General features: G+C 65.7%; 43 protein-coding genes and 5 tRNA genes (1 of these 48 running past the window's edge). 6 read left to right on the top strand and 42 right to left on the bottom strand.

Annotated features, from left to right (window positions below; genetic code table 11):
- From rpsI to dinB, 8 genes are all read right to left on the bottom strand, one after another.
- A protein-coding gene (gene rpsI, locus PSRA_RS01370) for a 30S ribosomal protein S9 (protein WP_094660073.1) crosses the window boundary here: on the bottom strand, positions 1–421 show its 5' portion. The gene continues 71 nt to the left of window position 1, outside the view; 421 of the gene's 492 nt are visible here — the first part of the coding sequence; its start codon is at positions 419–421; the stop codon falls past the left edge of the window.
- 26 nt (positions 422–447) lie between these two features.
- A complete protein-coding gene (gene rplM, locus PSRA_RS01365; protein ID WP_094660072.1) occupies positions 448–897 on the bottom strand; it encodes a 50S ribosomal protein L13 in 450 nt (149 codons plus the stop codon).
- Between the two features lie 481 nt (positions 898–1,378).
- Complete coding sequence (gene malQ, locus PSRA_RS01360) at positions 1,379–3,574, bottom strand: 4-alpha-glucanotransferase (protein ID WP_094660071.1); 2,196 nt, start codon at positions 3,572–3,574, stop codon at positions 1,379–1,381.
- Positions 3,575–4,062: 488 nt separating this feature from the next.
- Positions 4,063–4,755 carry an AbrB family transcriptional regulator gene (locus PSRA_RS01355; RefSeq protein WP_094660219.1) on the bottom strand — a complete coding sequence of 231 codons (693 nt, stop codon included), beginning with the start codon at positions 4,753–4,755 and terminating at the stop codon, positions 4,063–4,065.
- A 510-nt stretch (positions 4,756–5,265) separates the two neighbouring features.
- Positions 5,266–5,934 carry an IMPACT family protein gene (locus PSRA_RS01350; RefSeq protein ID WP_094660070.1) on the bottom strand — a complete coding sequence of 223 codons (669 nt, stop codon included), beginning with the start codon at positions 5,932–5,934 and terminating at the stop codon, positions 5,266–5,268.
- A 93-nt stretch (positions 5,935–6,027) separates the two neighbouring features.
- On the bottom strand, positions 6,028–7,026 hold the full coding sequence (locus PSRA_RS01345) for an NAD(P)-dependent oxidoreductase (RefSeq protein WP_094660069.1): 999 nt from the start codon (positions 7,024–7,026) through the stop codon (positions 6,028–6,030).
- Between the two features lie 589 nt (positions 7,027–7,615).
- Entirely contained in the window at positions 7,616–9,100 is a 1,485-nt protein-coding gene (locus PSRA_RS01340; RefSeq protein WP_094660068.1) for an Mbeg1-like protein, read from the bottom strand.
- A 45-nt stretch (positions 9,101–9,145) separates the two neighbouring features.
- Positions 9,146–10,513 carry a DNA polymerase IV gene (gene dinB, locus PSRA_RS01335; RefSeq protein WP_094660067.1) on the bottom strand — a complete coding sequence of 456 codons (1,368 nt, stop codon included), beginning with the start codon at positions 10,511–10,513 and terminating at the stop codon, positions 9,146–9,148.
- Between the two features lie 156 nt (positions 10,514–10,669).
- Between dinB and PSRA_RS01330 the strand changes: the two genes are divergently transcribed.
- Positions 10,670–10,761 (top strand) — tRNA-Ser (locus PSRA_RS01330).
- Between the two features lie 266 nt (positions 10,762–11,027).
- Here the strand turns inward: PSRA_RS01330 and dapC are convergent.
- From dapC to PSRA_RS01280, 10 genes are all read right to left on the bottom strand, one after another.
- The gene (gene dapC, locus PSRA_RS01325) at positions 11,028–12,227 is read right to left on the bottom strand and encodes a succinyldiaminopimelate transaminase (RefSeq protein WP_094660066.1); all 1,200 of its coding nucleotides are present in this window, start codon (positions 12,225–12,227) and stop codon (positions 11,028–11,030) included.
- 14 nt (positions 12,228–12,241) lie between these two features.
- A complete protein-coding gene (fdxA, locus tag PSRA_RS01320) occupies positions 12,242–12,565 on the bottom strand; it encodes a ferredoxin (RefSeq protein ID WP_094660065.1) in 324 nt (107 codons plus the stop codon).
- 143 nt (positions 12,566–12,708) lie between these two features.
- Positions 12,709–13,932: a UDP-N-acetylmuramate dehydrogenase gene (locus PSRA_RS01315; protein ID WP_094660064.1), complete on the bottom strand. Its 1,224-nt coding sequence runs from the start codon at positions 13,930–13,932 to the stop codon at positions 12,709–12,711.
- Between the two features lie 145 nt (positions 13,933–14,077).
- Entirely contained in the window at positions 14,078–14,248 is a 171-nt protein-coding gene (gene rpmG / locus PSRA_RS01310; RefSeq protein ID WP_094660063.1) for a 50S ribosomal protein L33, read from the bottom strand.
- A gap of 59 nt (positions 14,249–14,307) precedes the next feature.
- Positions 14,308–14,381, bottom strand: a tRNA-Met gene (locus PSRA_RS01305).
- Between the two features lies 1 nt (position 14,382).
- A tRNA-Thr gene (locus PSRA_RS01300) sits at positions 14,383–14,457 on the bottom strand.
- A gap of 1 nt (position 14,458) precedes the next feature.
- A tRNA-Tyr gene (locus PSRA_RS01295) sits at positions 14,459–14,540 on the bottom strand.
- A 335-nt stretch (positions 14,541–14,875) separates the two neighbouring features.
- The gene (groES, locus tag PSRA_RS01290) at positions 14,876–15,169 is read right to left on the bottom strand and encodes a co-chaperone GroES (RefSeq protein WP_094660062.1); all 294 of its coding nucleotides are present in this window, start codon (positions 15,167–15,169) and stop codon (positions 14,876–14,878) included.
- A 352-nt stretch (positions 15,170–15,521) separates the two neighbouring features.
- Positions 15,522–16,958: a hypothetical protein gene (locus PSRA_RS01285; protein ID WP_094660061.1), complete on the bottom strand. Its 1,437-nt coding sequence runs from the start codon at positions 16,956–16,958 to the stop codon at positions 15,522–15,524.
- A 144-nt stretch (positions 16,959–17,102) separates the two neighbouring features.
- Positions 17,103–17,672 carry a GNAT family N-acetyltransferase gene (locus PSRA_RS01280; protein ID WP_169712462.1) on the bottom strand — a complete coding sequence of 190 codons (570 nt, stop codon included), beginning with the start codon at positions 17,670–17,672 and terminating at the stop codon, positions 17,103–17,105.
- Between the two features lie 347 nt (positions 17,673–18,019).
- Between PSRA_RS01280 and PSRA_RS01275 the strand changes: the two genes are divergently transcribed.
- The 3 genes from PSRA_RS01275 (at position 18,020) to PSRA_RS01265 (ending at position 20,394) form a co-directional block, all read left to right on the top strand.
- On the top strand, positions 18,020–18,775 hold the full coding sequence (locus PSRA_RS01275) for a 5-formyltetrahydrofolate cyclo-ligase (RefSeq protein WP_158216283.1): 756 nt from the start codon (positions 18,020–18,022) through the stop codon (positions 18,773–18,775).
- Between the two features lie 315 nt (positions 18,776–19,090).
- Complete coding sequence (locus PSRA_RS01270) at positions 19,091–19,276, top strand: FmdB family zinc ribbon protein (RefSeq protein ID WP_094660058.1); 186 nt, start codon at positions 19,091–19,093, stop codon at positions 19,274–19,276.
- A gap of 212 nt (positions 19,277–19,488) precedes the next feature.
- Positions 19,489–20,394 carry a CpaB family protein gene (locus tag PSRA_RS01265; RefSeq protein ID WP_094660057.1) on the top strand — a complete coding sequence of 302 codons (906 nt, stop codon included), beginning with the start codon at positions 19,489–19,491 and terminating at the stop codon, positions 20,392–20,394.
- Between the two features lie 9 nt (positions 20,395–20,403).
- Here the strand turns inward: PSRA_RS01265 and PSRA_RS01260 are convergent, their stop codons facing one another.
- From PSRA_RS01260 to rpsO, 18 genes are all read right to left on the bottom strand, one after another.
- Positions 20,404–20,601 (bottom strand): hypothetical protein, encoded by a 198-nt coding sequence (locus PSRA_RS01260; protein ID WP_094660218.1) that lies wholly within the window; start codon positions 20,599–20,601, stop codon positions 20,404–20,406.
- An 86-nt stretch (positions 20,602–20,687) separates the two neighbouring features.
- Positions 20,688–24,278, bottom strand: coding sequence for a helicase (locus tag PSRA_RS01255; RefSeq protein ID WP_094660217.1), 3,591 nt, complete (start codon positions 24,276–24,278; stop codon positions 20,688–20,690).
- A gap of 130 nt (positions 24,279–24,408) precedes the next feature.
- Entirely contained in the window at positions 24,409–26,274 is a 1,866-nt protein-coding gene (locus PSRA_RS01250) for a variant leucine-rich repeat-containing protein (RefSeq protein WP_158216282.1), read from the bottom strand.
- 487 nt (positions 26,275–26,761) lie between these two features.
- Positions 26,762–27,145, bottom strand: a complete 384-nt coding sequence (gene rplL / locus PSRA_RS01245) for a 50S ribosomal protein L7/L12 (protein ID WP_094660055.1) — start codon at positions 27,143–27,145, stop codon at positions 26,762–26,764.
- A gap of 100 nt (positions 27,146–27,245) precedes the next feature.
- On the bottom strand, positions 27,246–27,767 hold the full coding sequence (gene rplJ, locus PSRA_RS01240) for a 50S ribosomal protein L10 (protein ID WP_094660054.1): 522 nt from the start codon (positions 27,765–27,767) through the stop codon (positions 27,246–27,248).
- Positions 27,768–28,076: 309 nt separating this feature from the next.
- Positions 28,077–28,784, bottom strand: a complete 708-nt coding sequence (gene mtnN / locus PSRA_RS01235; protein ID WP_094660053.1) for a 5'-methylthioadenosine/S-adenosylhomocysteine nucleosidase — start codon at positions 28,782–28,784, stop codon at positions 28,077–28,079.
- Positions 28,785–28,995: 211 nt separating this feature from the next.
- Complete coding sequence (locus PSRA_RS01230; protein ID WP_412154570.1) at positions 28,996–30,234, bottom strand: 3-deoxy-7-phosphoheptulonate synthase; 1,239 nt, start codon at positions 30,232–30,234, stop codon at positions 28,996–28,998.
- A 190-nt stretch (positions 30,235–30,424) separates the two neighbouring features.
- A complete protein-coding gene (locus PSRA_RS01225; RefSeq protein ID WP_094660052.1) occupies positions 30,425–31,564 on the bottom strand; it encodes a 3-deoxy-7-phosphoheptulonate synthase in 1,140 nt (379 codons plus the stop codon).
- Positions 31,565–31,910: 346 nt separating this feature from the next.
- Positions 31,911–33,263 carry a C1 family peptidase gene (locus tag PSRA_RS01220; RefSeq protein WP_094660051.1) on the bottom strand — a complete coding sequence of 451 codons (1,353 nt, stop codon included), beginning with the start codon at positions 33,261–33,263 and terminating at the stop codon, positions 31,911–31,913.
- 267 nt (positions 33,264–33,530) lie between these two features.
- The gene (locus PSRA_RS01215; protein WP_094660050.1) at positions 33,531–34,943 is read right to left on the bottom strand and encodes a DivIVA domain-containing protein; all 1,413 of its coding nucleotides are present in this window, start codon (positions 34,941–34,943) and stop codon (positions 33,531–33,533) included.
- 273 nt (positions 34,944–35,216) lie between these two features.
- Positions 35,217–35,876: a pyroglutamyl-peptidase I gene (locus PSRA_RS01210; RefSeq protein WP_094660049.1), complete on the bottom strand. Its 660-nt coding sequence runs from the start codon at positions 35,874–35,876 to the stop codon at positions 35,217–35,219.
- Between the two features lie 118 nt (positions 35,877–35,994).
- Entirely contained in the window at positions 35,995–36,858 is an 864-nt protein-coding gene (locus tag PSRA_RS01205) for an IspD/TarI family cytidylyltransferase (protein WP_245834822.1), read from the bottom strand.
- Positions 36,859–36,868: 10 nt separating this feature from the next.
- The gene (locus PSRA_RS01200; protein WP_420820530.1) at positions 36,869–37,885 is read right to left on the bottom strand and encodes a purine nucleoside phosphorylase YfiH/LACC1 family protein; all 1,017 of its coding nucleotides are present in this window, start codon (positions 37,883–37,885) and stop codon (positions 36,869–36,871) included.
- Positions 37,878–38,744 (bottom strand): aldo/keto reductase, encoded by an 867-nt coding sequence (locus tag PSRA_RS01195; RefSeq protein ID WP_094660046.1) that lies wholly within the window; start codon positions 38,742–38,744, stop codon positions 37,878–37,880. Before PSRA_RS01195 ends, PSRA_RS01200 begins: the two co-directional genes overlap by 8 nt.
- Before the next feature lie 116 nt (positions 38,745–38,860).
- Positions 38,861–40,288, bottom strand: a complete 1,428-nt coding sequence (locus PSRA_RS01190; RefSeq protein ID WP_245834821.1) for a glycosyltransferase — start codon at positions 40,286–40,288, stop codon at positions 38,861–38,863.
- 56 nt (positions 40,289–40,344) lie between these two features.
- Positions 40,345–40,911: a DUF2726 domain-containing protein gene (locus PSRA_RS01185; RefSeq protein WP_158216281.1), complete on the bottom strand. Its 567-nt coding sequence runs from the start codon at positions 40,909–40,911 to the stop codon at positions 40,345–40,347.
- A gap of 159 nt (positions 40,912–41,070) precedes the next feature.
- Positions 41,071–43,791 carry a polyribonucleotide nucleotidyltransferase gene (locus PSRA_RS01180; protein ID WP_094660044.1) on the bottom strand — a complete coding sequence of 907 codons (2,721 nt, stop codon included), beginning with the start codon at positions 43,789–43,791 and terminating at the stop codon, positions 41,071–41,073.
- A gap of 188 nt (positions 43,792–43,979) precedes the next feature.
- Positions 43,980–44,249: a 30S ribosomal protein S15 gene (gene rpsO / locus PSRA_RS01175; protein ID WP_094660043.1), complete on the bottom strand. Its 270-nt coding sequence runs from the start codon at positions 44,247–44,249 to the stop codon at positions 43,980–43,982.
- Positions 44,250–44,892: 643 nt separating this feature from the next.
- Here rpsO and PSRA_RS09295 point away from each other — a divergent pair.
- The gene (locus tag PSRA_RS09295) at positions 44,893–45,054 is read left to right on the top strand and encodes a hypothetical protein (protein WP_158216280.1); all 162 of its coding nucleotides are present in this window, start codon (positions 44,893–44,895) and stop codon (positions 45,052–45,054) included.
- A gap of 430 nt (positions 45,055–45,484) precedes the next feature.
- On the opposite strand, the gene mscL is transcribed toward PSRA_RS09295, so the two are convergent.
- The 4 genes from mscL to PSRA_RS01155 all read right to left on the bottom strand — a co-directional run bounded on the left by mscL (position 45,485) and on the right by PSRA_RS01155 (position 50,197).
- Entirely contained in the window at positions 45,485–45,934 is a 450-nt protein-coding gene (mscL, locus tag PSRA_RS01170) for a large conductance mechanosensitive channel protein MscL (protein WP_094660042.1), read from the bottom strand.
- 401 nt (positions 45,935–46,335) lie between these two features.
- A complete protein-coding gene (locus tag PSRA_RS01165) occupies positions 46,336–48,186 on the bottom strand; it encodes an FAD-dependent oxidoreductase (RefSeq protein ID WP_094660041.1) in 1,851 nt (616 codons plus the stop codon).
- Between the two features lie 8 nt (positions 48,187–48,194).
- Positions 48,195–48,758, bottom strand: coding sequence for an alkyl hydroperoxide reductase subunit C (gene ahpC / locus PSRA_RS01160; RefSeq protein WP_094660040.1), 564 nt, complete (start codon positions 48,756–48,758; stop codon positions 48,195–48,197).
- Between the two features lie 602 nt (positions 48,759–49,360).
- A complete protein-coding gene (locus tag PSRA_RS01155; protein WP_245834820.1) occupies positions 49,361–50,197 on the bottom strand; it encodes a teichoic acid transporter in 837 nt (278 codons plus the stop codon).
- Positions 50,198–50,475: 278 nt separating this feature from the next.
- On the opposite strand from PSRA_RS01155, the gene PSRA_RS01150 reads away from it, so the two are divergent.
- Positions 50,476–50,546 (top strand) — tRNA-Gly (locus tag PSRA_RS01150).
- 210 nt (positions 50,547–50,756) lie between these two features.
- On the opposite strand, the gene PSRA_RS01145 is transcribed toward PSRA_RS01150, so the two are convergent.
- Complete coding sequence (locus PSRA_RS01145) at positions 50,757–54,188, bottom strand: putative Ig domain-containing protein (protein ID WP_094660039.1); 3,432 nt, start codon at positions 54,186–54,188, stop codon at positions 50,757–50,759.
- A 375-nt stretch (positions 54,189–54,563) separates the two neighbouring features.
- Positions 54,564–57,671, bottom strand: a 3,108-nt coding sequence (locus PSRA_RS01140; RefSeq protein ID WP_143516287.1) for a putative Ig domain-containing protein, incomplete at its 5' end; no start/stop codon positions are given.

Here is a 57,671-nt window from a genome sequence, read left to right as displayed (position 1 = left end):
AGTCGCGGGTCAGGAAGCCAGCCTTCTTCAGGGCGGCACGGTTGGAATCGCGGTCGATCGCGTTCAGCGCGCGAGCCACGCCGAGGCGGATGGCGCCGGCCTGGCCGGTCACGCCGCCGCCGTCAACGAGGACGATGACGTCGAACTTGTTCTCGAGCTTGAGCAGAACGATCGGAGAGTTGACCTCGCGCTGCTGCAGGCGGCTCGGGAAGTACTCCTCGAGCGTGCGGCCGTTGATCTTCCACTTGCCGGAACCCGGCACGAGGCGGACGCGGGCGACAGCCTCCTTGCGGCGGCCGGTGCCATAGCCCGGAGCGATCACGGAGGTACCGGTGCCGGCGCCAGCGTTGGTCTCGGTGGTGTACGAAGTGAGCTCTTCCTCGGTCTCCTGGACCGCGGAGTTCTGGTTGTTGTCAGCCATTATCGTGGATCTCCTTTCGGTCTCGGTTACTTAGCCTGCTGAGAGATCTGCTTGATCTCGAACACAGTCGGCTGCTGGCCAGCGTGCGGGTGCTCGGAACCGGTGTAGATGTACAGGCGGTTGAGCTGCACCTTGGCCAGGCGGTTCTTCGGAAGCATGCCCTTGACGGCGGTGCGGATGATGCGGGCCGGGTCCTTCTTGAGGAGCTCGGCGTAGCTATCGGCGCGCAGGCCACCCGGGAAGCCGGAGTGCTGGTAAAGGTTCTTCGCGAGCTTCTTGCCGGAGAGGGCGATCTTGTCAGCATTGATGATGATGACGTTGTTGCCCTGATCGGCGTACGGCGCGAAGGACGGCTTGTTCTTGCCACGAAGCAGGTTAGCCGTCTGGGATGCGAGGCGACCGAGCACCACGTCGGTGGCGTCGATGACGTACCATTCGTGGCTGAGGTCTGCCGGCTTAGGAGTGAAAGTCTTCACTGTTCAACCTTTTCTTGTCATTGTGTTTCGAACGTCAGTGGTTAATAACGTTCTTGATTTCCGTGGGCTCCCTGAAAGTCCGATGCGAGTGGGACAGCGCTTTCCGGACCCTTGGAAGACACAACAGTCGCCCATTATAAGGGGACATCCCCGATATTTCAAACCTCCGCGTCGTTGCAATCCGGTTCGGCGTGTCGCGGCTTTTCCGCGACGACGGGAGGCGTCCGCGCATGGCATCTCGATTGCACATGGCGTCGCACCGCGTCAAAGCCAGGCCGTCATATCAAGCACCATCCGCGGGGTTCGCAGCGCGGATTCACAGCGTGGATTCACAGCGTGGATTCACGCCCCACGGGGACAGCGACATACGAAAGGGCGCCGGGATAATCCCGGCGCCCTTGGGATGCCGTTCGCTGTAGCGAGCGTTCAGACCGGCCAGCGCTCAATCAGCGCCCGGTCGGCACTCGGTCAGCACTCGGACTCAGCGACCATACTTCTTGGCAAGGCTCTCGTTCATGACCTTGGACAGCGACAGCAGACGCTCGTTGTCGAAGAGGTCGTCGAGCAGAATCGGGTTCTTCTTGCCATCGGCCAGCGGAACGCGCCAGTTGGGATACTCGTTGTTGGTACCCGGCTGGTTCTGCGCACGACGTTCGCCGACGCCGTCCACGATTGCAGCCGCGAGCAGCTTGCTCGGGGCATCGCACAGGGCAACGTGCATGGCCTCGATGATGTCCTGCTCGTGGGAGGCCTCGTCCTTGCGCCATTCGGCGGGCATGTACCCGTTGTTCTCGAGCATGTCGAGCAGACCGTTGTGCTCCTCCTCGGCCGAGGCCTGGAACTCCTCGACGGAGGTGGTCAGCAGACCGAGCTCCTGGCGGATCTTGACCTGCTCGTAGTTGAGGTAGCCGGCAGTCGGCGGCATATCGTGCGTCGTCACAGAGGCGAGCGCGTACTCGCGCCACTTCTTCGGCGGCACGAAACCGTCCTCGTCCTGCGCGTACCACTCGATGACGCAGCCCATGAGGCCGTGTGACTTGAGGGAGTCGGCCACGTAGTCCGGCACCACGCCGAGGTCCTCGCCCACGACGACGCCGTTGGCGCGGTAGGCCTCGAGCGCGAGGATGCCGAGCATGATGGCGGAATCGTAGTAGACGTAGGTGGCGTCCTTGGCGGTGTTGCCTTCGGGGATCCACCACAGGCGGAACAGGCCGAGAACGTGGTCGATGCGCACGGCGCCGGCCTTCTGGAACATGCCGTGGACCATGTCACGGTACGTCTGGTAGCCGGTGTTGGCGAGGTCGATCGGGTTCAGCGGAGGCTGGCTCCAGTTCTGGCCCTGCTGGTTGAAGAAGTCCGGCGGGGCACCGACGGTCGCGCCCTTGGCGAAGCGCTGCGGGTTCCACCAGACCTCGGCGCCCTGCGGGTGCACGCCGACGGCCATATCGGCCATGAGGCCGATCTTCATACCGGCTTCCTGCGCCTTCTTCTGGGCTGCGGTCAGCTGCTCGTCGGCGATCCACTCGAGCCACTTGTAGAACTCGAGGGTATCGGGGTACTGCTTGCGCAGGTCCTTGACTTCCTTGGAGTCCTTGGTGAGGCGGTTCTCCCACGACTCGGGGTCATCCTCCGGGGCGCCCCACTTGTCATAGCACAGGCACCAGGTGGCGTATGCCTCGAGGTCGCCGCCGGCCTCTTCGACGTACTTGTCGAAAACGGCCTGGCGGTCGAGGGAACGACCGGCCTTGAAGATAAGCCACAGCGCGGGGACCTTGGCCTTCCACATGGCGTCGCGGTCGACGAAGTCCGGATCGGTGTTGTTCACGGCGACGCTCTCATGCAGCTTGGCGATCTCGGCCTTGGCCTCGTCGTCCAGACGCTCGTATTCCGGAACGGCTTCCGGACGGATATACGAGAAGTTGATGAAACGGCGGGAGATCGGCAGGTACGGAGACGGCGTCAGCGGGGCGACGGGCTCCGCGGCGTGCACCGGGTTGATGAGGATGAAGTCGGCGCCGGTTTTCTCCTTGGCTCCGGCAAGCAAGTTGCCGAGGTCGTAGAAGTCACCCACGCCCCACGATTCCTTCGAACGGATCGAGTAAAGCTGCGCCATCCAGCCCCAGAGCTGGCCGTTCTGAAGATCCTTGATGAGGTTGACGCGCTTCGGTGCGCTGATGAGGGTGGCGTCGGCCGTGCGCTTGCCCGCGGAGACGTGCAGCGTGTGGTAGCCGAGCGGAAGGTCTGCGGGAATGACAAGGGCCGAGTTGACGACCAGATCGCCGTTCAGCGGATACGCCGGGGATCCGTCACCGGGCTCGGACGTGATGACGCCCTGGTACTCGGTGCCGTCCTCGAGGGTGATGGTGGCGGACGGGACGTCCAGCGGACCATGGTTGACGAGAACGCGGGATTCCTGACCCTCCACATGGAGGACGGTCGGTTCCACGAGACGGGCGTGCTTCTCATCCTCGAGATCGCCCAGGGCCTTCTTGGCCTTCTCATCGGTGCTGGCATCAACGTCAAGCGCCTTGAGGATCTTGATCAGAACGTCGTCGGAAATCTCGACGAACTCACCCTGCTGCCCGTTGTAGGACGTGGCGACGCCATGTGCCTTTGCAAGTCGAATGAGCGGCCGGGCAAGACGCTCTTCGCTTTCCGAATCTTGTTTTTTGCTCATGCCTACAAGACTAGAGCAAAGAACGCCGCAAACCACGCGCGTCGGGGAAAATCGGCCGAAAATTTCCGTAAAAGAATCACGATGCCGTCCATCATGCAGCGGTTCGGTGACGCGACGGGCTCTCGCGTCTTACCGGAACCCCACGACGCGCCAACGTCAACGGGCATGGCAAAGTGCCGGAACCCGGGGAGGGGCCGCGCATGGAATGCACGGGGCAGGCTCCGGCTGGTATGCCTTGTCGGTCAAATAACCGTTGGTCATACGGATGTTGGTCAGACAGCCATTGGTCATACAGCCGTCAAAGATATGGCCGTTCGTCATGTTCCTGCATGACTCCGCCATGCGTTTGCCATGTTCCGTCAAGTATCTGTTCCGTTATGTTTCTGTCATGCTCCGTCATGTGTTTGCGCAGATCGCCCGCCCGGGGGACGCCCACGCCGGCTTCGTCTGCAGCCGAGGCCAGACGGAACAGATTCAGACGGAACAGGTCACTGCAAAAGATGCTGCTCCGAAAGATGCTGCTCCGCCGCGTGGCGCACGTCGGGCACGGAGTCCTGTGCGAGCCGGTGCAGGGTGTCTTCGGAAGCGTTGGGGTTCAACGCCACCGCACGACGCACCATGGCCGCGAGCACAGCCGGTCCCTTGAAATCCTCCTCGAGTCCCATCTGGGCCAGGAAGTCCAGGGTTTCCGGACCGATCTGCGGATCTTCCGCTCCTTCCATTCGCATTTTCCAGGATGTCTGTTTGTTCTTGAGTGCCGATTCGCGGACCGACACATCGGGATCCTTCGTCAGCAGTCCGACGAGCCAGTTCTTGTCATCCGTGTTCGCGGCGACCGCGGCACGGACGGTTTCGTCCGGATCGCTGGACAGCTTGACGAGGATATTCGGAAAGCGCATGCTTTCCGCGAGGTAGATGCGCTTCTCGACCGAGGTATGCAGGTTGCCGGCGACCGCCTCGAGAAGTGCCGTCGCTCTCGAGAACGCGGCGGCATCCTTGGGATCGGGCAACGGGCGCATGGCGAATGCGTCGAGCTCGGCGGTGTCGGTCGAGTGACGAAGATGGTCGTACATCTCGTTGAGCGTCGCCTTGCTCTCGTCGAAGCCCGAGTCGGCGTTCACGGCCGCCCCCCCGGAGTCCCCGGCGTTGCCTGCGTCATGCACGGTGTCTGCATCCTCCACGGCCGAATCCTCGACGACATTCGTATCGGAACCGGTTCCGGCGGCATCGTCTGTCTGGGAAACCCCCTCGTCAGCAACACCCGTCTCGGAATCATCCGCCCCGGAAGTTCCCGCATCGGCTACCGCACCCTCCCCGGCGGCATCCCCAGCGGCACCTTCCCCGACGGCTTCTTCCTCGACGAGCCCCTCTCCGGCGGCGCTCCCCTTGGCATCCTCATCCGCAGCGTCCCGTCCGACACTCATGCCGGTCGCCTCATCAGTCGTTTCGTCTTCAGCCATAGCTTTAGAATACCCTCTTCCGCTCAAATGTTCGAATCATGCATCGTCCGCAATGCGATTTTCAAGTGCCGCAACGCGTCCACGGCGTGTTGCGACATTGCGTAATGCACAGACGGTAACGCAAAACATCACGCACCACGCACAGGCACAGGCTCCGGGGCCTTATCGCAATCCTTTCGAAATATCCTGAAAACCCTACCGAATGCCGGCATCCGGTAAGCAACTGCGCCGTCACCCGGCATCTTCCACCGGAACGACCGTGCGCACATCGCCCAGCTTTTGCGCAATCACAGCACCCGCCGTGGCATCACGCAGCCGCACGACGAAAGAATCCGCCGCATCCTCGGGAATATCCACGCTCACGGTCACATCCGCGGCGAAATCCTCATGCGCCACCGTACCGCCGCAGGCGCGCACCAGTTGCAGCACCTGGTCATGGCGCGAATACCCCACGCGCATTTGGAAGCGCACACCCCGGGCGATGGTCGCGCGATGCGCCGCGGCAATCGCCTCGCCGGCGGCATTCGAATACGCGCGGATCAACCCGCCGCTTCCCAGAAGGATCCCGCCGAAATAGCGCGTCACGGTCACGACGCAATCCGTGAGGCCACGCGACCTGATGGCTTCGAGAATGGGCTTGCCCGCCGTTCCCGACGGCTCGCCGTCATCGCTCATGCGCTCGCCCATCGATCCGACGTCGACGCCCCACACCGCGGCATACGCCACATGGCGCGCCTTGGGATTCGCCTCCCGCACACGCTGTGCGAAGGCAATGGCGCTGTCGGGATCCTCGATATGGCAGATCTCGCCGATGAATTCGGATTTGCGGTCCTCATAGGTTCCCCGCGCCGGGGAACCGGCGTCGTCGAGGATTGTGGCAAGCGCAGTGTTCGTCGTCATAACCTCGTTCTAACAGCAGGGCATGTCAAAGGATGGCATGGTCGCAACAGGCACCGCCGCGAGCGCCGTCCCGCGTACCATGCCTCCGCGCCGTCATACGACGGCGTTGTAGTCGCCGCCCTGGATCCAGGAGACCACGGCCTGCACGCACTGTTCGGCGATGCCGCGGATGGCGGCGTCGGTGCGCCATGCGTTATGCGGCGTGATAACGGCATGGGGCTGCGAGCGCAGCGGATCGTCGTCGGGAAGGGGCTCGGTGTCGAAGACGTCGAGCCCGGCGGCGATGTCTCCGCGCGACAACCGGTCAAGCAAGGCGCCGTCTTCGATAAGCTGCGAGCGCGCCGTGTTGATGAGCAGGGCACCCGGATGGAGACGGTCGAGGAGGTCGCGGGTGACGATTCCCTTCGTCTCGGAGTTAAGCGTGATATGCAGGCTGACGATGTCGGATTGCTCGAACAAATCCTCGAGCGTGGGCACGGAGCGCACGCCGAGGGCCGCCGCCTCCTGTTCGTGCGGATGGCGCGACCACTCGGTGACGTTCATGCCCAGGCCCACGCCCATGCGCGCGGTGGCGCGGCCGATGCCGCCGAATCCCGCGATGCCGAGCGTCATGCCGCTCAGCTGCATGGCGTCGCAGCCGGGCCACCCGCCGTCTGCGTGCATGAGATCGTTCATCCGTCCCGTGTGTTTGGTCAGCTCGAACATGAGGGCGATGGCGTGTTCGGCGACGGACTGGTCGCCGTAATGGCGGGCGTTGCAAATCCTGACACCGCGTTCCTGCGCCTTGGGCACGTTCACGTAATTGGCCACGCCGGTGCCGCCGAAGGCGTAACACCGTACGGTCGACAGAGCGTCAAACAGGCTGTCGGAGACATGGAAGGCCAGAACGATGACGGCATCCGCACCCTGGGCGCGCTCGAGAATCGTGCTCTCGTCGGTGATGTCATGCTCGTCGACGTACATGCGTACGCGGGCGATTCCGGCAAAGCGGTCGATCTCCTTCTCGAAGAAGGCGGCGAGCGTCGGCGTGCAGTTGGGAATAACAACAAGGGGCAGGGAGTCCCGCTCCATATCGCGTTCTATAAGTCTCATGCGTCAACCATAGGGCAGCCGTGTGAACCGTTGTCCGTTCGGTCCGGCATCCGCGCATGCCGTGGGTCGGCGGCCGCACGGTGCGGACACAGCACTGTGGACGCCACGATGCGGGCCCCACACCGCGGACGCCACATCGCAGATGCATTTCCCCCGAATCGCTTCCCCAGGAATTCGCAGGTTGCCTCCACATAATCCTCACATCACAGTGTCTCCAGATACGATTTCCGGGGTGCGAGCGTCAACGCGTTCCGCTATGGTGATGGTAGGCGAGAGACAAGGGAGTACTTTCGCCCGCTAATCTTCAGGACGGGATAGACCGGAAGCAGGAGCGGGCGCTGGACGAACGGACGCGCCGGAGACATGAGGCGTGCCCTGATGTCCCCGCCCCTGCCGGTGCCCCTTGCCTCATCGAATCGTTTACGCCTTCTCGCGTTTTATGCCTTATCGTCAGCGTCATATCGCGGTTGCCCTGCATACAACGGATTTTCAAACATTCCGTCCCCTCGCTCCGCTTCCCCCACATCTTGCCAGGATGCGAACGGTCTTGCCACGACGCGAACCGCAATCGGGGAAACGGTGGACACGCCTAGTTTTCGAGGCGTTTCGCATCCTTTTTCGCCTGCTTGTACCGCGCCTTGTCCTCCTTGGCCTCGGCTTTGTTCTGGCGACGCACGGAGCGGTACTGCTCCCTGAGCGTCTTCAAGTCGCGCTTGATGCGCGTCTTCTCGTCACCGAGCTGCGCCGCCTCCGTGCGCATCTCGTCACGATGCCGCCTGTACGATTCCTCGCGACGCACCTCCTCGTCGCCCTTCCCTGGAGCCGGAAGGCGCCCCGTGGTGACGGTACGCAGCGCCGTGCTGAACAGCACCTTGAACGTGGCGATGACAAAGCGACGCTCCTCGGGATCCATGCCCTTGACCGCGTCCCGGATGGCGGGGAGGGCGTCGCGCCAATGCACGGCCATGTCGGAGAAACTCTCGAACCCCGTGGCCCGCAGGATGTCGAACAGGTCGGTCAGAACGCGTTCGCGCTCCCGCGGCGTGTAGCTCGCAATCCACGCGTTCATGGCGCGGCTGGAATAGCGGGTCCCTTCCGGAAGCCTGGGGACGCGCACGAAATCGCCGTCCACCACCTTCCACCGCATGGCGAAATGCTCGGTGATGCCGTGCCCCTCACTTTCCACCACCGTGAAATCCTCATGCGTTTCGAAAATCATGCCGATGATGGACGCCTCGGGCACCGTCTTATGCACGACGGGCGCGATGGCGGCGAAGTCGAGGGAATCGAGCACGCCTTTTTCGAAACCGGGGCCATCATGGGAGTACACGGCGCGGATGCGTGCACGCAGGGCGTCGGGCGCCTTCATGGCGGCGTAGACCGCGAGGTTACCGCCTTTGGAATGGCCGCCCAGCACGAGGTCGCGCCCCGTGGCCGCTGCGACGCGCCTGACATAGCGCGCCGCAGCAGTCTGCGAGGGTATGGGGCAGGTGAAGGCCATGTTGAAGTTCTCGACCCATGCGGCGACGGAATCCTCGGAGCCGCGGAAGGCGACGTATTCGGTTCCGTCGGGCAGAAGCGCGCAGACGGCGGCGAACTGTTTCTCGTGCCCGCGGGACGCGTCCTCGACGGACACATAGTTGCCGATGCGCACGTCACGGAAACGGGGGCTGACGGCCATGGCGGTCACCAGCGCGCACAGCGAGCTATAGGCGCCTTTACTGGGGAACATCTCATCGAAGTATTCGCTTTTGAGCAAGGCCGGAATCGGGATATATGCGGATTCGGGATCGGCGCCCTCCCCGTCGGGATCAAGCCGGGGCACGAAATCAGGCATATGCACGTAGGCGAGCTGTGACAGGACGAGGCTGTCGACATCCGACAGCGGCCTACTCTCGGGAAGCGGCCTGGCCTCATGAAGCGACGCCTCCGCCGTGGCCCGGTCCCGCGTCTGCGCCCCGTCGGGGGACGGGAAAGGGTCCATCTGGGTTCTGGCGTAATCGATGATGTTCGTCACATCTGCGATTCTACCGAGGCGCGGCCTGCCGCACAGCACCGGACACGCCTGTGCCATGCGGCGTGTCGTATCCGTCACGCCGCTGGGGCATTCCGCGCCCCGTCACGATTCGACGGATCCGCGCGCACAATCCCGTCCGGTGCCGGATACCCGTCCCCGGTCCGGGGACTTGCCGACCAGATGCGAGGAATCGAGCCCAAAGCCCACGGCATTCTTGCCAAAGCGCCGTCGCACCGAATCGATGGCCTTCTCCGCCTCCCCCGCCTTGGCCGAGGCGACGCTGGGCGTCGTCGCATCCTGCGCCTGCTCCCCCACCAAATCGTCGAAAGAAGGCTGGAACACCGCGCCGTGCGAGCTCTCCAGCGACGACACGGACACACCCACGAGACGAATGGGGCGGAACAGGCGCGTCTGCCGTCCGGAGTCCTCCGGCACATGCAACACGCCGCAGAGCAGTGCGCGTGCCGCGGGATAGATCTGCGCGACGGTGTTCAGCGGCTCGCGCACCGTATGCGAGCGCGACGCATACTGGAGGTCGTCATAGCGAATCTTCAACGTCACCGTATGCCCCACGAGCTGGCGCGAGCGCAGGCGCGAGGCAGCCTCGTCGCAGCAGGACCTCAGCAGGTCGGCGACGGGCCCGAGCGCGACCTGGTCCTCCTCGAAGGTGCGTTCGGCACCGATGGATTTCTCCGGTGCATGCACCACGATCTTGCGGTCGTCCTCGCCACGCGCAACAAGCCACAGGCGGTGGGCCTCGACGCGCGAGCCGGTGGCATGCCACAGGTCCTCTTCGCTGAGTTCGGCGAGCTGGGCGACGCTTCCGCAACCCCACGCCACCAGGGCTTTCTCGGTGGCCGGTCCGATGCCCGGCACGGCGCGCAGCGGCATGACGCGCATGAAATCGGCGTTGCGCGCCTTCGGAACGATCAGCATGCCGTCCGGCTTGGCGTTCGTGGAGGCGAGTTTGGCGATGAGCTTGTTCGACCCGATGCCGACGGAGCAGGTGACGCCCAGCGTGCTGTGCACGGTGGCGCGGATCCACGCGCCGATCTGCTCGGGGCCGCCCGGCCAGGCGCCGAGCGCACCGGAGACATCGAGATACCCCTCATCCACGGAGACTTTCTCGATAACGGGCGTGACCTGTTCGAAGATGGCGAAAACCCTGGCCGACATCTCGCGATAATAGGCCATGTCGACGGGAAGGAACACGCCGTCGGGGCACCGTCGACGCGCTGCCGAAACGGGCATGGCCGAGTTGACGCCGTATGCGCGCGCCTCGTAGCTGGCCGCGGAAACGACGGCCCGCGCACCGGTGCCGATGATGACGGGCTTGCCGGCGAGCTCGGGGTGGCGCACGATCTCGCACGAGGCGTAGAAGGCATCCATGTCGATATGCAGGATTGTGCAGCCGGCGGGATCATGCCCCCAGTCCCGTCTCGCCTCCTCAGGTCTCGGTGAAGTGCTCATGGCAACATTATGACGCGACACGCGGGGAAGACGCGGCGTGGCGGGGAAATCACGCGCTGCGACGACGCCCCCGGCGTCGCCGGTTTGCGATATCCGGCGGTTCTGTTATGATGTCATTTTGTTGCTTGGCGAATGAGCCTGGCGATAATTCAAGATGGAGACGTGCCTGAGTGGTCGATAGGGGCACCCTGCTAAGGTGTTAATCACGATTTTGTGGTTCGAGGGTCCGAATCCCTCCGTCTCCGCCAGAAAGGCTTCCGGTTTCCGGGAGCCTTTTTCGTTATCCGGCCGAGTTTTCCGCAGCGTGGCTTTCCCCCAACTCCCCCAGTTTCACAGCCCCACAGCTCCCCGGTTTCACAGCGCGACACGCCGGATTCGGATCGCCGGCCGCCGAGGCGCCGGGTTTGTGACAACAGCAACGGGGCCGGATCGGATATCCGATCCGGCCCCGCCGTTCCCCTCCATCGCGGTCCGCACGCCTGCGCGACGGAGGAATCGTGTTCTGAAACCCGCGTCAGTAGGCGCCGCGCAGACGGTGCGCCGCGCGATTCACGGCCTCGTCGGACGCTGTGACGGAGAAGCGCAGATGCGTCGGGTCTCCGTAGAATTCGCCGGGGGCGGGAACGATGCCGATATGTGCGAGCTCCTCCATATCCTCCCAGCACGTGGAGCCGATGGCCTCGACCCACACGTACAGGCCGCCCTGGGGAATCTCGGCGTCGGCATAGCCGAAATCGAGCAGGCCGTCGATAAGCGCATGGAGACGCGCCGCGTATTTGCGGCGTTGCGCGACCACCGAGGCATCGTCACCCAGGGCATAGGTCATGGCCGCTTGGACGGGGCCGGGGATGATCAGGCCGATCTGCTTGCGAATCGCCGCCATCTCGTCCACGATGGTCAGGTCGCCGGCGACGAAGGCCACGCGGTATCCGGCCATGTTGCTTTGCTTGCTCAGCGAGTAGAGGCACACGAGGTTGCTGGCGTCTCCCCCGCACACGCCCGGGTCGAGGATCGACGGGGCGCAGATATCCGCGAAGCCCTTCTTCGCACGCTCGGCGTCTTCCGCCGGGTCCGGCAGATACGGCATGGCGTGCGACTGCCCCTTCCACGACAGCAGTGCGTAGCATTCGTCGGAGATGACGACGGCACCGATGCGGCGGGCCGCCACGACGATATCATGCAGCTGGAAGGCGTTGAGGACCTTGCCGCTCGGATTGTTCGGCGAGTTCACCCACACGGCCTTGACACCCTCGATGTTCTCCCACGACGAGGTGTCCTCGATGGCGTCGACGGTGCGGACGGTCGCGCCCGCGAGCTGGGTGCCGATGGCGTAGGTGGGATAGGCGACCTTCGGCTGGACGACGACATCGCCTTCGTGCAGATGAAGAAGCGACGCCATGAGGGCGACGGCCTCCTTGGAACCGACGGAGGGGACGACGGACGCGCCGATGGCCTCGAGGTCGACGCCACGGTCACGGCGGAACCAGTCGTGGATGGCGCGTTGCAGATCGGGCGTTCCGACGGTGGCGGGGTATCCGTAGGCGTTGCGCGCGTTCGCCGCGTCGGCCAGCGCCTTCTGGACGCCCGGCGCGACGGAATCGACCGGCGAGCCTATCGACAGGTCGACGGCGCCTCCCGGGTGCTGCGCGGCGGTTGCGCGGAACGAGGAAACGCGGGACCAGTCATATGGAGTGGAATACGATGCGAAACCCATGGCAGGCGCCCGGCTCAGGCGTTGATATCCGCCGGAAGCGCCGCGACGCGGGGCTCGTCATGGCCGATGGAACCGGCCGCCGTGGCACCGCCCAGATCGCCGACCTCGGCGAAGAAGCTCACCGCGGCATCCTTGTACCAGGTCCAGTCCTCCGGAAGGTCGTCCTCGTAGAAGATGGCCTCGGTGGGGCACACGGGCTCGCAGGCGCCGCAGTCGACGCACTCGTTCGGGTTGATGTACAGCGTGCGCTGGCCTTCGTAGATGCAGTCCACCGGACATTCGTCAACGCAGGCCTTGTCCTTGACATCGACGCACGGCTCGGCAATCACATATGCCATGTCGGACTCCTTCCCGCCAGTTACAGGCGTTGTAAAACAGGCGAATCCCGTGGGATGCGCATAAACCTGTTACAAGGGTACGCCGTTTCGCGGACTCGAGGAAGCGCGAAACGAACCGGTCCAACCTGTCCCTTGCTCGCCTTTCAGCGGATGACGACGGGTTCGGGCACAAGGTCGATGTGGTAGGCGTCGTCGACGCCACGCCTGATGCATGAGGCGAGTCGCCATACATCGTCGAAAGTGGCGCCCCCGCGGTTCGTCAGCGCCAGGGTATGCACGGTGCTCAGGCCCGCGGAGCTCGGCTCCGCGCCATCGGCGGAATCCGCCGCAACGCCGGGAAGTCGGAAGCCCTTGTGGAATCCGGCGTGGTCGATGAGCCAGGCGGCGGAGGTCTTGACACCGGGAGTGCCGTCGGGCAACACGCCGGGATACTGAGGCGCGCCGTCGAGATACCGGCGCGCATGCTCGGCCGTGACCACGGGGTTGATGAAGAAGCTTCCGCAGCTCCAGCGGTTGTGATTGGGCTCGCCCGCCTCGGGAATCTCACGCTTGGTGCCCGCCATCCAGGGATTCGCGTATCGCGTGGGGTCCTCGAGCATATCCTTCGTGGCGCGAATCGAGAGAACGGCGGCGCGGATATCCGTCAGGTCCATGCGCGTGCCCTTCTCGACGCCGAGTGCCTTGGCCAGCTGCCCCATGCCGACGGTTCCCTGGCGGCTGCGGCGGAAGCGGTAGGTGACGGCGAGCACGACGTAGCGCGGGCTGGGGAACCATCGTGTTTCGCGACGGCCCTCCCCCGTACCTTGCACTTCCGGTGTCTCGTACATCGTGGCTTTGAGGGCGGAGAAGCGGTAGCCGAAGGCGAGGTTGTCATGCCCGATCTCCACGATGGCGCCGGCCTGCCGGTCCCAAGCTGTGACGGACAGGACACTGGACGCGACCTCCTGGCCATAGGCGCCGATGTTCTGGACGACGGACGCACCGACGGAACCGGGAATGCCGGACAGTCCCTCGATTCCCTCGTATCCTTCGGACACCGTCCAGGCCACGAAATCATCCCAATTGGCGCCAGCATCGGCCTCGACAATGACATCGCCGGAATCGCCAGGCGCAGAGCGCGACACACGGATGCCATCGCGCATGTCGCGCACCACGACGCCATGGAACGGCGCGTCGGAGACGAGCATATTGCTTCCCCCGCCGATAATGCACAACCGGGTGCCCTGTGCATCCGCACGGCGCACGGTGTCGATGACCTCGTCGCGCGTTTCTGGGCGGACGAACTCATCGATGGGGCCGCCGATGCGAATCGTGGTCAGGTCGGCGAAGGTGGGAGTCGTTTCGAACGCTGATGGTGTGGCCGGCATGTCGTTCTTCCTTGGACGGAGCCCGTCCGCCAGGCAGTCCGCCCCGAGGCTTCTTGGCGAAGTCGGGATGGGCTTGGGCACGGGCTGGTGGAATCGTGTGCGGATATGAAAAAAGCCCGGCGTACCGGGCTTTATGTAGCTTAAGTTAGCGAGTCTCGCGATGAAGCGTGTGCTTGCCGCAACGCGGGCAGAACTTCTTGAGCTCGAGACGGTCGGGCGTATTACGACGATTCTTCGTCGTAATGTAGTTACGCTCCTTGCACACGGTGCACGCGAGCGTGATGCCCGGACGAATATCGGCGCTCTTGCTTGCCATTTTCCACCTCTGTTTGTTTACCGTAATCACCAACGCAAAACTCGTTCGCGCGGTATTCGTAGCGAGAGAGTGACTCGAACACTCGACCTTACGATTATGAGTCGTACGCTCTAGCCAGCTGAGCTATCCCGCCATGGAGCCCCGGGCGGGAATTGGACCCGCGACCTCTTCCTTACCAAGGAAGTGCTCTACCACTGAGCTACCGGGGCGTGGCTGATAGTGGATTCGAACCACTGAAGGCAGTGCCGGCAGATTTACAGTCTGCTCCCTTTGACCGCTTGGGAAATCAGCCATCGCTCCTACTCGATCGGTTTCTCTCGAACCCTTTCGAGCGGCAACTTGGCTATAATGCCATGAATTTTCAAAGAACGCAACTTTTGCGAAACCGGCGTGTCGCGTTGCGTCGCATCATGCCTCCGAATGCCGCGAAGGCGCGCAATCCCAGCATTTTTCAACGATGCGACCTGGCGCAAAAGCACCATCGCGGGTCTCGGGGACTTCACACCCCGGCACAACAGACCGCGTACCAGGCAACCTTCCGCAGAACGCGACAGGCCACCCGCTCAGCGGATGGCCTGTCGAAAAAGATATCGCGAAGATGTCGCGTTCCGCGAATCGACCGATGTCTCAGCCGATGATCGCGAGGACGTCGCGCGCGGACAGGATCAGCAGATCCTCGCCGTCGTAGTGCACCTCGGTGCCGCCGTACTTCGAGTACAGCACCTTGTCGCCAACCTTGACGTCCATCGGGATGAGCTCGCCGTTATCGGCACGACGGCCCGGGCCAACCGCCAGGACTTCGCCCTGCTGCGGCTTCTCCTTGGCGTTCTCCGGAATGAACAGGCCGGACTTGGTCTGGGTCTCAGCCGGAGCCTGCTTAACAACAATCTTGTCTTCCAACGGTGTGAGCGAGATCGACACTGTGGACCTCCTCTTTCTATGTGTAAGAGAGTGACTACTGTCGCATGCCCGGCGTGCGGCGGCTGACGAAACACCTCGCGTCTTTCATGCGCTAGAACAAATACTAGCGCATGATTAGCACTCTGCAAACTCGAGTGCTAATTCTCGCCCACGGTGAAAAGAACCGAATCGCCACACTTCCGACGTCTTGGCCCGAGCCTGCGAACGGCATGGAGCGACGCCCACGAAACGACGAGGGCGGAGCCGCATCCTGCGGCATCCGCCCTCTTATGACTTATGACGCCGGGACTCGGCTTCGCATGCACCGGTTCCATACGGTGCCTTCACCATACGGTCGGTTTTCTCCAAGCGCCTATTTCTCGCGACGCCTCGCAAGAACGTCATCGAGGCGCTTCGAGACCTCGGCATCCTGCGCCGCGCGACGCGACGCCTGGCGCCGGGTACGCTCGGCCTCCTCGGCCTCCCGGACCTTCTCGGCGCGCTCCTGGGCCTCCTCGGCCGCGGCACGCCTGATTTCCGCGGTGTGTCCGCGCTCGGGAACGGCCTTGGCCACCTGCCGGTACGACTTGATCTCCGCGCTGCGCACCTCCGCCGTGGCCGACCCGGCCACCGAAGCCGACGCGGGCTCCCCCAGCGTGAACGACATAATCGTGGACGTCGGGGAATCGTCGGTCCCGTCATCCTGTGCGACGGGCAGCGGCATCATCTCGGCGCGGGCAAGGACGACTTTCGCGCGCCGACGGGCATCGGTGAAATCCGCGTCGTCCGGCGTCCCGCCATGCCGGGTACCGGACGTCCGGGCCATGGCCTCGGCGATGTCGTCGGCGCTCATGGCGGCGGTCGGGGTCTCGTCGATATCCTGGTCCGACGCGACGGGGCCGCGCCCCGCCCGCACGCCGATGCGGCCCTCCGGACGGCGGCCGACGGATGCGGCAGAGCCCTTCGAAGACTTCTTCGCGCCGTTGGACCGGACCGGGGCGGTCTGCGCCATCGGGCTCTGCGCGGCGGAGGTCTGCGCCGAGTCCTTTGCCGTCGTTATCGCTGACTTTTGCGGCGCGGACCCCTGCGACATGGACGACGTGGACGAGGCGTGGCCCATCACACCGGAGGCGGCCACCTCGCGCTCCCAGCGGCGGGCATGTGACGAGGCGCGGATACCAAAGCCCAGGACGACGGCCATGAGGCCGAGGGGAATCAGGCAGTAAGCCAAGGGGAAAGGCACGATGCGGGAGACCACCGCCATGACGACGCCCAGGGCGAAAAGAACGGACACGAGGATGCGGCGACGACGAATCTCACGCTTGCGCATCGCGCGAATCCTACGAACTCCTTCGCGCGTGAACACCCGTCGTCCCTGCGCCGGTTCCTCGGCATCATGTCGCTGCGTGACCATATCTTCCGTCCATTCCGGTGAGGCGGCGCGGCCGGCGCCGCCATCGTCTTCCCGCGCGTCCTTCGGTGCGTTCCCAGAGATATCCGTGGGGACATCCTTGGCGGCGCGGGGCGAGATAACGTTTCGTGACTCGCGGGACTGCGGAACCTGGGCGGGGGAAGCCGTACCGACATCCTTGCCGGCATCGAGGGACAATCCGCCGGAACGCTCGGTGCCGGCATCCATCCTGGAGCCGTTTTCATCATAATCGATGAGATGCATGGAATCCGAGTACCGGTCCGATTCATGACGGGTCGCGTTCTTCATGCCGCGGATTGCGCGCGTAGGGAACCACCACAGGACAAACGCCAGCAGAACCACGCAGACGAGAATTCCGCTGAACGATTCGTAGGTCATAGAGCCAACCATAAAGGAACCGCATGAAAAGGAAGAGGGGTTGGCGTGTCCTTCTCACAGAGGCGTCACACCGGCGTTCGAGATGCCGACATGCCTCGAAACAGCGGCGCGTCGCGGTCGGTATCGAACGGGATGGCGACGCCATCAGCGTCTCGGGAGACGGTCGATGACGCGACGCGCAACATCGGTGGCGAGGATGGAGAAGCACCGGTGGTCCCGCCACCTCTCGTTGACGAACATATACCCGCGCCGCACGCCCTCGTCGCAGAACCCGAGCTTCTGCACAACCCGCAGGGATCGGGCATTCTCGGGAAGGATGTCAACCTCGATGCGATGCAGGCGCGGACCCTCCGGGTCGAAGAAGGCCCAATCGCACACCATGGCTACGGACAGCGGCGCGAAGCCGTTGCCCGCCACGCGCTGGTCCACCCAATAGCCGACGATTCCGGCGCGCACCGCCCCGTAGGCGATGGCGCCGAGCGACACCTGCCCGACGATGCGGCCATCGTATTCCATCGCGAGCACGACGCCCTCCCCCTCACGCTCCGACGCCCGCTGGAGACGGATCCATTCGCCGAAGCCGATGCCCGGCCCGTGCAGCGGATCGTTCGAATCCCACGGAGACAGCCAGTCCCGGTTGCGCATGCGCACGTCGCTCCACTCCGCATCATCTCGTTCGGTCAGAGGGCGCAGTGCAAGGGACGGGTATCCCATCGGCGCCTCAAGACGCGCCGGCACCACGAACCCCTTGCCGTCATCCCCTTTGCCGTCCTCATGACGTGCAAAGCGGAAGGGGTCGCCCAGGCGATGCAACGAACGAAAGCTCATGCCACCATGCTAATCCGCGCAATGCATGATGCGCGGCGGTTCGGCCGGCGCCCCTATCGTCCGCGGGCACCGCCCCGTGCACTGAAGACCGGCCACGCCGAAGGCTACGCTGGGAGATGACTGGGACACGACGCCGCATGCCGCGAGCGCATGCCGCGAGCGCGCGGAGCGAGACCCGCGCAACGGAACCCGCAGAACGAACCCGTGCAACGAAACCCACAAAGGAGAAGCCCATGGCCGACACAATCCGTCCGTCCGGGAAGCATCCGGCACCCGAGGCCCTGGGAACATCCGGAAACCCGCACGCATCCGGAAACCCGGGCGCATCCGAAACCGGGGACGCGCCTGAAGTCCCGGGCGTGTCCGAGCTGAAGCAGGATCTGCGCCGGGAAGCATATGGGCAGCGTCGCGCGCACATCACCGGTTGGCGCGCCGCCATCCGCCCCAGCGACGTGCTCCGTCTGGAAAGTCGCCTGCGCCGCGGTTCGGAAACGCAGGGTGCGGGCACTGTCGCGGCTTTCGAACCCATCCGCCGGGAACCGGACATGGGGCCGCTCATCTCCTGGTTCAAGTCCCGCGGCGGGCGCGTTCTCGTTCCGGCAATGGACATTGCGCAGGCCCCGGACGTGGAATCGATGACGGTGCCCAGCGGCAGAAGGCTGTCGATTGGATGGCGGCTTCACGATGACACCCCGCCGGAGCAGCGACCCATCGTCACGGTGTCGCAGCCGCTTGCGCAGGCCGATCTGCTGTTCATTCCGGCGCTGGCCGTTGACCGGGCGGGGACGCGTCTGGGGAGGGGCGCCGGGTGGTATGACCGCGCCCTGACACACCGAAATCCCGAGGCGTGGCGCATCGCCGTCATCTGGCCGTGGGAGCTTCGCGACGCCCCGCTGCCATCGCAGGCGCATGACGTGCCCATGGATATCGTCCTGACATGCAAGGGAATCGTTCCGATCAGCGACCGCGCCAAGAATGCACTGGACTGACGGTGCACATGGATTGACGGTGCAGATAACCGATGCCGCGGCTGGCCAATGCCGCGTCCGACTCTGGCCAATGCCGCGTCCGACTGATGCGAGAGCCGGCGCCATACCGCGGACCGGTGACCTGTTCTGTGAGCGAAACAGACGCGGATGTCGGCATTCTGGCTAGGATAAGCATCAGCCGTCGCCGCGGGCCGTTCGCGCCGCCGCACGCGGTGCGCCGCGTGACGGATTCGCACCGCAGGGTGATTCACACCGCAGAGCGACCCACACCGCGGACGGCGGAAGGATGTTCTCTCGAAACGCAAAGGACGACCAGTGCCGACTTATCACTATCGCTGCAAGAACTGCGGCTATGACTTCACCGTTCAGCGTTCCTTCTCGGAAGGTCCGCTGACCGAATGCCCGCAGTGCAAGGCTGACCAGGTTCATCAGGTCTACTCCGCCGTGCCCATCACCTTCAAGGGCAGCGGCTTCTACCACACCGACAAGGACAAGAGCTGACGGTACGCGCATAGCCCTTCTCCGACCGCTTCCGGAACCCTCCTGACGGGATTGTTCCGGAAGCGGTTTTGTCTTGGGACAAGGCACGCCGAAAAACACCCCGGAAAGCGACGCGGGCGGAAGTTATCCACAGCCCTCGCCGTGCGCGTGACCTTCGTCCACATTGTTCGCTTCCCCGGCGTGTCGGTTTGCTCCCCTCCTAGGTTCGAGGCATGACATTCCTTGCGTCGGCGAGGCGCGGGACAAGCGGCGCCCGTTCCTCGACACCGATACTCACCAGCCGCCGCCGGGGCATCCTGCTCCGTCGCATCGCCTGCGCGGCATGCGCCGGGCTTCTCGCCTGGTGCATCGTCTCGGCCATCGGGGCGTCGAATAAAACGCGGCTTATCGCGGTGGCGGCGCGTGATATCGCCGTCGGCGAGACCGTCCCGGCCTCCGCCCTGGCCACGGCATGGGTGGCGCAGGACGACGTGTCGTCCCATGCGTATCCGGGAGAGGACGTGCAGTCATGGACCCCCGGCGTGGCGCAGATCGACATCGGGCGAGGCATGCCCATTATCCGAGGCATGGTGTCGGGGTCCGTCAGAGTCGCCCAGGGCATGACCACGGTGGATGTGACCCTCGCCAGCACGACCAGGCAGCTTCGCGTCGGCGACACCGTGACCCTGATGGTGTCGGGCGCATGCCCATCGATGGCTGGCGTGGGCGGCTCGACCGGGACGGGCGACGGGGCTGATATCGGCAACGCGACCGATGCCGGCGGCTCGACAGGAATTGGCGACGCGACGCACTGCGTTCTCGCCCGCGGCGTCACGGTCATGCATGTGCCCGATGAGGAGGATTCGACATCGATTCTGGGCGAACCCACGGGAACGGCCACCTTCGCCCTGACACCCGGGGATGCGCTGACCGTGCTGTCCGTCGGTGACGATCGCCCGATCATTGCGGTCAGCGAGGGAACGCCGCCGGTTACGGGCGGCGCAGGCGATCCCACCGGCACAGGAGATTCCGCCAATACGGGCGAACCCGCGAATACGAACAATCCCTCCGATACAAGCGCCCCCTCCGATACAAGCGCCCCCTCCTGGGGCGTTGGCCCGAAGGAGGGATCGTCATGACATGGAGAATCAGGCTCCTGCCTGCTTTCGTTCGGAGAACACGCCCCAATGCGGGGGAAGCTCGTCAAGGATCCGGCGGTCGTCATCGCGGTCCTTCGACTCCTCGCTGCGCAGATCCTCGGGGTCGAGCTTCACGCCGTCGGCGTCGAACCATTCGGTTCCGCGACGCACGACGCGCGGATGGCGTCGACGCCCCGAGGCCGACAACGGAGCCGGCTGTGAAGCGGACGAAGACGCGGACGACGCGGCGTTCTCCGGCCGTCCGCCGTCTGACACGATGCGCACATCGTCTGTCACAGGTCATCACCCTCAAGCTGCGAGAGCTGACCGACCACGCGATCGACCTCCTTGTCGGGATCGACGAACGCGGCCACGCTCCAGATGAACGACACGGACCAGCCGAGGCTGCGCAGGTCGTCGACGCTGAAGCGGTAGCGCTGGCGCAGCGAGCGGATGGACATGAACTGCGCATCGTCGGTTTTGATGGCGAGGCGGTACGGGCGTCCGGGGAAGCCGACGACGAGCGGGATCTGGATTCCGTTGTCGAAACCGTAATTCGTCTCTACGGCGAGGCCGCGGGACTTGATACGCTCGGCGAGGTCGTTGATGATAACGTCCGAGGACGGATGAGCGGTCGGCTCGGGCATCTTGTCGGCAAGGTGCTCGCACCACACCAGCATCTCCTTGAGCAGTTGCGTGCCCGGCTGGCGGAGACGGTCATCTTCCATGTCTTCCGCACTGAAGGTGCTGACGATGTTGGTGCGGGCCGTCGCGAGCGCCAGCGCGTCGAGAAGCATCCCGTCGCTTCCGGGCTCCTCCATGACGCCGAACTGCTGGACCATATGCTTGGGCTGCCCCTTGGCGAAGCTGCAGGCGATGATGACGTCGTCCGCCGCGGCTCCGGCGACCTCGGTGATGTTGACGATCCTGACGTGGCGCAGGAAGTCGCGCAGACCCGGGGTGCGCTGGGCGCGGGACTTGAGCTCGGCGCCAATGCGAATGCGGTTGGTGTCGGTCAGGCACACGATGGAAAGCATGTAGTGCCGCGGAAGCACTTCGTACTCTGCCGCGCGCGCCTCTACGATATCCGCGACCGCCTTCACCTCCTGCTTCGTCGACTCCACGATGCCGCTGTTCTCTTCGGGAATGCCGATGCCGTCGACCTTCATGTACTGGACGTCTCCGCGCACGCGCCCGGTGGACAGCGAGTAGCGGATGTCGCCGTACCCGTGGTCGGACAGGAAGCGGGTCAGGCGGGAGTCACGGTGCGACGGGTTCGACAGCGTGTTGACCTGCGCGAGGTACGGGATGAGGCGTTTGATGGCCGGGGACGACAGCGTCTGCTGGTGTCCGAAGAACACGACGTTGTCGACGCGCGAGAGAACCGTGAGGACCTCGATAGGGGTCATATGCGCGGAGGCGTCGATGATGGCGACGTCGGCGATACGCCCCTGCCCGGCCTGGGCCGCGAGAGTGGCCGGAGCCGCGACGAGAATCGGCCTGGCGGCCCTGAGAATCGTCGAGAAATCCTTGTGCAGGCGGGTGAACGGCAGCACGGTAGGCGTCGCCAGAAGCGTATGCAGCTGGTTGGCCTCCTGCGAGTGCGCGTACAGCGTCTCCGAGAGGCGCTTCGTCATCTCCTGCGCGGCCATGGGGCCGATGGACCTGACGTGCTCGACGTCGACCTGCGTGAACCGATCGGCGGCCTGGGTCAGGGCGGAGCTGTCCTGGTTGGCCACGATCGGCGACTGGCGCACGATGAGGTTGAACACGGTGGCCCACCACGACAGGAGGAACTCATCGGGGGCGCTGTCGGGGTCGACGCCGCGGGCGCGCAGGTCGTCGACGAGCTCGGAGAGTCCGGCCTTGGCGATCTCGCGCTCCAGCGTGCTGCGTTCGGGAAGCGTGTTCAGCGACTTGTGGTCATCGTACAGAAGGCGAAGGCGGTCCTCGAGGGACTGGAAGTCGATCGTTTCCAGGTCGGCGCCTTCCGGCGTCGTGGCGAGGATCGAGTTCATCGCGGTCAGGTCGCTGGACAGCGACTCCTGCACGGTGATGATGTCATCGAGCTCGTTGGGCAGCACCGGCCACTGGCCGTGGGGAACGAAAGTGCGCCATTCCTCGCTTTCCTTCAGCGCCACGATCAGCGCGGAGCGAATGTCGTCGACATGCGATCCCACGCGCAGAAGGCTCTTCGCCTCCTTGACGAGGTGGCGGCGTTCGTGCATGCCAAGGGTGGTGCCGTTCTTCTTGCGGTCCTCCTTCGACTTCGTCGCCTCGATCATGGCGGGGATGTCACGCTGGAAGATGACGGGCTGGAACACGTCCATGACGCGGCGCAGGTTGCGCAGAACCGCCACCTGGCGGGCCCATTCGGACGCGTCCTTGGGCAGCTGGAAGCCACAGGTCTTCGACGTCTCCGCGATCTGTTCGCGCACGGCGGGAAGCGTATCCGTCAGAAGGCGCACGACGCGCTGGTATGCGTCCACCGCCTCGTCCTCGTTGAATACGGACGCGTGATACCACGGCGTGTCATCGGGGCCTATCTCGAATTCGCCGAGCTTGCCCGCACGGCGAAGCTTCTCGCCCCACGCCTCCTTGGAGTCTGCGACGCGACGAACCGTGTCGGCGCTCAGGCGCACGCGCGTGGACGGATGGGTCGGGTTGCTCGAGATGCGCGCCAGGTTCTCGATGACCTGGTACGCCGACACGTTCCATTCGCCGTTGCGCGCATGAAGATCGCCCAGATAGCGGTTCAGGCGGCCTCTCACGCCCACAAGCTCATCGGCAAGCTGGTCGAAGCGGTTGCCCGCCTCTCCCCCGCGGAAACCGACGGCGGTGACGAGCTGGGAGTCGAGCTTGGCGTTGAAGTCGGGGTCGGACATGTCTCCGAGCAGGGACGTCATGTCGTTGACCCTGGCCTCATGGAGGAAGCGATACTTCTGTTCCGGGACGCCCGGCACGTACAGGGCGACCTTCCCGCTGAGCGCCACGCGCGAGGCGATGGACAGGGCCTGCGCCGCGGTGTCGTCGATGACGGAGACGTTCACGAAAACGGAGTCCCCTTCGGCGGCGAGCTTGGCGGCATACCTCGTGGCGTTGCTCACATCACCCGCCTCGAGTTCGTCGTGCGGGTCGCAGTCCTCGGGAGAATACTTGGGCAGCCTGCGGTTGAGCATGGCGTACTTGGCGCGTTCGTCCCCGGCGAGGACGGCCAGCGGCAGGCTCGGGGAGCTGCCGCGGTCCATGGCGTCGATGATGCGCGCGGAATCGGCGAGCAGAAGCGTCGACGATTCGATGAAGCTGCCGAGGATAAGCTCGGATTTGATGGAGAACCCGGGGATCTTCGACCCGGCCCGCGTGCGGATCAGAGCGAAGAGCTCGGCGGTTTCCGGCGCCTTGCCCCCGTAGTTGGAGGAGTCCATGAGGTCGTCGGCGTCGAGGATGACGCCTTGGCGTCTCATGGCATCGACGAAAGCCGTATTGATGGACGCGGCCCCCGTGAAGCGGATGACGCTTTGCGAAAGGCGGGCGTCCTCACTGTCGGCGCCGTCGACGGTCACCGGGTACAGCAGCACCGGGATACGGTGGTCCTCCCACTGGGCGATGCCGACGGACAGCGACAGGCTCGCGGTTCCGTCGGTCCTCTCCTTGGCGTGGAAGCCCTTGAGGACCTTGGCGAGGTTGCGCTCGGCGGTTTTAAGAAAACCGATGTCGCGAAAAAGCGAACTCAGCTGTACACGACCCGATGCGAAGAGCTGGGCTATTCCCGTCGGGTGCGCGTGCGTCAGGTCAAGCCGGTCCGACAAGCGCGACAGGTCCTCCATGGGCGTCGAGCCATGGCTGCGCTTGTAGTCGAAATACCACCGGCGCACGGCGTCCATCGACGATTCCTCGTGCACTGGCGCGGCGACCTTCTGCGGCTGCTGCTCGAGCGCGGGGCCCGCGGCATCCGCCCCCTGCCCGGCGGCGGTGCCGTTGACATTCACGGCGGCGTTAGAGTCCGTCACAATTTCACTTCCTTAGCTTCCATGACTTGTATCCGGCGTTCGCATCCAGCGCCGCCTTCACGTCGGCGTTGCTCATCGCCTCAAGCCATGCGTACAGATCTCCGTACAGGCGCGGGTTCATCGCCAGGAACGGCAGCAGCTCATCATGCTGCGCGATCTCGAACTGGCGCTCGTAATCCGCCGTGCCGCGGGCCTCCCTGATGGTGAAGCCGTCGATGACACGTTCGTCATCCACCTGCTGCTGCGCCGTGGGATACTCTCCGCGGGACAGACGATCGAGCACGGAGCCGGCATCATAATGAGGATTGGTGACCGGAACGGAAAAGGAGGGAGAGTCGTCTTCCTGAGGGGAGGCATCCCGCTGGGGCATCTGATGAGATGCGAAGCGGGCATCGGCGGCGGAGGCCTGCTCCGCCACGGGATGGGATTCCTGCGTCACACCGGCCGCATCAGGTTCGAAGGCCTGGGCCTGTTCACCGGTCGGCATGAAACGCGCGTCATCGGCGGAGGATTCCGTTCCGTCGGCGAAGCCTGCCCCGTAGCCATGGTAGCTGCCCTGGCCGGCGTATGCCTGCGTCTGACGAGACGCGGCGACGTCGGCCTGTTCGAGCTGCTCCTGCGCCTGGACGGACTGAGTCCGAACGGGCTGCGACTGGGCGAATTCGGTCTGGGCGGGACGGAACCGCACGTCCTGCTCCGACGCATCCTGGCGCATCAACGTCTGCTGGGGCTCCGTCGTGACGGACTGCGTCTGCGAGGAACGATAGAAAGGATCGGCATCGGAGGCAGCGGAATTCGTCTGTGCAGCATTCGTTTCCATGGCATTCGGTGCGGCTGTCTCGGCAGCCGCGGTGCCGGCAGCGTCGGTTTCGACAGCAGCTGTGTTGGCATCGGTGCTGGCAGTCAGATGAGCCGTGGCGACAGGCGTCGTCTCGGGCGCCGTGCGCGCGAAGTCATCGGATGCAGCGGGCGTCTGACCGACAGCATCCGGAGCAGATGCGACCGGAGCAGATGTGGCTGGAACAGAGACGGCCGGAACAGAGGCATCCGGAACCGTAGCGCCCGAAGTCGCGGGGTTCGAAGCCGCAACGTCAGGAACAGCAATGCCAGGAACGGCAGCGTCAGGAACGGCCGTGTCAGGAACGGCGGTGTTGGAAACGACGGTGTTGGGAACGGCAGTACGCGTGGTCGACGGTTCCGCGGACCGTGCGGTGACCGGCGTCGTTGCCGCGAAGGCCGCGGCGCGGGAATCGACGGTCTGAGCGGAGGAGGCCGTCGCCGGGGTGTCCGGAGATGCAGTGACGTATCCCTGGGACAGACCGGACGTATCGAGATCGTGCACACGTCCGCGGACGGCACCGGCATCGAAAGCCGTCGTCGGCTCGCCGGCCCGCACATCGAGGATCTGGTCGACGCTCATGGCGCCGTTGGCGGCGGCGGCGATGTCCTCGGGAGACAGGTTGTCGAAAAGACTGGCCACCGGATGCTCGCCCGTCTCGTCGGACGACACCTCGCGGAAGTCGATGGGCTTGTCACCGAACTGCAGGTGCATCGGCGAGCGCTGGAAGGTAATCTGCGTGCCGAGGGGAACTCGCATCAGCGCACCGTCGTCGCGCACGACGAACGATCCGTTCGTGGACCCCAGGTCCTCGAGAATGGCACGGCCATAGGAGTCGACGGACAGCTTGGCATGACGCTTGCTCATCGACTTCTCGGGATCGTCGATATCGACGCGACGGGTGGCCTCGGTCTCCACCATCGGACGGATGGGCTTGCGTCCCACGACGACGGATTCGCCGGGTCTCACACGTGTGAGCTCGACGCCATCGACTTCAATCGCCCAGAGCACATCGCTCGCACCTTCGACCACGGCTACCTCCTTGTTATTCATGGACATGCAGTCTCTGCTATTTTGTCATGCCCCTTCGGGCAAAACGCGACATATCGCAAAGTTTCGAATGCACCGCCATCTTGGAACCGGATCTCCATAAGCGTCCATGACCCTCATGAACATCGCGGGGTTCCGCTTCCCGGCCCGGATTCCAGTCTAGACACACAGCATACGCGCGTGCGCGGTTTGGCGCAGAGCCTACCCAAGGAGTGCACGTCCGCCGCCGCGACCGACCGATCGCACGGGGAGGCGACGCCTCCGTACAACGGGGCGGCGTATCGCCACAGCACTGAAAAACCAGACAACGACTGTTGTTCCCGAATATCCGATGTTCCCACATACCCGATGTCGCCGACTAACCGAACCTGATACCCAGGCAGGATATCCCGAACCCGATACCCAGGCAGGATATGAAAAGCCCCGGGCCGTGAAACGGCCCGGGGTTGTAAACCAGTCAGAAGGAAAACTACTTGAGCTCGACGGAAGCGCCAGCAGCCTCGAGATCGGCCTTGGCCTTCTCGGCGTCTTCCTTGGAGGCCTTCTCCAGGACGGCCTTCGGAGCGGAGTCCACGAGGGCCTTGGCCTCGGCCAGGCCGAGGTTCGTCAGGGCGCGCACGGCCTTGATGACGGCGATCTTCTTGTCGCCGACGGCGGTCAGCACGACGTCGAACTCGGTCTTCTCGTCCTCGGCGGCGGCAGCGCCAGCGGCCGGAGCGGCGGCGACGGCGGCAACCGGAGCGGCAGCCTCAACGTCGAACTCGTCCTCGAAAGCCTTGACGAAATCGGACAGCTCAACGAGGGTCATTTCCTTGAAAGCATCGAGGAGCTCTTCAGTGGAAAGCTTAGCCATTATGGCTTCCTTTCAATCATTGGCACCGGCCTGTTCCTAAAAGTTGCCGTGTGCCGAAATTTGTATTGCTTTGCGGTGATTCGCGGTCAGGCCGCGAGAATCAGGCGGCCTTCTCCTGCTTTTCGCGGAGGGCGTCGACCGTGCGCACAGCCTTGGTCGGCAGTGCGACGAGAACGTACGCGGCCTTGGCCATCGTGCCCTTGAGCGCGCCGGCCATCTTGGAGAGAAGAGTCTCGCGAGATTCGAGATCCGCAAGCTTCTGCACTCCCTCGGCGTCGTAAACGGTGCCATCGGCGAAACCGCCCTTGACGACGAGCTGCTTGTTGGTCTTGGCAAAGTCACGCAGGACCTTGGCGGCCTGGACGTAATCGCCCTTGACGAAAGTGATTGCGGTCGGACCGGCGAGATACTCGTCGAGACCTTCCACGCCCGCTTCCTTGGCGGCGATGCGTGCCAGCGTGTTCTTCGCCACGGTATAGGTTGTATCGATGCCCAGCTTCTCGCGAAGATCAGAGATCTGCGGGACGCTCAGACCGCGATATTCGGTGAGATAGACTGCATCGGCGTCACGGAACTTGTCCGTGAGCTCGGCAATCACCTCTGCCTTTTCGGGCCTCTTCATGGCGTTCCTTCCTAAATGAACCGCCGGTCGAAGCCCCATGGAACGGCAATAAAAAAAGCCCTGCGCACAGGCAGAGCACACCGAAGACACCCGAACGGCGTCAAAGAATTCTCAACCTGCGCTGGTATCCCAAGGAGTTTCGCGGACACTGCTGTCCGAACCAACGGTCTGTGGTTTACGTGGGGAATTGTATAGGCCGATGCCGATTTACGCAAACCGACACACTCGGCGTGTCGCGTTCCGCCTTCGCGTTGCACCGATGCGGGGCGGTCTCCCGATCGCCCCCGCATTGCAACGGCGGCTCCTGTTCTAGAGCCTGCCGAGAATGGACACGACGATTTTCGCCGCGGTATCCGCGTACTCGGAGATATCGAACGAGCGAAACTCCTCATAGGCCACATCGGCCTCATCGCTCAGTGCACGGATGACGAGCGCGGGTACGCCGTTCCTTGCGGCGATATGCGCAACGGCGGCACCCTCCATCTCCACGGCGTCGGCCTTCGTCTCCTTCTTGACCTTCGCCACGAGCTCGTCGCCGGCCACGAAATAGTTGCCGGTGGCGATGACGCCGGTGATATGGGTCACCCCCAGCTCGTCAAGCGCCTGGTTGGCGAGGTCGATCAGATGCGCATCGGAATGGAACTCCTCGGTTTTCGGCGCCGACTGCGCGATCAGCCTCATATCGGTGTCGAGATAGCGCAGCGTGCCGCCGAGCACGACGTCGTTGACATGCAGCGACGGATTGAGATTCCCGGCGATGCCGGAGAAGATGATGACATCCGGCGAATACAGGTCGGCGAGCACTTGGGTGGCGGACGCGGCGTTCACCATGCCCATGCCGCTGACGGTGGCTACGACACGCAGTGTGTGCGGCTCGCCGTCGGCCCGGGGGGCGCCGGCGAAGGTTCCCTCCGTCAGCTCGAGGCTGGCATGCGTTCGGGTCGTCACGTTCTGCAGGCTTTCCGCGATATGGGCGACTTCCTCATCCATTGCGCCGATGATGGCGATCGTTGTCATGGCTGTCCTTTCGATCCGCGCGGGGCCGCCGTCCATCGACGACGGCACGCCGCGCTCTGTTTTCCGGGGAACCGTTTTTTTGGGGGGGAAACCTTGGGAACCGTCTTTCTCGGGTGCCGGGAGCTTGGGAACCATCCCCCGCCCATCGAGCGATGCCGTCAGGGCGCAGTCAGGCGATCATGCCGCAGTCGGCACGCATCGGCTTGCGCGTCTACGCCCGCGCACGGCGTTCGCGCACGGCGGCGGCGAGTTCGTGGAGCAGCGCGTCGGTTTCCGGCCAGGCGATGCAGCGGTCGGTGATCGACTTGCCGTACACAAGCTGGTCGAGCGGCGCGGGCTTCTGGTTGCCGCCTTCGATGAAGCTCTCCATCATGATGCCGGTGATGCCCTGTTCCCCCGCCGCGTAGCGCTGCGCGATCTCGCGCACCACCTGCGCCTGGCGGATTTCGTCCTTGCCGGAGTTGCCATGCGAGCAGTCCACGATAAGCCCGTGGGCACAGGCGCTGTCCGGCGGCATGACGGAGCGGATCTGCGTCATGGCGGCCTCGATGTCCTTCGCCGAGTAGTTCGGCCCGTGGCTCGACCCGCGCAGAACCACGTGGCAATTCTCGTTGCCGAGCGTCTCCACGGCCGCCGCGCGTCCCTCGTGGTTGATGCCGAAGAAGGTGTGGCGCTGCGCCGCCGTGATGCATCCGTCGATGGCGGCCTTGACGCTGCCGTCCGTGGCGTTCTTGAAGCCGATCGGCATGGACATGCCGGAGGCGAGCTGGCGGTGCACCTGGCTTTCGGTATTGCGGGCGCCGATCGCGCCCCAGGTGATGGCATCGGAGATGTACTGCGGGCTTGTGGGCTCGAGGAATTCGGTGGCCGCGGCCACGCCGGTCCCGAGCACGTCGAGCAGGGTTCTGCGCGCCAGAAGCAGACCTTTCTTCACGTTATTCGTGCCGTCGATGTCGGGGTCGTTGATCAGACCCTTCCAACCAATCGTGGTGCGCGGCTTCTCGAAATACACGCGCATGATGATAAGAAGGTCGCCCTCGAGCTCCTCGCGCACGGCGGACAGGCGGCGGGCGTAATCCAGTGCGGCCTGGGGATCATGCACGGAGCAGGGGCCGACGATGACAAGCAGACGGTCATCGCGTCCGTGGAGCACGTCACGCAGTTCATCGCGCGATTCGATGACGAGCTGGCGGTCCTCCGGCGTCAGCGGCAGCTCGCCCAGCACCTGCGCGGGGCTGGGCAGGGGATCGAGTTCGAAGACGCGGCGGTTGATGATGGGGTCGATGCCGACGCGCTCCTCCCACGAATGGCCGTCGAGCAGTTCGCTGGGGTTGCCGCCTTGGGCGATGATGCGGCGCACGCGCTTGGCCTCGTGCGTATAGGCGGAGGCCTCGAGAACAGAAGGATTCCGGTTGTCGGACGCCGTGCGTCCGTTATCGTTCGCCATCATGCATCTCCTCTCCGCCCGCAGGCACTCGCATCGGGACGGCCCGTCGCCGCCCCGTCAGTCGATAGCCCCGTCATTCTACCGCGAGCATATGGCGCACCGACCGCGAATTTCCAGACGCACGATGGGAAGGCACGGCTCCGGCCCCGCCGCATACCGCAGACGAAACCCCCGGCTCGGACAGACGAAACCCCTACTCGGACAGGCGATTCCTGCGCATGCGCACGGCGCTGGCGAGCTTGCGCAGAAGCTCCTCGGTGCGCGGCCAAGCGATGCAGCGGTCGGTCACGGACCGGCCGTACACGAGCTGGCCGAGCGGCGCGGGATCCTGGTGGCCGCCCTCGATGAAGCTTTCCATCATGATGCCGGAGATGCCCGGCTCGCCGTTGGCGATGCGGGTGGCGAGCTGCTCGACCACCTCGGCCTCGCGGATCTCGTTCTTGCCGGAGTTGCCATGCGCGGCGTCGATGACGACGCCATGCGAGGCGGCCTCGCCCACATGCATGTTGCGCAGGGCCTCGAGGGCCTCGGCCACGCTTTCGGCCGAGTAGTTCGGCCCGTGGTTCGAGCCGCGCAGGATGACGTGGCAGTCGGGGTTGCCCTTGGTCTCGGCGGCGATGACGTGCCCGTCGAGGTTGATGGACAGGAAGTGGTGCTCGTTGGCGGACGCGAAGCAGGAATCCGCCGCGGCCTTGACGTTGCCGTCGGTGGAGTTCTTGAAGCCGATCGGCATGGACATGCCGGACGCGAGTTCGCGGTGCACCTGGCTTTCGGTGTTGCGGGCGCCGATCGCGCCCCAGCTGACGAGGTCGCACAGGTACTGCGGCGTGATGGGGTCGAGCCATTCGGTGGCGGCGGGCAGCCCCTGGTCGGCCACGTCCAGCAGGATGCGGCGCGCGAGCCACATGCCCTTGCGGATGTTGAAGGTGCCGTCGAGGTCAGGGTCGTTGATCAGGCCCTTCCAGCCGATCGTGGTGCGCGGCTTCTCGAAATACACGCGCATGACGATGAGAAGGTCGTCCGACAGCTGCGACTTGAGCTCGCCCAGACGATTCGCGTAATCCTTGGCCGCCTTCGGATCGTGGATCGAGCAGGGCCCGACGATGACGAGCAGGCGGTCGTCGCGCCCGTGGAGCACGTCGCTGATCTGACGGCGCGAATCCTGCACGAGGCGGATAACGTCATGGGTGATCGGCAGTTCGTTGATAAAGGCGCGCGGTGCCGGAATCGGATCGAGCTGGCGGATGTTCACATCCACCGTTTCGGGAAGAACCGCCTGGGAACCGAGCTGAGCCCTGTCCTCCGAGCTGTCGGGGCCCCTGAGCACCGTCATCGAATGTCCTTTCGTCCGGGGCGCCTCGGCGCCCTCCCCTCCCCGCATCCGCACCGCACGCCGTTCGTTCCGTCCGTGCCGGAGCTCCGCGCGCATGCCGCGCGGGCCGCGGGGATCTGCATACCCTGCAAAGCCTATGAATAACGCTGTATGAATAACGCTGGCCGCGTCGCATGCACTGTGCACTTGCGCTGCGGCGCGGCCACCGAGAGAACAACTATACGTTGCCCGGCGCCCGGGCGCCACCCGGATGTCACGGGGACGCATCCGGAAGGCCCCGGCATCCAGGCCTATCCGAGCCCATCCGCCCCTCAGACGAATGCGCCCGACCATTCACCGCCCGCGCTCAGGCGAGCGCGCCCATCGGATCCCACGCCGGCAGCATGATCGCCGGCCTGTCGAGCGCCTCGAGGTACTCGGCGGGCAGCATCGACTTGGGCACGGCCACCTCGTACACGTATTCGTCGAACCACGGGTCGTCCATCGTGAAGTAGCCCTTGTCGGCGATGTCGGAACCCCACGAGTTCTCGACGCGCCAGCGGTTCGTCGTGGTGCCGTCGTCGGCCACGTCCACGCCCACGAAGGCCATGGCATGGTTCATGGCGGAGTCGGCGAAGCGCACGCGCTCCTCCTTGTCCATGTCGAAAACCGTGTCGTACACGCGGCCGTACTCGAACAGGTCGGTGGCCCACGCGCCGTTCTTGCGGTCCATCATCGGGTGGCAGTCGGCGCCGAACCACACGGGGATGCCCTGCTCCGTCAGGATGCGGCGCACGCAGTCCTTCATGAACGCGGCGGGCACGTTGAGGTATTCGGTCGGGTCGCCGCCCACCACGTTGCCCAGGTGTTCGATGCCGATCTTCGTGCCCTTGGGGTGCTCGGCGCGCGGATCGTCGACGAGGCACACGTAGTCCTCGAGGCCGGCGTCGACGTACTTATTCCAGAACTCCTGCGGCGTGATCTCGCCGTCGCGGTGGAACTCGCCGTCCTCGTCGGTCCACTCCCAGAAGAAGCTCTTCGGCGGCTCGCCGAGGTGGATCGTGAGGATGCGATGCGCGGCCTCGCGCGTGGCGTCGATCACCTTCCCGATGCGCGCGGCGTCGCCCTGCGCCTGCCAGATGCGGCACACGGCCTGGCGCAGCAGCGTGCGCAGGCTCGTGTTCATCTGGCCCGTGTTCTGCGACGACGCGGTTTCGGGGAAGAAATCCTTCGGCACGGCGCCGTACTTCTTGTACACGTTCATGGCCATCGTCCACTGGCCGCCGTCGCCCATGACGTCGTGCAGAAGCGTCTGCACGAGGCGGGAGTCCTCGGGCTCGCCGGCGAGCGCGAGCGCCGCGAGGTCCTGGAGGAAGTAGTTGCAGCGTTCGAGCTTGTCGAAGTACATGGCGTAGTTCTGGGAGAACTCGAAGGTCTTGAGCCCGAGGTTGCGCTTGGCCACGAAGCGCGCCACGTTGAGGGAGCTGAACAGCCAGCAGCGGCCGGAACGGCGCTGGTTCGTCACCTCGCCGTTGTCGACGGTGACGGAGAAGCGGCGCTGCAGGGTGCGGGCGCGGTCGTAGTTGCGGGCGACGTCGTCGATCCCGGCGTTGACGACGGCGTTCATGGCGATGCGGTTCGCCTCGCGGGCGTCGAAGGCCTCGGTGTAGCCGTCGATCATGGACGGCGTCAGCGGCGTGAATGACGTGGTGTCGGTCATATATTCCTCGGTTTCTGTCCTCGGTGTGTTCTGCCCGCGGGTGCGCCATGCGCGCATGGGGGATGGCGCGGCGGTCCGCGGTCGCCGGGCGGCCGGCGTTCGTGTCGCCGGGCGCGGCATTGGCATACGATGCGCCCTGCGGCGCGTATACGATGAATAGGACGGCGGGACGACAATGGCGGGGCCACGGATGTGACCCCGCCATCTGGTTTGTTTGGAATTGCCGGCCCGGAATCTCCGTCCCGGGACGCCGGCCTCCGCTTCGCCTTACTGGCGCTGCTGCGTCTGCTGCCCCTGGGCGGGAGCGGCCTGCTGGGCCTGTTGCGAAGCGGCCTGCTGGCCCTGGGCGTCGGCGGGCGTGCCGTCGACCTCCTGCTGGGCCTGGGCCGCGGCCTGCGCGTCCCTGTCCTTGTCCTTCTGGATGTCCTGGAGCACGCTGCCCATGGAGCCGAACGCGGTGCTGAAGATGGACTTGAGCTCGTCCACACGGCGGGTGATCTCGGTCTCGCGGTTCTGCAGCTCGTCGATGCGGTCCTGCAGGCCGTCGATCTCCTCCTGCGCGGCCGTGCGGCGGCTGTTGATCTCCTCGGTGGCCTGCTTGTTGGCCTTGTCGAGGATCTCCTGGCGCTCGGCGTCGGCGTCCTTGCGGCGGTTCGTGGCGTATTCGTCGGCCTCGTCGCGCTTGGCCTGCGCCTCGGCGAGGATCTGCTGCGCGTTCTTGTCGGTTTCCTGGCGCTTGGCCTCGAGGTTGGCGAGCATCTCGGTGACGCGCTTGGTGGCGTCCTCCTGCTCGGCGGAGATCTTGGCGCGGGACTGCTCGGCCTCGGCGGAGACCTGCTGCATCGTATGCATGCGCTGCACCTGCGCGTCGTCGGCGATCTGGCGGGCGGAGGCCTTGGCCTGGTCGGTGATCTCGTTGGCCTTGCGCTGCGCCTCGGTCATCATCTTCGCCACCTGGTCGCGCGCGGCGTTGACCTGCGCGTTGGCGTCGTCGATGGCCTTCTGGATCTGGTCGTTGGCCTCGCTGCGGCGGGCTGCGATCTCGTCGTCGGCGGCCTTGCGCTGCGCGGCGATGGTCTCGGCGCTCTGCGTCTTCTTCTGCGCCAGCTCGGTGTTCACCTTGGAGGTCTCGGCGTCGAGCTGCTTGTCATGCTCGGCGCGCTTGTTCTTGAGCTCGATCTCGAGCGACTGGCGCTGGTCGTTCATCTCTTTGGTGGTGGTAGCGGTCAGCTGCTGGGCCTGCGCAGTGGCGCTGGAGAGGATGGACTGCGCCTTCTCCTGCGCGTTCTTCAGCGTCACGTCGGCGTTCTGCTTGGCCTGGGACCTCATGCGGTCTGCGTCCAGCTGCGCCGTCTTCATCGTGGTGTCGGCGTTGTCCTGCGCGCGCTTGCGGATGTTCTCGGCATCCTTCTTGGCGCGGGCGAGCAGCTGCTTGCTCGTCTGCTCGGCGGACGCGAGCAGCTGCTGCGCGTTGGCGCCCAGGTTGCTGTAAGTGCTTTTCTGCGGCGTCTTCTTGGCCTTCTGCTCCTGCAGCTCGGCCTCCAGCTGGAGAATGCGGCTGTCGTAGACGCGGATCTGCTCTCGCAGACGATTCACGTTTTCGTTGGCACTCGCGACGTATTCGTTGACCTTCTCCTTGTCATAGCCGCGAAGAACCGTGGGAAACATGTCATCAGCCATGTGAATGTCCTCTTCCTGAGAATCTAGGGAACACGAACGAATACGACGCGACGGATCGTTGCGCCACGCTTAACGATACCCTTTTCGAACCGTCTCGGATAGTTCCGACATGCCGCCATCACAGCATTGCCACAGGTGACGGCGCGTCGCGGCCGTCCGGCGTGTCGCGAGCGCGACATGCCGCGCTTTTGCGGCGTGTCGCACGATGGTTTCACTGCGTGAACACTTGCAGGAAACCGCGCACCGACCACCCGCGTCGGGGCGGCGCGGCGCTCAGGCGGCCTCGAGGGAGGAGTCGGCGGAGCGGCGGTAGTAGTTCACGGCGTCGCAGGCCACGATGCGCGCCGCCTCGACCATCTGCCCGAGCGGGATGCCGGCGCCCCCGTCGCGCGTCTCGTTGACGGGCGGGAAGCTGATGAAGCCGGCGAGCATGTCATGCTGCGCGGCGCTCCAGTTGAGAAGGCTGTAGAACACGGAGTTGCACACGAAGGTGCCCGCGTCCGAGCTCAGCGTGGCGGGTATCTTGTGGGCGGCGAAATCGTTGAGGATGTCGCGCAGCGGCAGCTGGGTCCAGTACGCCGCGGGCGACGACGGGTCGATGGGGGTGCGGCGCGGCTGCATGTTGTCGGCGTCCGGCTTGTCGGCGTCGATGATATTCGTGGCGCAGCGTTCGAGCGCGATGCTGCGCTTGCGGCGCTTGAGGCCGGTGGCGATGACGATGCGCGGATGCACCGATTCGATTGTGCGAAGCATGGCGGGCCAGGCCTTGGAGAAGCTCATGGGAAGGAGCACGCCGGTCACACGGACGGATGTCCCCTCGGGCGGGTCCGGCACGCCGTCGCGTTCGAGGATGCGCACGACCTCGCGCGAGGGGTTCACATCGATGCCCTCGTAGGGGTCGAATCCTGAAATCACCACGTCGAACTGTTCCATGCCACCAACTCTAGCCGACGGCGGTCGATTCGGCGCAGGGCGCAACCGGCACGAGCCTGACCGGCGCGAGCTCGACCGGTGCACAAGCCACAGGCGTGCAAGCCGCGCGCCGGGGCCGTCACATCCCGGAGGTCATCTCCTGGACGGCGCGGCGGCGCGCGTAGTTGCGCACGCGGCGTGCTCGGGGCGCGATGAGCTCGGCCACCTCGAGGTCGGGCCGCGTGGTGATCTTGATGTTGTCGTCCGAGCCCTCGACCACGGCGACGGGTTCGTCGGGAAGGTAGTCCACGACGACGCGCGTGTCGTCGGTCGGATGGAAGTTCTCGTCGCCGGCGGCGCGACGGTAGGCCTCGGAAATCGTGGAGAAGCGGAAGCACTGCGGTGTCTGCGCGCGGTAGGTGGTGGCGCGGTCAGGCACGATGCGCACGATAGGCGCCGCGGACGTATCGAAGCGCCCCGCTCCGTCAGACGATGCGCCGTCCGACGATGCGTCGTCCGCCTCCGCGCCGTCCGCCCCGACCGGCGCGGCAATCAGGATCGTGTCGGTGCTGGGAACCGCCACGGTGGCGGCGTTCACCGAATCGAGCGCGGCCACGCAGTCGAGGATCGTCTTGGGAGATACGAAGGGCCTGACGCCATCGTGGATCAGAACCTTCGCATCATCGGGGATGTTGTATTCGCGCAGGAACTCGAGCGCCGCCCGGGTGCTGTCGGCGCGCGTCTCGCCGCCGGGCACGATGCCGCGCACCTTGCGGCTGCCCATGTCGTCGATCACCTTCTCCACCGCGTCGCTGACGGCGGCATTGACCACGACGAGGATGTCGGTGACCTCGGGGCAGTCCTCGAAGGCCTCGATGGTCCATTCGATAACCGGCCTGTCGGCGACGGACACCAGCTGCTTGGGCTTGGCCGGATCGAAGCGGGTGCCGAACCCGGCGGCGAGGATGATGGCGATGACGGGGGCCTGGTGCGATTGAGACATGCCGACCATGCTAGCGCCGCACGATGACGGCGAGGAAGCGACCCTCGTGCTCCTTGTGAGAGAGGAAAGCGCGGCGGTGCGAATACCACAGCGGGTTCTCAAGCGTGCACAGGCCGTGCTTCATGGCGCCGAGGCGTTCGCCAAGGGCCGGATCGCCCTCGTCATCGGCCGCGCACAGGTGGGCGAGTTCCTCGTCTTCCTCGAGGTACTGCGTGGCGGCGAGGACGCGCGGTTCGGCCGACACGATGCGCCCGCCGTCGATTCCTTCGGCTGCGAGCGCCTGCAGCGCGGCGGCGGCGATGTCGATGCCGGCGCCGCCGAAACGCGTGACGGTGGCGGTGCCGGGGAACCGGGCGTCGAAGGCGCGGGCGATCTCGTCGCCCACCTCGTAGCAGTCGCCGCAGATGCACGGGCCGAGCACGGCGCGGATGCGGCTGCGATCGGCCCCGAGCTCCGTCATGCGTTCGACGCAGGAGTGCACGACGCCGCGCTCCAGGCCGCGGCGTCCGCAATGCGAGGCGGCGATGACGCCGGCGTCGGCGTCCGCGTACAGAACCGGCAGGCAATCGGCGCCGAAGATGCCCAGAGGCATGCCGGCTTCGGCGGTGGCCTGTGCGTCGGCGTCCACCGCGTAGGTGTCGATGCCATCGGCCGCGGCCCGGCCCGCGTCGATGGCGCGGGCGGAATGCACCTGGTGCACGAGGCGGACCGGGGCGCCCAGCAGATGCTCGAGGCCCCTCATGTTGGCAGCCACATGCGCCGGGTCGTCGCCGACTTTCGAACCCATGTTGCAGTAGGCCCAGTCCCCCGTCGAGGCGCCGCCGAGGCGCGTGGTGAAGCGCACGGTGACGCCGGGCGCCAGATCGATGGGAATCGTGACGGGCACGGCCGGCTCGGATGCGAGCAGGTCATCGCGCGAGTCCTGCGCGGAGCCGCCAGCAGCCACGCCAGCAGCGCCGGCAGCGCCATCCGCGCCATCCACGCCGGACACGCCGCGGGTTTCAGGCGAGTCGTCCATCTCAGCCAAGGTACGTCAGCTCCTCGTCGCTCAGCTCGAGCTCCCCCGCCTGCAGCGAGTCGACGATCGTCTCGGGGCGGTGCGCGCCGGGGATGACGAAGACGTGGTCGCCCTTGGCCAGCTCCCACGCGAGCACCACCTGCTGGTAGCTCACGCCGTGGTCGGCCGCCACCTTACGGAACGGGTCGAATTTCGAATCGTCGTACGGATGGCGGTAGCCGCCCAGCGGGCTCCAGCACACGAACGCCAGCCCCAGCTTCGCGCAGTACTCCAGGGTGTCCTGCGTCTCCAGATGCACGGGCGAGTACTGGTTCTGCACGGCCACGAGCCTGTCACCGAGCACGCGGCGCGCGATGTCGAGCTGCTCGATCGTGACGTTCGACACGCCGGCCCAACGCGCCACGCCCTGGTCGAGCAGGGCTTTGATGCCCTCGCAGGATTCCTCGTACGGCACCTCCGGGTCGTGGCGGTGCAGGTAGAGCAGGTCGATGGCGTCGACGCCAAGCGCCTGCGCGGACTGCTTGCCGTAGGCGATGATGTGCTCGGGCTTGCCGTCGCGCGGCCAGACGGGCTTGTCGCCGTCCCAGGCGCGGCGCAGACCCACCTTCGTGGCCACGAGCACCTCGTCGCGCGGGCCGTCCCACGTGTCGAGCGCCTCGCGCACGAGTTTCTCGCCGGTCTGTTCCTCCTCGCCCGGCGTGTAATAGGCCCAGGCGGTGTCGAGGTGGCGGCATCCGGCGTCGAGGGCGGCGTGGATGGTGCGCAGGCCCACGTCATGCCCGCGGTTGTTCTCGATGGTCAGCGGCATTTCGCCCTCGCCGACGGCGGTTGTGGTGAAAGGTCCGAGCGTGCGTTGCAGAAGGCTCATGGTTCTCCTTGAGGTAGTGGGTTATGGAGTAATGGGTTATGGAGTTTTACGATTCCGCGTTCCGACGATGGCGGCGGCATCCGTTCTGACGATATCCGTCGACGGTGCGCCGCATGTCAGCCGCGCGTCAGACTGCCGAGTGGCGTCATGGGCTTCCAGTCCGGGTCGTGCATGATGCGGCGCGCCGCGAGCCAGCCCTTGAACACCTCGATGGCGCCCGGGATGAAGCCGGCGCGGTCGGTGGCCACCAGGCGCGCGATCTCCCGGTGGGCCGTCACGCAGGTGCCGATGCCGAAAAGAAGGGGCGAATAGGAGCCGCACTGCATGAGGTAGCGCGCGATGTACCCGCGGTTGCGCATGATCTGGTAGCGCTCGCGGTCGCTGCCCTTGCCCAGGCTGCGCAGGCTCATGGCCGCGCGGTCGCTGTCGGGGCGCGTGCGGTACAGGATTGCGTCGTACACGGCCACGGGGTTCGTGACGCGGCTGGCCAGATATCCGTACATCGTATCGTCGCCATACATGAAGAAGCGCGGGTCGGGCAGACCGATCTGGTCGACCACCCGGCGGGACACCAGCAGACCTTCGAAAGACACCGCGTTGACCACGCGGTAGCCGCCGCGCCCGAAGCGCGTTCGCGGCATGGGGCTGAGCAGGCCGGTGGCCGGCGAGAAATCGCCTTCGTCCGTCACCGGGTTGTCATCCGTGTCGATGCGCACGCCCTGGATCATGTCATGCGCCGGCATCCAGGCGGCGAGCTTCTCGAGGGCGTCGATGTCGACGAGCACGTCGTCGTCGAGAAGCCAGAACCACTCGGCGCCCAGCTTGTACGCCTTTTTCATGCCGGCGTTGAAGCCGCCGGCCGGGCCGAGGTTCTTCGAGCGCGGCATGTACACCACGCGGTCGGTGCGCGGGTCGCCGGTCCATTCGGCGTCGTCCCACAGCGCGGCGATGCTGCGGCCGAAGTCGGCGGTGGCGCTGCGCATGGCGGGATCGTTCGCATTGTCGACCACGATGATGCGCCACGGATGCACGTCGAACCTTCTGAGGTTGTCGAACAGCTCCTCCATCGCCTTCGGGCGGTTGTACGTCACGATGACGATGGCGAGGCGCTGGGCGAGACGCTGCGCCTCCTCGACGCTGGCCTCGTCGGGGGCGAGGAAGTCGGCGCCGGCGTCGGCGCCCGGAACCGCAGGCCCGGGAATCTGCGAATCGTCCCCGTCCGTGCCGAAGCCGTCGGCATCGTCGTAAGGGCCGGGGTCCTCGTAGGCCTCGAGACCGTCCTCGAGGCCCAGGGCCTCGTCGAGTTCGCCGGGATCGAGGTCCTCGGTTCCCAGGTCGGTCCCGAGGTCGTCGGGATCGAGCTCGTCGAGGTCCATATCATCGAGGTCCGTATCGTCGGCATCCGTCGCCTCGGTGTCGTCGGGAACGGCATCGTCCCTGTCGTCGGGAACGGCGGAGCCCATGCCCGCCTGCCCGGAAGCGCGGGAATCGTCATCGAAATCGTCTGCGGAAGGCGGCGTCACGCCATCTGTGGAAGCACTCATGGCCCCCATTCTACGCATGGGCGACGCGCCACCGCCCCCCACCGCGCACCGCCGTGTCAGCGGATGGCGCGCAGGATGCGACGGCGCACATCCCCCGCCGTCAGCTCCTCCGCGTCGCGGAAGCGCACAAGCGGCATGCCCGCGCCGGCGAACATCTCCTCCACCTGGCGGTCGCGCTCGCGCCGGTCCTCGCGGTCATGCGTGGCGTCGTCGAGCTCCACGGCGCACAGCACGTCGAGCGTGCGTGCGTCGGCCACCACGTAGTCCACGGATTTGCTGTTCGTCTGGCCTCGCGCCGCCGCCCAGTTCTGCCCCTTGATGCGTTCGTCGAGAAGCGAGGAGATATGGATCTGCGGGAAGATCAGGTAATCGCGCCCCAAGGCGTCCTGCAGCACGCGGAAGAACCATTCCTCGCGCCGCGTCATGACGGAGCGCCGCGCCCGGTAACGGTAGCGCGGGCGGCGCGGGCGGCGGCGCGACAGCAGCCGGATGACGAGCACAAGCGCCACGATGGCCGCAAGGATGATTCCCATCGATGCCGCGCCCGACGGCGCCTGCTCCCCTCCCTGCGCCAATAGGGACGCGGCGGCGCCGAAGGCTGTCACAAGATCATAAGAAGGCACACGCATATCCTAGCCACGCGCCGGGAGCAGGGTTCCGCCGCCAGACGCACGATTCCGCCGCCGGGAGCGCAGCATGCAAAAAGGCGGGGCCCGAAGGCCCCGCCCTGCGGATTCAACCGGTTATTCCAGTCCGGTCAGCCGGACCGCCGGCCGGTCCGACTAGTCCTCGAACGGATCGAAGTCGCGGCGCACGCGGCGACGCGGACGCTCCGTGCGCTCCTGGCGCTCGGCGCGGTACTCGTCGTACTGGTCATCCACGGCGTAGCGCGGATTGCGGTCGTTGCGACGTCCGCCGCCGCGACGCTCGCCGCCACGGCGCTCGCCACGGTCACCACGATCACCACGGCCGCCACGGCGGTCGTCGCGGTCATAGCCGCGGCCGCCGCGGTCGGAACGACGGTCATCGCGGTCATAGCCACGATCGTCGCGATCGTACTCGTCGTCGTAGCCGCCGCGGCCACGGCCACCGCGGCCGCCGCCACGGCGATCGTCGCGATCGTCGTAGGCATCGTCGTCGGCGTCATCGTAGCGACGGCGCGAACGCGGACGGCGCTCCTCGCGCTCGTCATCGCGATCGTCGTAGCCGCCGCGGCCACGGCCGCCACCACGGCCACCGCGATCGAAACGGCCACCGCGGCCGCCGCGGTCACCACCGCGATCGCCACGGCCGGACTCCTGGTCCTCGAAGCCGGGGATCGCCAGCGAGATCTTGCCGCGGTCATCCACGGACTGCACGACCACCTCGACCTCGTCGCCTTCCTTGAGCACGTCCTCCACCGCGTCGATGCGCTCGCCGTCGGCGAGGTTGCGAATCTGGGAGATGTGCAGCAGGCCGTCGGTGCCCGGCGTGAGGTTCACGAACGCGCCGAAGCTCGTGGTCTTGACGACCTTGCCATGGTAGTGCTCGCCCGCCTGCGGGATATGCGGGTTGGCGATCGCGTCGATCGTCGCCTGCGCCTTCTGCGCGGCCTCGCCGCCCTCGGAGGCGATGTACACGGTGCCGTCGTCCTCGATCGTGATCTCGGCGCCGGTGTCCTCCTGGATCTGGTTGATCATCTTGCCCTTCGGGCCGATGACCTCGCCGATCTTGTCGACCGGAATCGTCATCGTGATGATGCGCGGGGCGTACGGGCTCATCTCGTCGGGCTGGTCGATGCACTCGTTGATGACGTCGAGGATCGTCTGGCGGGCCTCGTGCGCCTGCTGCAGCGCGCCGGCGAGGATGTCGGCCGGGATGCCGTCGAGCTTGGTGTCGAGCTGGAGGGCCGTGATGAACTCGGACGTGCCGGCCACCTTGAAGTCCATGTCGCCGAAGGCATCCTCGGCGCCCAGGATATCGGTGAGGGTCTTGTAGACCATCTGGCCGTCGACCTCGCCGGACACGAGGCCCATGGCGATGCCGGCCACCGGGGCCTTGAGCGGCACGCCGGCGTTGAGCAGCGACAGCGTGGACGCGCACACGGAGCCCATGGAGGTGGAGCCGTTGGAGCCGATGGCCTCGGACACTTGGCGGATGGCGTACGGGAACTCCTCGCGGCTCGGCAGCACCGGCACGAGGGCCTTCTCGGCGAGCGCGCCGTGGCCGATCTCGCGGCGCTTCGGGGAGCCGACGCGGCCGGTCTCGCCGGTCGAATACGGCGGCATCTCGTAGTTATGCATGTAGCGCTTCGTGGTCGGGCCGCTCAGCGCGTCGATCTGCTGCTCCATCTTGAGCGTGTTGAGCGTGGTGACGCCCAGGATCTGGGTCTCGCCGCGCTGGAACAGGGCGGAGCCGTGGGCGCGCGGCACGATGTCGACCTCGGCCGACAGGGTGCGGATCTCGCGCAGGCCGCGGCCGTCGATGCGGTAGTCCTGCGTCAGGATGCGGCGGCGCACGATCTGGCGCTGCAGCTCCTTGAACGCGTTGCCCAGCTCCTTCTCCTTCTCGGCGTCGTCCATGTCGGTGAACTCGCCGGCGAGCTGCTGGCGCACGCCCTCCTTGATCTGGGCGATGCGCTCCTGGCGCGGCAGCTTCTCCGCGATGGAGAGGGCCTCGTCGAGGTCGGCGTGGGCGATCTCGTCGATGCGCTTGTACAGGTCGTCCGTGTACTCCGGGAAGAGCTGGAACTCCTTGGTCTCCTTGGCGGCGATGCGCTTGAGCTCGTTCTGGGCCTCGCAGATGACCTTGATGAACGGCTTCGCGGCCTCGATGCCGCCGGCGACGACTTCCTCGTCCGGCTTGGTCTGGCCCTCGTCGTAGATGAGGTTCCAGGCGTTCTTGCCGGCGCCGGCCTCGATCATGGCGATGGCGACGTCGCCGTTCTCGACCACGCGGCCGGCCACGACGATCTCGAACACGGCGCGCTCGCGCTCGCTCCAGCGCGGGAACGCGACCCACTGGCCGTCGACGAGCGCGAGGCGCACGCCGGAGACCGGGCCTTCGAACGGCAGGCCGGAGATCATGGTGGACGCGGACGCGGCGTTCAGGGCCACCACGTCATAGGCGTCGTCGGGGTTGATGGACAGGACGGTCTCGACCACCTGCACCTCGTTGCGCAGCGTGTGCGGGAACAGCGGGCGCAGCGGGCGGTCGATGATGCGGCAGGCCAGGATGGCCTCCGACGACGGACGGCCTTCGCGGCGGAAGAACGAGCCCGGGATCTTGCCCGCGGCGTACATCTTCTCCTCGACGTCCACGGTCAGCGGGAAGAAGTCGTAATTCTCCTTCGGGCTCGATCCGGCGGTGGTGGTGGACAGCACCATCGTGTCATTGTCAAGATAGGCGACGACGGCGCCGTCGGCCTGCTGGGCCAGACGGCCCGTCTCGAAACGCAGCACGCGCTTGCCACGCGCACCGTTGTCGATCACTGCTTCTACTGCCTTGATTTCGGGACCCTCCACGGGTTCCTCCTTCTGTTGTGTGTGTACTGCTTCCTACTTCGTATCCTCGGCATATCGTGCGCGACCTTCGCGCATGGGCTTTCAATCATTCCTCACGGCGCCGCAAACGTCCGCGACGCCATTCCTCACGTATCATCCTCCGATATGCAAAAGCGCCCGAGCCATGACGACTCGGGCGGAAGACTCTTCTAGTGGCGCAGACCGAGGCGCTCGATCAGAGAGCGGTAACGGTTGATGTCCACCTTCTCCAGATAGCCAAGCAGACGACGGCGCTGGCCGACCATGAGCAGAAGGCCGCGGCGCGAATGGTGATCGTGCTTGTGGGACTTCAGGTGCTCGGTCAGGTCGTTGATACGCTTGGTGAGCAGCGCAACCTGGACCTCCGGAGAACCGGTGTCGCCCTCGTGGGTTGCATATTCGTTGATGATTGCCTGCTTTTCGTCAGTGCTGAGAGCCACAAGTCCTCCTTAAGAAACCTTGGCTGCGCGGTGCCGCGGCCCCATGCCGTGGCGCTCTGTATCCGCGGGCGGAATACGCCAAAGAGAGAGTATACAGCATGACGGGACTTTTGCGAAATCGGGGCGGCGAGGGGCGTCCACGATTTTCCCGACGATTTTCCCATCCTCCGACCGCGGAATGGGTCCCATGGCGAAGAATCCTCGCCACGAGACGCGGCGGCCCGCCGTCGGGGCGGCGCCTTTCGGAAAAACGATTCTCATGGCGAACTTTCCTCGCCATAAAGTCCCAAAACGCACCGCCTGGCGCGTCGCAGCGGGAAAATCGTGGTTCATGGCGAAGAATCCTCACCATGAACCGCCCCGCTTCCACTCCAACCTCGTTCACCGCACACAAACACTCACACTGAACGCCTCCGACCCCGAAAACCGCCGCCCAGACCGGGCTCGACCGCCCTCAGTGCGCACAAACGCTCACACCGAACGCCTCCGACCCCGAAAACCGCCGCCCAGACCGGGCTCGACCGCCCTCAGTGTGAGGGAACGCTCACACTCAACGCCCCTCCACCACCACACCGCTCGCCGCCGCGCCCCGTGGCGACGGAAGCTTTCGGATACCCCATTGCGATTGCGCTTGATACCAGTCATGATGGCTCCCTTCACGGTGACGCGCGTCGGCGCATGTCGACATATGTCGGCGCATCGGCCGTCGTATGGTCTTCGCATCGGCACCGCAACGGAAGGCGCTCGTTACGGATCGCTTCCCGACGATGCCATCCCCGGCGACTTCGACGGGGAATGCGGCTAAGTTACCTTTTTCCCAGGAAATCGTCAGGAACTTCGACAAAGCGGCACGGTGCTTGCACAATCCGCGTGCTTTTCCAAGGCGCCTGGCTTCCTGGCGAAAAATCCTCACCATCAGGACCTAAAACGCGCCGCCCGACGCACCACAGCGGGAAAATCGTGGCTCATGGCGAAACATCCTCACCATGAAGCCCCTTCCCCCTGTGCCCCGGCCGGATTTCGGCGCACAGGACACAGAACGCACGGGGATCGGAAAAGAAACGGCCCCGTCATCTGATGATGACGGGGCCTTATGACGGGCCGGGAGGCCGACGGATCGGGCGCCGCGCGGAACGGATTACGTCGCGCACAGCGCACGCCGCGTGCACGCGCACACCGGACACGCGCATGTCACGCGCACCGCAATGCCGCGTGCATCACGCACACCCGGGGCGTCACTTCGCGGCGGAGTTCTCCTTAAGCAGGTCGCGAATCTCGGCGAGCATCTCGAGCTGAAGCTCCTCCGGGGTCTTCTCGGCCTCCTCGGCGTCCTCGTCCTTGGCATCCGCGGCGCCGTCGCGCTTAAGCACCTTCTTGAGCGCGTCGGAACCGGCCTTGCGGAACTGGTTCATCGGCACCACGATGCAGAAGTACACGGCCACGGCGATGAGCAGGAAGTTGATGACGGCGTTGAGGATCGCGCCGAAGCTGATGGTCGCGCCGTTGAACGTGATGCACAGCATGCTCGACATATCCGGGTGGCCGAAGATCATGGCGATAAGCGGATTGATGAGATTCGCCACGATGGAGTTGACGATGGCGGTGACCGCGGAACCCATGACGACACCGACCGCCATGTCCACGACGTTGCCGCGCGAGATGAATTCCCTGAAACCCTTGAGCATAAGACTCCTCAACTTACAAACCTTGAATCGACGCATTGACGGTGCCGGGCATCGCGCCACGGCATCGCGCGGAGGATGGCGGGGCGCGACGCGCCCGGGGACTCCGCCCTCACGGCCCAGCGTACACTGAGCGGCTCCCGTGCGCCTATCCTCGCGCGGCGCGGTAAAGGTAGCGGAGGTGGTGGAGACAACGGAGGTAGCGGAAGTCGCGGAGACAGCCACGATGCCACGATGGCGAAAACGATGGCACCATGCTTCGGGAGGCCAAACGCCACATGAAAAAGCCGGATGCACAGAATGCATCCGGCTTGGTTCCGCGCTTCGCGAGCGCTGCGCATCGCGAGCGCCGCGTGTCACAAATCGTGCGCCGCCCGAATCAGGCGACGAATCAGGCGCCGATCTCAGACGCCGAGGAGGTCAAGCATCTGGGGAACGGATTTCTTTCCGAACTCCACGGTCTGCGCCGCGCCGTTCGTATCCGCGCCGTCCGTATCCGCGCCGGCGCCAGCATCAGCACCCGCGCCCGCACCATCGTGTTTCGTCACCACAATGCACGGCACGCTCATGACGTTGTACTTCTCCTTGAGTTCGGGGAAATGCGCGATGTCATAGGCCTCGGCGCGCACGCGCGGGTTGGCCGCGGCGATGCGCTGCGAGGCGAGCACGGTTTCGGGGCACATGGTGCAGGTCAAAGACACAAGCAGCATGATGTCGACGGGCTCGTCGATGGCGGCGATGCGGTCGGTTGTGTCCGCGTCCAGCGCCTGGCCGGGCCCGGCCACGTTGTACAGGGCGAGCACGAAGGAGTTGAACTCATGCCCGCTCGGCACTCCGTGGAAGGCCACACCCGTGGGCTGCGGCGTGCCGTCGTCCGCAACGGTGCACAGGCGCACGGCGGGGCGTTCGCCGGGCAGCGCGGCGTCGGATGGTGCGGCGCCCGGCTGCGTGCCGTCGGTATCCACGATGGCGCTGAGCTTGCCGCCGCTCAGGCCGACCATCTCGTCGACGAAGGCCTTGAGCTCCTGCGACAGCGGCCTGTCATCGAGCTCGAGGCGCAGCACGAGCGGACGGGCCATGCGCGAGAAGACGACGGCGAGCTGCTGGCGGATCGAATCGTCGAAGAAACGCCCGCCGGCGCGCCCGGCACTCGAAGCACCCGCAGCACCCGCGCCATCACGCGCCGGAGCCGGCGCGGGCGACGTGCCCGCCGCGCTCGCGGCCTGCGCGTCGCGCTTCTCCTTCTGCTCATACGCCGAGGTGGTGGGACGCGGCGGTACAAGGCCCGTTTTCTCGCTGATCTGCTTGGCGTAGCGTTCGAGCTCCACGGCGGCGATCGCGCCGTCGGCCGTGGCCGTCACCACCTGGCGCAGGTTCTTGACGCGCAGATCGCCCGCCGCATACACGCCGGGCACCGACGTCTCGAGATATCCGTGCGTCACCACGTAGCCGTGGTCGTCAAGCTCCACCACGCCTTTGACCAGGTCGGTCTGCGGCACATAGCCGGCGAAGACGAACACGCCGAAGGTGCCGCCGTCGGCCGGCGTCCATTCGGAGGTCTGCCCCGTCGCCGTATCGCGCAGCGTGGCCTGGGTCAGTCCGCCCGAACCGGCCGCCACACCCACGAGCTGCGTATGGTACCTGACCTCGATCTTGGGATGGTTCTTCGCCTCCGCCGCCACGGCCGCGTCGCACGTGAAATCGTCCCCACGCACGAGAATCGTGACCTTGCTGGCGTATTTCGTGAGGAAAACCGATTCCTCCGCCGCCGCGAAGCCGCCTCCGACCACAAGCACCTCGCGGCCGGTGAAGAACTCGCCGTCGCAGGTGGCGCAGTACGCCACGCCGCGGCCGGCGTACTCCGCCTCACCCTCGAACCCGATGGTGCGCGGCGAGGCGCCGGTCGCCAGCAGGATGCCGAAGCAACGGATGTCGCCGCGGTTCGTATGCACGGTTTTCACATCGCCGTCCACGTCGATGCCGGTGGCCTCGGCCACCTTGAACTCCGCGCCGAAGTTCTGCGCCTGCCTGCGCATGGTGGCGGTGAGCTTGCGGCCGTCGGTGATCTCGACGCCCGGGTAGTTGACGACGTCGGAGGTGATGGTGATCTGCCCACCGAAATCGGCTTTCTCCAGCACGAGCACGCGGTAACGCGCACGGGCCAGATACAGGCCGGCGGTCAGGCCGGCGGGTCCGCCGCCGATGACCACGACGTCGTAGAGGTTCTGGCTTTCGCCCTTGTCCGTTTCGCTCATGGCAACCGTCACAGCTGGCCGACGAGGTCGAGGGACGGGGCGATGGTGGCCTCGCCGGGCTCCCACTTGGCCGGGCACACCTGGTCGCCGTGCTCGTAGACAAACTGCGAGGCCTGCACGCGGCGCAGAAGCTCCTCGGCGTTGCGGCCCACGTTGGAGGAGATGACTTCGTAGGCCACCACCTTGCCCTCGGGGTTGATGATGAAGTCGCCGCGCTCGGCCTGGCCCAGCTCCTCGTTGTAGGTGTCGAGGTCGCGGGCGAGAAGCGCCGTCGGATCGGCGAGCATCGGGAACTGGATCTTCGCGATCTTCTCGTTCGCGTCATGCCAGGCCTTGTGCACGAAATGCGTGTCGTGGGACACGGAGTAGATCTCGCAGCCGACCTTCTGGAACTCGGCGTAGTGGTCGGCGAGATCCTCGAGCTCGGTCGGGCACACGAAGGTGAAATCCGCCGGGTAGAAGAAGAACAGGGACCAGTGGCCGAGCACGTCGGCCTTCGTCACCTCGTGGAAATCGTTGTTCTGGAACGCCTGAACGGTGAAGTCGGTGAGTTCGTGCTGAAGCAGTGTCATGGTGCACCTCGTCATCTTGTCTGGTTGCGGGGCGGGCGCCTGCGCCGATGCCCCGAGCGCTCCCCTCTTCCCGGGATCGCTACGCACCATCGTAGGCTAGGAAACCCGGGAAACAGGCCATTTCGCATGTGGCAATCCTCACGTTGACACGCCCCACAGGCGCGGGATAAGGTCGAGGTCCCGGCCGTGCGTGCCGCGGCGAAGGGACGGGTGAAGAGACGGGAAAATGGCGGCAGAAGCGGCGGGAAAACCACCGAGAACCCAGCCTAAATCGCCTAAAGTGGGTGTCGCCGCACCCGCCTAAGCCCATTCAGACGCCAAACCAGGGCAAAACCGACCCCAAACCGCCTAAAGCGGGTACCACCACACCCGCCCAACGCCATCGAACGGGACGGGCCGCACCGCGCGGCATGACACCCGCGGGGACCGCCTCGACACGCCCGAAAACAAGAGACGGTCCCGGACGGGACCAGACACACAATGCGTCCTATAACCCTTTTCCCACCCCTGGCACGGCAGGAAAATCATATGAAAAACGGCACGCCCCGAACACGGGACGTGCCGCAACAGCACAGCGCCAGAGCACACAGCACCGAGCGAGCCTAGGCGAACATCGGCAGGATCCAGGCGACCGCCGCCACATAGGCGATTGTCTCGATGACAAGGAAGGTGAGCAGCGCGGCCCAGTCCTTCGTCAGCACGTTAAGCGGAGATCTTTTGTCTACCAGAACGAGCACCAGCACATACAGCAGCGCGAAAACGGCGAGCCCCACGCCCGCCGCGAGTACGCCGACGTTCGCGCCGTTCGCCACGCCCGCCTCCGTGCCGTACACCACATACGTCGAGTACCAGAAACGCGCGCGCAGCAGGCACATGCCGCCTATGAACTGCTCCCCCGCCAGCATGACGAGGAACAGCGCCGTCCAGCGAAGCGCCATATTCTCCATGAACGCCATGAGCAGGAACACGAAGCAGAACACCGTGACGCCCCAGGAGACCAGCGCGATGCCGCGCGGCTCGATGCCCGCGAGCACCTGCGTGATCTGCGCCGTGCGGTGGAAGGCGAGCCAGCGGCCGATGCCATAGGGCACCATGATGGCGGCAAGCAGGCACACGAGGAACAGAAGCCACGATTTCGGCCGCGTGTGCCGGCGCTTGATGTCGGCGTAGGACATGCGCGATTCGAGCTCGGCGTCGCTCATGACGTTTTCCGCGCGGAGGGTGGCGGATTCGCCGGCCGAGCGCGCGGCGGCGTGAAGCGGGGCCGGTTCGGAGGTCCCCGATGCCTCGGAAGATGCGGAGACCTCGGAGGATGCGGTCGTTGCGGTCGCCTGTGCGCGTGCGGCGGAACCTTCCGTGCGACTGGCGGAACCTTCCGCGCTACCGGCGGAACAATCCGTGGAACCGGCGGTGACGGGCGTTGTTGTTGTCTCGGCCATTTCTCGTCTTTCCCCTGGCCGGCGCCGCGGCGTCGGCATACGGCATCGGTGTGGCATCGTGCGTTCTGCATGCGGCGCAAACGGCGCCGTCTCACCATGAAGCCTACCAGCGTTCGCCTCTCGGCGCTGTCGGCGCGGGGCCCAGCCACGGCGGCCCCTGGCATTCCGGAGTTCAAAGCCGCCGACGCGGCACCAGGGCATCGCGACCCCTCCGGCGCGTGGACAATGGCCGGGATGTATGTATAATGGTGCTTCGTTGCCGCGGCTTCGCGGCGCACGCGGGCGTAGCTCAATGGTAGAGCCTCAGTCTTCCAAACTGATTACGCGGGTTCGATTCCCGTCGCCCGCTCTCTTTTAATCTCACGTTTCTTGCGTCGATTCCTTTTCACGACGCTTTTTCTCCCAATTTCTCCCTGATATTCTCTCCTCAAAACAGTGAAACGGCCCCGATGCCTGTGCATCGGGGCCGCGGAATGATTGCCGCACGGAATGGCACCGCGCGGCGATCGTTATGCCAAGGCAATCGTCACCTCATGGCAATCGTCACCTCGTGGCGTCGTCACTTGGTAGTGTCGACGCCGTAGAAGGCGATGCCTTCGTCGTTCCAGCCGACCTTCACGAGGGAATCCTTCTCGTTGCTGTCGGCGGTGAACACGTGCTCGCCCGTATTCGGGTTGTACACGCGGTAGATCGGCGACTCGGTCTTCTCGGCGGAGGCATACCAGGCCACGCCCTCGTCGGCCCAGCCGAGCGTCACGAGGGCGTCCTTCTCGGCGGAATCCTCGGTGTAGAAGTGCTCGCCCGTATTCGGGTTGTACACGCGGTACACGGCGGTGGCGGAGTAGGTGTCGGCGCTCCACACAGCACCCTCGTCGGCCCAGCCGAGCGCGACGAGCGCGTCCTTCTCGGCCGCGTTCGTGGTGTACACGTGCTCGCCCGTATTCGGGTTGTACACGCGGTACACGGACACGGTGCCGACGGAGACGGTGAGCTTCAGGTTCCTGACGGCGTTCGGCTCCACGCCGTTCGTCGCCACGATGACCACGTCATACGTGCCGGCGGCAACCGTGGTGCCGGCGATGGCGCCGGACTCGGCGTCATAGGCCAGGCCAGCGGGCAGGCCGTAGACGGCGAGGGTGGCGTCCGGATCGCCGGTGACCTTGATCGGCGCGGAGTACGCCACGTTCGACGTGGCGTCCGGCAGCGAGTCGGTGGCGATGACAGGGGCGGTGCCGCCGGTGACGGTCAGCGGCAGCGTGGCCGCGGCGTTGCCGTACTTGTTGGAGACGAGCACGACGACGTTATAGGTGCCGACCGCAAGCGGCGTGCCGGACACGGCGCCGGTCTCGGCGTCATACGCGAGGCCCGCGGGCAGGCCGTAGACGGCCACGGTCGGGGCCGGGGCGCCCATCACGGCGATCTGCGCGGTGTACTCGGTGCCCTTGGTGGCGTCGGCCAGGGCCGTGGTCGTCACATACGGAGCACCGAACACGGTGAGCTTGAGCGCGGCGGTGGCGTCCTCGCCGAAGCCGTTCGTGGCCTTCACGGTCACGTCGAACACACCGGACTTCGCCGGGGTGCCGGAAATCGCACCAGTGGCCGCGTCGAAGGCCAGGCCGTCGGGCAGGCCGTCCACGGTCACGGTCGGGGCCGGGAAGCCGGCGGTTTCGATCGTCGCCGTGTACTCGGTGCCGACGGTTGCGTCGGCGAGCCCGGTTGTGGAAATCGTGGCGGGAACGCCGACGGTGAGCTTGAGCGTGGCGGTCGCGTCCTCGCCGATGCCGTTCGTCGCCTTCACGGTGACGTCGAACACGCCGGACTTGGTCGGCGTGCCGGTGATGGCGCCGGACTCGGCGTCATACGCGAGGCCGTCGGGCAGACCGTCCACGGTCACGGTCGGGGCCGGGAAGCCGGTAGCCGTGACGGCGGTGCTGTAGGCCGTGTTGATCGTGGCGGAATCGGTGGCGGCCACGGTCAGGGCCGGGGCTTCGTTCACGGTGAGCTTGAGCGTGGCGGTCGCGTCCTCGCCGATGCCGTTCGAGGCCTTCACGGTCACATCGAACACGCCGGACTTGGTCGGGGTGCCGGTGATGGTGCCGGACTCGGCGTCATACGCCAGGCCGTCGGGCAGACCGTCCACGGTCACGGTCGGGGCCGGGAAGCCGGTGGTCGTGACGGCGGTCGAGAACGTCGTATTGACCAGCGTCGTGGCGTCCTTCGCCACGGAGACGGTCGGGGCCTCGTTGACCACGAGCTTCAGCGTGGCGGTCGTGTCCTCACCGATGCCGTTCGTCGCCTTCACGGCCACATCGAACGAACCGGATTCGGTCGGCGTGCCGGAAATCGTGTTGGTCTTGTTATCGAAGGCCAGGCCCGCAGGCAGGCCGGTCACGGTCACGGTCGGAGCCGGGGCGCCGGTGGCCGTGATGGTGGCCGTGTATGGCGTGTTGATGGTGGCCGCGTCCAGTGCGGTGGTCGAGATGGCGGCGGTTTCGTTCACGGTCAGCGTGAGCGTGGCGGTCGCCGTCTCGCCGATGCCGTTCGTGGCTTCGACGGTGACGGTGGAGGTGCCGGCGGTTGTCGGCGTACCGGAAATCGTATTGGTCTTGTTATCGAAGGCCAGGCCCGCAGGCAGGCCGGTCACGGTCACGGTCGGAGCCGGCGTGCCGGTGGCGGCGATCTGCGCCGTGTACTCGGTGCCGACGACCGCGGAATCAAGCGCCGTCGTCGAAATCGCCGCAGCCTGGTTCACGGTCAGCGTCAGGTCCTTGGACACGGTGCCCGCGGCATTCGTGGCGGTGACGGTCACGGTGGAGGTGCCGCCGGCGGTCGGCGTGCCGGAAATCGTATTGGCGGACGCGTCGAACGCAAGGCCGTCAGGCAGGCCCGCGACGGAGAGGGTCGGCGTCGGCGTGCCGGTCGCCTCGAGCGTGGCGGTATACGATGCACCCACCGTGGCCGCGGCGAGGGCGGTCGTGGTGATCTCGGGGGCGACGTCCGCGACGACCGAATACGTGCCGTCGTCGTTCTTGGTGTAGGTCTTGCCGCTAACGATGAAGGCGGCGTTCGGGGCGACGGCGAAGGTGCCGTCGGAGATGGAGACATCGGCGTGCTTTCCTCCGGCGACGGTGGAGAAGGCGTACTCATTATTCGCGGCGCTGTCGGTGAGCTCCTGGAAGGTGCCGCCGGAGATCGTGGCCTTCGGCGTGCTCTCGTCGGTGGTGCACGCCTTGTAGCAGTAGAAGCTCACGATGCCTTTGAAGATACCGTTGGTGACGGTCAGCGTACCGGCCTTGCTCACGGTGCTGTAATCGGACGCCCATGTGATGACCTGGTCGTTGAAGGTGCCGCCGTTAACGGTGGCGCCGGACCAGTTCTGGATGTCCTGTGTGGTTGCGGCGCCCTTCTCGTTGACGCGCGTGAAGGTGCCGCCGTTGACGACGAGTGTGCCCTTCTCCGTGCCGTCGGTGCCGATCAGCTTATCCGCGCCGTTCTCGTCGTTCTTGATGGTGATGTCGTTCGACGCATACGTCACGTTGTCGGAATCAAGCGTCAGCGTGCCGAGGTTGCGGATGGCGGACGACGCGCCGTTCTCCTGCGAGATCGTCGATTCCGCGTCCGCGGAATTCGTGATGGTCAGCGCGCCGCCGTTGTCGATCACATACCCGTTCGGATCGGTCGGAGTGGCGCTTGCCTTGGTGATCGAATGGCCGTTGAGGTCGATCGTCACTGTCTTGCCCTTGGCCACCGTGATGCAGAAGGTGCCGTCATCCGCGCACGTGAGATCCTCGGTGAGCTGAACTGTCCCGGCCTGGGTGAGGCCGGAGATGGCGGAGTTGAGATCCGCCACGGTCGCGACCTGCACGGGGGTCGCGGTATCGGTGCCATCGGCGTATGCCGGCAGCGCCATGACGCCTGCGGAGCACGACACGACGGCGGCGACGAAGGCACCGACCGTGCGGCTAACCACACGCTTCCTTGTTGTTTCCATGTTTCCTCCCTGGTTGTGTCGGGTCGTCGGCCAGGCTCCGGTGTCGCGAACAGCGTTGTCGCGATGCAGCGGTGCACGGATGCGACCCCACCGCGCCGTATGCCACGGGTGTGGCTGATACGCGATGCGGCGACGGACCAGCGTCCGCCACCTCTTCACATCATACAAGGATTGCTCTTCCTATGGAGAGTCGCGCCACTGACGATAGGGTCAGACCACAGCGTGAAGCAGACAACTTGGCTGAAACAACAGACAAAAGCCCCACCGCCGTGAGGCGATGGGGCTTTCGTTAACCCGAGAGGGGTCCGGAACCGTGAATCGCGGCCCGGGCCCTACTCAGGCGGAGAGGAGGATCCAGGAAGCGGTTCCCGAGTTTTACTCGGTCACCTTGGTGTCATCGGTATCGGTCGCATCGGTATCGGTGGTGTCCGTATCGGTGTTCTCGGTATCGGTGTCGGTGGCGTCCGTGTCGGTGGTATCCGTCGCGGACTCGGCGGGCAGGGCGTAGAACGCGGTGCCCTCGTCAACCCAGCCGTCGGACACGAGGGAGTTGACCTCGTTCTCGTCGAGGGTGAAGTGGTGCGCGCCCGTCGTGTCGTTCGGGTTGTACAGACGATGCACGGCCACGCCGAAGGACTCGTCGGCCGCATAGCCGGCCACGCCCTCCTGGAGCCAGCCGACCTTGGCGAGCTTGTCGTACTCGTTCTGGTCGGTCGTGTAATGGTGCACGCCGCCGTTCGGGTTGTACAGGCGCCAGATCGGCTTGTCCGACTTCTCGAGGTAGCGCCAGCTCGAGCCCTCCTGCTGCCAGCCGACCTTGGCGAGCTGGTCGTACTCGTTGTGGTCGGTGGTGAACAGGTGCTCGCCGGTCACCGGGTTGTACACGCGGTACACGGTCTGCGCCGGGATCGCGGCGACGGTGAGCGTCAGCTCGGCCGTCGCGTCCGCGGCCACGCCGTTGCCGGCCTTGACCGTGAGCTTGAACTCACCGGTCTGGGTCGGGGTGCCCTGGATCTTGCCGTCCGCGTAGGTCAGGCCGGCGGGCAGGTCGCCCTCCACCGTGACCGACGGGGCCGGGGAGCCGGTCGCCGTGATGTCGGCCGAGTACGCGGTGTACTGGGTCGCGGCGGGCAGCTCGGTCGTCGTCACGGCCGCGGCCTGGTTCACCGTGAGCGTCAGCGTCTTCGACGCCGCGTCGCCGATGCCGTTCGATGCCTTGACCGTCACCGTGTACGTGCCGGCGGCCTTCGGGGTGCCGGTGATCTGGCCGTCAGCGTAGGACAGGCCCTCGGGCAGGCCCTCGACCGTGACCGTCTCGGCGGCCGGGAAGCCGGCCGTCTCGATCTTCTGGCTGTACTCCTGGCCCACGATGCCGTCGGCCAGCGCGTCGGTCGCGATCGACGCCGGGTCGTTCACCGTCAGCTTGAGGTCCTTGGTCGCGGGAGCGCCGATGCCGTTCTCGGCCTTCACGCTCACCGTGAACTCGCCGGACTCGGTCGGGGCGCCCTGGATCTTGCCGTCCTTGTACTCAAGGCCGGCGGGCAGGCCGGACACGGTCACCGTCGGCGCCGGGGTGCCCGCCACCGTGATGTCGGCCGCGTACTCGGAACCAACCGTCGTGGCCGGCAGCTCGCTCGTCTCGACCGAGGCCGGGACGCCGTTCACCTTCAGCTCGAAGTCCTTCACGACCTTCTCGCCGATGCCGTTGGACGCGGTCACCGTCACCGTCGCGGTGCCGGCGGCCTTCGGGGTGCCCGTGATCGCATTCGACACAGCGTCGAACGCGAGGCCCTCGGGCAGGCCGGACACCTCGACCGTCGCGGCCGGGAAGCCGCTGGTCAGGATGGACTGCGTGTACGCCTGGCCCACCGTCGCGTCGGCCAGGGACCCGGTCTCGATGGACGCCGGGGCGTTCACCGTCAGCTTCAGGTCCTTGGACACGGAACCGGCCTTGTTGGAGGCCTTCACCGTCACCATGAACGCGCCGGACTCGGCCGGGGTGCCCGCGATCTTGCCGTCCTTGTACTCAAGGCCGGCGGGCAGGCCGGAGACCGTCACGTCCGCGGCCGGGGTGCCCGTCACCGTCACGTTCGCCGAGTACTCGACGCCCGTCTGCGCCGCGGCCAGGGACTCCGTCGGGATGGCCGGCGTCTCGTCCACCGTCAGCGTCAGCGTCTTCGACGCCGCGTCGCCGATGCCGTTGGAAGCCTTGACCGTCACCTTGTACGTGCCGGCCGTCTTCGGGGTGCCCGCGATCTTGCCGTCCTTGTAGGACAGGCCGTCGGGCAGGCCCTCGACCGTGACCGTCGCGGCCGGGAAGCCGGCCGTCTCGATCGGCTGCGCGTACTCCTGGCCCGCGATGCCGTCGGCCAGCGCGTCGGTCGCGATCGACGCCGGGGCGTTCACCGTCAGCTTCAGCTCACGGGTCACAGGGTCGGCCGTGCCGTTCGTCGCGCTCACGACCACCGTGAACTCGCCCGACTCCGTCGGGGTGCCCGCGATCCTGCCGTCCTTGTACCCAAGGCCGGCGGGCAGGCCGGACACATCGACCTTCGGAGCCGGGGTGCCCGTCACCGTCACGTCCGCAGAGTACTCCACGCCCGTCTGCGCCGCGGCCAGGGACTCCGTCGAGATGACCGGCGTCTCGTTCACCGTCAGCTTGAAGGTCTTCACGGCCTTCTCGCCCACGCCGTTCGACGCGGTCACCGTCACCTGGCTGGTGCCGGCCGCCTTCGGAACGCCCGTGATCCTGCCGTCCTTGTAGGACAGGCCCTCAGGCAGGCCGTCGACCGTGACCGTCGCGGCCGGGAAGCCCGCCGTCTCGATCGCCTGGTCGTACGCCTGGCCCGCAAGGCCGTCCTTCAGGGACTCGGTCACGATCGACGCGGCCGTCGTCACCCTGAGCGTGTACTCCTTCGACGCCTTCAGCTGGCCGCCGGCCGTCGTGGCCGTCACGGTCACCTTGTACTCGCCCGTCCGGGTCGGGAAGCCGGAGATCGTCTTCGTCGGGGCGTAATACGTCACGCCGTCCGGAAGGCCATCCACCGTCACGTCGAGATCAGGCGCGCCCTCCACATCCAGGTCGATCGAATACTTCGAACCGGCCACGGCATCCTGCAGGGACGCCGTATTGATCGTCGGCTGGGTCGCCACATACAGCGTGAACGTCTTCGACGCCGGCTTGCCGCCCACCTGGTTGTCGGCCTCCACCGTCACCTGGTACGAGCCGACCTTATCGGCCGCCACCGTGCCGGAGATCTCGCCGTCCTGGAAGGACAGGCCCTCGGGCAGACCCGTGACAGTGACCGTCGCGGCCGGATAGCCCGTCGTCTCGATCTTCTGCTCGTACGCCTGGCCCGCCACGACCGGCGCCAGCGACTGCGTCGAGACCGCAGCCGGCTCGGACACCTTGATCGCGTACTGCTGGTCAGTGGAGCCCAGCTCGTTCGTCGCCGTCACCGTGAACTTGAGCTCGCCGCCCTT

Origin of the sequence: Pseudoscardovia radai (assembly GCF_002259605.1) — a bacterium.
Lineage (GTDB): Bacteria > Actinomycetota > Actinomycetes > Actinomycetales > Bifidobacteriaceae > Pseudoscardovia > Pseudoscardovia radai.
This window is presented reverse-complemented; position numbering and strand designations above follow the sequence as displayed.

What these genes read in the sequence shown, in the direction of transcription:
- malQ (WP_094660071.1), bottom strand. Translation starts at nt 3,574, where the DNA reads ATGAGCAAAAAACAAGATTCGGAAAGCGAAGAGCGTCTTGCCCGGCCG.
- PSRA_RS01350 (WP_094660070.1), bottom strand. Translation starts at nt 5,934, where the DNA reads ATGACGACGAACACTGCGCTTGCCACAATCCTCGACGACGCCGGTTCC.
- PSRA_RS01345 (WP_094660069.1), bottom strand. Translation starts at nt 7,026, where the DNA reads ATGAGACTTATAGAACGCGATATGGAGCGGGACTCCCTGCCCCTTGTT.
- PSRA_RS01340 (WP_094660068.1), bottom strand. Translation starts at nt 9,100, where the DNA reads ATGGCACAGGCGTGTCCGGTGCTGTGCGGCAGGCCGCGCCTCGGTAGA.
- dinB (WP_094660067.1), bottom strand. Translation starts at nt 10,513, where the DNA reads ATGAGCACTTCACCGAGACCTGAGGAGGCGAGACGGGACTGGGGGCAT.
- dapC (WP_094660066.1), bottom strand. Translation starts at nt 12,227, where the DNA reads ATGGGTTTCGCATCGTATTCCACTCCATATGACTGGTCCCGCGTTTCC.
- fdxA (WP_094660065.1), bottom strand. Translation starts at nt 12,565, where the DNA reads ATGGCATATGTGATTGCCGAGCCGTGCGTCGATGTCAAGGACAAGGCC.
- PSRA_RS01315 (WP_094660064.1), bottom strand. Translation starts at nt 13,932, where the DNA reads ATGCCGGCCACACCATCAGCGTTCGAAACGACTCCCACCTTCGCCGAC.
- rpmG (WP_094660063.1), bottom strand. Translation starts at nt 14,248, where the DNA reads ATGGCAAGCAAGAGCGCCGATATTCGTCCGGGCATCACGCTCGCGTGC.
- PSRA_RS01285 (WP_094660061.1), bottom strand. Translation starts at nt 16,958, where the DNA reads ATGACCTACGAATCGTTCAGCGGAATTCTCGTCTGCGTGGTTCTGCTG.
- PSRA_RS01280 (WP_169712462.1), bottom strand. Translation starts at nt 17,672, where the DNA reads ATGGGATACCCGTCCCTTGCACTGCGCCCTCTGACCGAACGAGATGAT.
- PSRA_RS01275 (WP_158216283.1), top strand. Translation starts at nt 18,020, where the DNA reads ATGGCCGACACAATCCGTCCGTCCGGGAAGCATCCGGCACCCGAGGCC.
- PSRA_RS01265 (WP_094660057.1), top strand. Translation starts at nt 19,489, where the DNA reads ATGACATTCCTTGCGTCGGCGAGGCGCGGGACAAGCGGCGCCCGTTCC.
- PSRA_RS01255 (WP_094660217.1), bottom strand. Translation starts at nt 24,278, where the DNA reads ATGGACGCCGTGCGCCGGTGGTATTTCGACTACAAGCGCAGCCATGGC.
- rplL (WP_094660055.1), bottom strand. Translation starts at nt 27,145, where the DNA reads ATGGCTAAGCTTTCCACTGAAGAGCTCCTCGATGCTTTCAAGGAAATG.
- rplJ (WP_094660054.1), bottom strand. Translation starts at nt 27,767, where the DNA reads ATGAAGAGGCCCGAAAAGGCAGAGGTGATTGCCGAGCTCACGGACAAG.
- mtnN (WP_094660053.1), bottom strand. Translation starts at nt 28,784, where the DNA reads ATGACAACGATCGCCATCATCGGCGCAATGGATGAGGAAGTCGCCCAT.
- PSRA_RS01230 (WP_412154570.1), bottom strand. Translation starts at nt 30,234, where the DNA reads ATGATGGCGAACGATAACGGACGCACGGCGTCCGACAACCGGAATCCT.
- PSRA_RS01225 (WP_094660052.1), bottom strand. Translation starts at nt 31,564, where the DNA reads ATGACGGTGCTCAGGGGCCCCGACAGCTCGGAGGACAGGGCTCAGCTC.
- PSRA_RS01220 (WP_094660051.1), bottom strand. Translation starts at nt 33,263, where the DNA reads ATGACCGACACCACGTCATTCACGCCGCTGACGCCGTCCATGATCGAC.
- PSRA_RS01215 (WP_094660050.1), bottom strand. Translation starts at nt 34,943, where the DNA reads ATGGCTGATGACATGTTTCCCACGGTTCTTCGCGGCTATGACAAGGAG.
- PSRA_RS01210 (WP_094660049.1), bottom strand. Translation starts at nt 35,876, where the DNA reads ATGGAACAGTTCGACGTGGTGATTTCAGGATTCGACCCCTACGAGGGC.
- PSRA_RS01205 (WP_245834822.1), bottom strand. Translation starts at nt 36,858, where the DNA reads ATGTCTCAATCGCACCAGGCCCCCGTCATCGCCATCATCCTCGCCGCC.
- PSRA_RS01195 (WP_094660046.1), bottom strand. Translation starts at nt 38,744, where the DNA reads ATGAGCCTTCTGCAACGCACGCTCGGACCTTTCACCACAACCGCCGTC.
- PSRA_RS01190 (WP_245834821.1), bottom strand. Translation starts at nt 40,288, where the DNA reads ATGAGTGCTTCCACAGATGGCGTGACGCCGCCTTCCGCAGACGATTTC.
- PSRA_RS09295 (WP_158216280.1), top strand. Translation starts at nt 44,893, where the DNA reads ATGATGGCTCCCTTCACGGTGACGCGCGTCGGCGCATGTCGACATATG.
- mscL (WP_094660042.1), bottom strand. Translation starts at nt 45,934, where the DNA reads ATGCTCAAGGGTTTCAGGGAATTCATCTCGCGCGGCAACGTCGTGGAC.
- PSRA_RS01165 (WP_094660041.1), bottom strand. Translation starts at nt 48,186, where the DNA reads ATGAGCGAAACGGACAAGGGCGAAAGCCAGAACCTCTACGACGTCGTG.
- ahpC (WP_094660040.1), bottom strand. Translation starts at nt 48,758, where the DNA reads ATGACACTGCTTCAGCACGAACTCACCGACTTCACCGTTCAGGCGTTC.
- PSRA_RS01155 (WP_245834820.1), bottom strand. Translation starts at nt 50,197, where the DNA reads ATGGCCGAGACAACAACAACGCCCGTCACCGCCGGTTCCACGGATTGT.
- PSRA_RS01145 (WP_094660039.1), bottom strand. Translation starts at nt 54,188, where the DNA reads ATGGAAACAACAAGGAAGCGTGTGGTTAGCCGCACGGTCGGTGCCTTC.